The following is a 43,030-nucleotide window of genomic DNA, read 5'->3' on the forward strand; positions in this document are numbered from 1 at the left end:
CGACCACAGATTAATTTTATGACTATATGAAGATATGATGCAACTTTTAGGGGGGAGAATTTTGTGATGAATTTGTTAAAGGGTTTTAAACTATGATATAAAAAATCATTTCTTTTTTAGGCGGGCTGGTACAGGTCGTGTTTCTTGTATGTTGGAAAATGAAAGATGAAGAAAAGAGTAGTAAATGAATGAAATGGAGCGACAGTTCAAAACAAAATACTCCTTTTAATAGGAAGCGAGGTTATATGTTTAATTAATATGATAATAAATTTCCTTTCTTATTATATAAAAGAAATAATTAGTTCTTCATAAAACTAAAAAATACACTATTTTTTCTTGAGATCATAGGAAAGGATGGCGTGTTTTTTCATTATTAAGGGGATTTAGTTTTGCTAGCTTTCCTGAACAACAAACAAAACGCCACCAAAATCATGGTAGCGCCTAGGATAATTACTATTGGTTTAATCATTAATAAGTATATCTGGACCCTTTTTCAACATATACGAGAAACCCGAAATAAATACGATACTAAATATAATAATGGAAGACCACATATTAAAATGAAATTCTTTACCTACAACCAAATAATAGATGTTATGGATCAAGAAATTAGCACCTATGATAATCCCACGATTTTTTTATCAATTTGATTAAACTTTTTTCAAATTGATGGCTTTTCTTTTTTAAGGAATTTACAGTCATAACATCTCAAATTTTGTTTATAATTGTAAATGGTTATTGAAATGTATAAATGTTGTTTCTTTTTTTATAAATATAAAATATAAAAAGGAAAAATAATGCAACTTTTTAACGCGCTTATTCGTGTTATATATGAAAGGAGGAGGGGGGATGGAAATTGAAGAAATATATAAGGTTTATATAAACGATGTGTACCGGTATTTATTTTCCCTTTCTCGTAGTCATCATGTAGCGGAGGACTTGATGCAGGAGACTTTTTATCGGGCGTATCTTTATTTAGAAGACTATGAAAACCAAAAGGTAAAATCATGGCTTTTTAAAGTGGCATACCATACGTTTATTGATTTTGTTAGGAAAGAGAAAAAAGTAACTTTTGTAGGAACGGAGGAATTAGAGACAATACAAGCAGGTGAATCTACAGAAGAGTATGTAGTCGCAAAAAATAGTTATGAAAAGTTAATTCAGATTATTCATACTTTACCAGTGGTAGAGGCACAAGCTATTTTATTATGTGACGTACATCAATTAACATACGAAGAGGGTGCTTCTGTATTAGATTTAAAGTTAAACACGTATAAAAGTCACGTATTTCGTGGGAGAAAGAGATTAAAACAATTGTTAAAGGAGGAAAAGAGTCAAAATGACAAATGATAAACCTCATTCTGAACAAGATGGTTATAAAGAATTGTTGCAAGAAGCTCTTCATCAAAGACCTGCTTCTCTTCCTGATGGAAAACAGGAGCAAGTGTTGAAAATAGGAAAAAAAAGAGCGCGTATTACGAATCTTTTGATTGTATTTACTTTTTTATTACTTATTCAACCTATTTTATATATATCTACACTCGCATACTATATATTTGCACCTACAAACGCAATGGAGATACGGAATGTAGTAAACCAAACGTTAAGTGTAACGGAACCAAATGTATTTATGAAAGAAAGAGACATAGAGCAAACAGTGCTGCCGCTTAGTTTACAATTGCATTTCGATTTGTATAAAAGGGTAGGAAAGAAAGATATTCGAATAGGAGAAGAGAAAACATATTATTTATTAAGTAAAGCAGCGAAAGTAAGCCGTGAATATACAACGGATGAAAAAATTCCAGAAATCCCATATATAGATAATGAGGTATTGTCTCATCCTAATAATTATAATACGTCCTATAATAGTAGCGAAGAAGCACAGGTATTAAAGGGTCTTCCGCAAGAATCTGTTGTAGAAGCATTTGTATCTTTTAGAGAATTATTAAGTGTACAAGAGGTAGAGAACATGTTTCCAACTATTGATATTGTTTGGTATGCCGTGAATACAGGATTAGAGGAGAAGCAAAAGAATGATGAGGGTATGTATGTTGCTCCGATTGGTTTTCCCGCAGATATGATTTCAAGTCTAAGTGGTGCTTTTATAAGTGATTCACCTCATGAGGAACAATTTATTGGTGTGTTAAAGTCATTACAGAAGCATGAAAATTTAGCGGTGAAGCTTTCTAGAGCGAAAACATTAGAGTTGTCAAAGCGTATTTCTTTCCTTGAAAAAAATGGGGTAAAAACATACGGGGCAGTTGTAACTGGGCCTAAAGGTGAAGTTGAAAAATTGATGAGCCATGAAAAGGTTAGAAAATTGAAAGTAGGTGAAGCGAGGTTATGGAATTGGCATTCTTAAAAAAAAGAAAGAGTCATATTTATAAACAGGAATCGTGGATGGGGATTATTTCATTAATTATTGCCTTTCTAGCGTTATTGTATTTGAACATTATATTGCTTATTCCAGAAACATTTATAGGTAAAGGTTTTCTGCAAATAGTTGGTATTGGATTGGTGTGCTCAGTCGTAGGCATGATCACAAAAAGCAAAAGTCGAAAATATGCATGGTGGGCATGTAGTTTATTTGTTTTTATGCTACTGTTTGCTGTATTTGGATTTATGTTAGGTTGGATGATAAGCTTTGCGCCGTAAATATGTGGGAAAGAGCGAATGTATATTCGCTCTTTTTTTATGTATAAAAAGTAAAATAGATAAGAGAAGAACCTATGAAATTTGAAAGGAGAGCACTATGTATCTAGACTGTAGTTTTGTTGATATGTTTTCCGCTCACTTTTATAAAAAATATTTTTTTGACCCCCATAAAATTTTTTATTCCTTCGAATATATATAAGTAGAAGAAAGAAAATGGAAGAAAAAGAAGCAATGAAAGTAAAAGTACACATCGAAAACAACATTGAAGCATTACTAAAATTGCTAGATTAAGTGGGGAATCCGAAAGTAAAAGCTAAAATTACCAAAAATATAGAGAAGAGTTATTCAAAGATTGCGGCTAAAATAGAAAAAGAACAAGAAAAACTAGCGGACGCTATTGCAAAAGAAAACAAGAAAGCAGAACAAAATACAGACTTCACTCTAGCGCAAGTAGAAAAGAATAATCATCTGAAAAATCGGTCGTGAAAAATATGAACAACAGTAAGAAGACAAGCTAAAAGAAAAGTACTAAGAAAATGTGGTTAAATGGTCACTTGTTTAGTGACCATTTTGCTATTTAAAGCAGAAGGAGGGAGAGAGATTACAAGTGTTGAGTTTAGTAATGAAGATCTTAAGAAAACCGAAAATAGAAGATATCGTATTTAACATACAAAACAACGGTGGAGATAAGGACGCTTTTATCGTACAGTATCAGCCGTTTATTAGAAAATCAATCTCGTCTGTCTGCCGCCGATATATTACAGAACAGGATGATGAATATAGTATTGGATTGTTTGCGTTTAACGAGGCAATTGAACAGTATTCATATAAAAAAGGAAAATCTTTTCTAGCGTTTGCTGATCTTCTTATAAAAAGAGATGTAATTGACTATATACGCAAGGAGTCTAAGCATAATCTTGTCTTTTTAAAAGAAGATAAGCAAGAGGAACTATTAGAAATGCAAGTATCGCTTACGGAGTATATGAAAGAGATAGAAAATAGTAACCGTAAGGAGGAAATTCTTCATTTTCAAAGTGTGCTAGCTGAGTTTAAAATCACATTTTCAGAGCTTGCTAAGGAATCTCCTAAGCATCGTGATACGCGTGAGCACTTAATAGAAATTGTAAAGATTATTATAAAAGACGAGAAAATGATGGAAGAGCTGTTCAGAAAGAAAAAGTTACCGCTGAAACATATTGAGCCACGTGTTAGGGTAAGTCGTAAAACGTTGGAGCGACATAGAAAATACATTATCGCAATGTGTATTATCTTTGCAAATAACTATACATATATTCTTGATTATATAAGAGGGGGGAAGCATGATGAATAAAGGAATTGTGATGGATATAAAAAAACATAGCGTAGTTGTTTTAACTCCAAATGGAGAATTTATTTCGTTTAAAAGAAAAGCGCACTCTTACATGATTGGAGAAGAAATCTCGTTTAAAGAACAAGAACAAAGAGCACCGCGTTTTTCAATCCCTTCTTTCTTAAATCCTGCATCATTACTAGTTGCTTGTTTTCTATGTGTGTTGCTGTTTTTCTACAACCAACCGGAAGAAAAAGTATTTGCTTATGTCTCAGTTGATATAAATCCAAGTTTAGAGGTGAGCGTAACAAAGGATCTTCGTGTTATAGATTTGCGAGCTTGTAATGATGATGGAAGGCGTATTTTAAAAGAAATGAAGCGATGGGAAAATAAATACCTGCAAGACGTAATACGTACTATTATAAAGCAGAGTCAAGAGGATAAGTACTTAACGAATGATAAGCAAGTTATGCTAACAGCTGTTACAAAGGACAAGTCGTTAGAACCACAGTTGGAAAAGGCTATGCAAAAATTAAAGAAAGAGTATGAAACAAAACACGTTACAGTCGTATATCAAAGCAGTACGATGCAAATGCGTGAGAATGCCATGAAAGCAGGAGTTGGCACAGGTGTTTATATAAAGCAAGAGAATGAGAAGCAGAAATCGCTTACTCCTCCTGCGCCGCCGTCTAATCAAGAGCAACCAAAGTCATCTCCTGATGTATCATCGGATTCGTCTCCTGCAAAAGAAGAAAGATACGAGAAGCAGGGGCATATAGAACAAAAACAATCCAAGGAACAGCAAATGAAGCAAATAAAAGAAAATAATGGACACCAGCAAGAGAATAACGGTAGAGGATCTCAGCAAGGAAATAATGGACACCAGCAAGAGAATAACGGTAGAGGATCTCAGCAAGGAAATAATGGACACCAGCAAGAGAATAACGGTAGAGGATCTCAGCAAGGAAATAATGGACACCAGCAAGAAAACAACGGTAGAGGACCTCAGCAAGGAAATAATGGACACCAGCAAGAGAATAACGGTAGAGGATCTCAGCAAGGAAATAATGGACACCAGCAAGAGAACAACGGTAGAGGATCTCAGAAAGAAAATAATAGAAATCAGCAAGAGAACAACGGTAGAGGGTCTCAACAAGGAAATAATGAACATCAGCGAGAAAACAACGGTAGAGGATCTCAGAAAGAAAATAATAAAAATCAGCAAGAAAACAACGGTAGAGGGTCTCAACAAGGAAATAATGAACATCAGCGAGAAAACAACGGTAGGGTGTCTCAGTAAGAAAATAACGGGCCTAATAATGAAGGGGAAAACATTCCTGCCACACAGCATCAAGGGGATGGAAAGAAGAATCTATAGAATATGAGAATTCGTTTCATGTTAATTAACCCCTCTAGTTTCAAACTAGAGAAATTTTTATTATTTAAATTTTTTAAATGACGGACACAAAATGGTGTATCCTTTCGAATTATATATATGGATATCATTAATATTTATATAAAAGGGGAGAAAAAATATGAAAAAAACAAAAGAAATGTATGAAGAAATCGCTGAAGTATTAAAGGTATTGGCACATCCTGTCCGTTTATCCTTAGTAAAAATAATGCTTGCAAAAGGCCCTACGAATGTAACAACAATGTATGGAGTTTTACAAATGCCCCAAAGTACAATTAGTCAGCATTTGTCCAAACTAAAAGCCGCTAAAATCGTTACAGGTACTCGGAAAGGATTAGAAATTTATTATGAGGTAACGGACAATCGTACAAAAGCGATATTATCAAGTTTAGTTTAAATGCTGACTTTCTTGAATTTAACAGTAAGATGAGAATAAGAAAGCAATTTTGTTCCCATAATTTTTTAGGATTTTACATAAGAGCTATATTTATAAGAATATGTAATTTTCTTTCACTACAGTTAATTCCTTTGAGAAATAAACTTTTTTTCATTTTAGGGGTATTTTTTGTTAGCTTAATAGTGATGTGACGATACCCCTATTATAAAATTTCAGAAGAATTCTTGAGATAGAAGATGTAACAAAGTAAGTAGAGCTCTTTTACTCATTTAACCTCTTCATCTGATGATCTTTTCCCCATTCAAATAGCTCATCCATAATTTGCATTAAAGATTTACCATGTTCGCTTATTGTGTACTCAACCTTTGGTGGTACTTCTTGATATACAGTACGATGGATAATCCCATCAGCTTCAAGTTGCCGAAGTTGTTGTGTAAGAACTTTTTGCGTAATGTTTGGGATTTCTCGTTTGATTTCATTCGTTCGCATTTTTCCATCCATCAAAACACATAAAATATGGACTTTCCATTTTCCGCCGATCACGTCGAGTGTCGTTGCGATTGGGCAATCATCATTTTGATTCATATAACACCTCCACAGGTACTTTAAGGTTCCTATAGTACCTGAAAGTACGTACTTTTCAAGTATATGTGACTCATTCATACTAATACTAAAGCGTTTGAATTATTTATAAGGGGGAAGAAAATATATGAAAACACTTGTAATTGTAGCACATCCTGATATTGAAAAGTCTCGAATTAATAAAAGATGGGTAGAAGAACTTGAGAAATATTCAGATGAAATTACGGTGCATGAATTATATAAAGCGGCACCAAATTGGGAGTTTAATGTTGAAGAGGAACAAAAGCTGTTAGTAGAGCACGACCGATATATATTTCAATTTCCACTATACTGGTATAGCTCACCACCATTATTAAAAAAATGGTTCGATGATGTATTAACATATGGATTTGCCTACGGATCAAAAGGGGATAAAGTGAAGGGGAAAGAATTTGGTGTAGCTATTTCTATAGGTGGCTTAGAAAAAGACTATAAAAATAGCGGAATTACAATGGATGAATTGAAGAAACCATTTCACGCTACAAGCTTATATACAGGAATGGAATTTATACCTTCATTTTATTTATACGGAGCAGAATATGAAATCAGTGATGAAGAGATTGACATAAGTGCACCAGAGTATGCGCAATATGTTATGAATAAGAAGTATTCTAATATATAAGGAAAAGTGAAATCCAGTTATGTACAAAGCATAACTGGATTTTTGTTTATAAAAAACATAATAATTTACTAGATTTTGTATTTTGTGTAAGATAATAAAGAATATTCAATTAATAATTAAAGGAAGAGATATACATGAAGTTGCCACTATTACAAGTAGAGACAGAGAGATTTATTATCCGTCCATTTCAAAAAGAGGATTATGAAAGTTGGTTAGATGGATTCAATAAGAGGTTACCATCTCAATATAAATACGATGATGGCTATCATGACATGTCGTCTTCAACAAAAGAATGGTTCACGGAATGGATAAGAGGATTTGATGAGGCGGCACGACGGGATGAAATGTACGTTCTAGGTATTTTTCAGAAAGAAGATGGCGCCAATATTGGAAAGCTAGAGCTTATAAAAATTTTACGTATGGACTATCAATGGGCAATGATGGGCTACTCTATTCATAATCAATATTGGAAAAATGGATACGGAGTAGAAAGTGTAATAGCTGCGCTGCCGTTATTTTTTAATGACCTTCATTTTCATAGAATCGAATTACATATACATGTTGATAATGATCCATCCGTTCGTTTGGCAGAAAGAGCTGGTTTTTCATTTGAATGTATGAGAGAGGCGTTTTCTATGGGGAATGGTAAGTGGGCAGATTTTCTTATTTATTATAAAAATAAGGAGACGGATATATGAGGGTACTTATTACAGGTGGAAATCGAGGATTAGGGTTGCAGTTAGTAAAAGTATTTCATGAGAATGGGCATATCGTTTATCCGCTAGTTAGAAGTGTGGAAGCGATAGAACAGTTAAAACAGATGTTTTCTTCTAGATGTTTTCCTATATTAGCAGACTTGTCAGATGATGAGAGTACTGAGTGTATTAAGAAGCAAGTTGAGGAGTATACAGAGTATATTGATTTAGTTATAAATAACGCTGGAATTACTGGAAAGGAAACGGAGGTTTTACGTACCAATTCAGAAGAGTTAACGGACCTATTTAACGTTCATTGTTTAGGTGTTATTCGAGCTATAAAAGGTACATATCCGGCTTTAACTAAGTCGAACCATCCGAGAATTATTAATATATCCTCTCGGTTAGGGTCATTACATAAAATGGCGGCCAAAGAGTTTCCTCAAGGAGAGTTTTCGTATTCATATCGAATTGCGAAAGCAGCACAAAATATGTTAACACTCTGTTTACAGCAAGAGTTTGCGGATAAAGGAATTCGTGTAACCGCCATTCATCCAGGGAAATTAAAGACGGACATTGGTGCTTCTGATGCGAATATGACTCCTGCTGAAGGAGCACAAAATATATATGATTGGATAATGGATTCAAATGAGGATGTTTCGGGTAAGTTTATTGAACCGGGTGTAGGGGAGTTAAAGTGGTAATGTACGATCTTACAATCATTCAAAATATATTTGGGCCTTTAAAAAAGTTTCAAAAGAGGATTAGGGGATATGAGGATGAAAAAAGTAAACGTAGTCCATTACGACGCATTTACGAATAAACCAAATATGGGAAATCCAGCAGGTGTTGTACTAGAGGCGGATGGATTAACGGAAGAGGAAATGCAGCGTATTGCTGAAAAGGTTGGATTTAACGAAACAGCTTTTGTTCTTTCTTCAGAAGTAGCAGATGTAAGAATTCGCTATTTTACGCCTGGTCATGAAAATGATTTATGTGGTCATGCGACAGTAGGGACTATATATGCACTTCATGAAAGAGGATTATTAGAAGGGAAACACAATTTAACAATTGAAACGAAGGTAGGGATTTTGCCGATACATATAGGTGCGAATAAAAGTGGGGAAACTTTTATTAAAATGAGACAAGCAACACCGCGGTTTCAAAATTTTACAGGTTCAAAAGAGGCATTAGCTTACAGTATTGGTCTTGAAGTAAATGATTTAGATGAAAAATTACCAATTGTATATGGAAGTACTGGTATTTGGACTTTAATTGTACCTATTAAAAAACTTGAAGCATGTGAAAGGATGAAACCTAATAATAGTGAATTTCCATCTGTATTAAAAGAAATGCCAAAGGTTGCTATTCATCCACTTTGCTTGGAGACATATGATGCAGAAGCAAGAATGCACGGTCGTCATTTCTCATCACCTTATTCTGGAACAATAGAAGATCCAGTGACAGGAACTGCTTCAGGTGTAATGGGAGCCTATTATGCGACGTATTTGGAGAACAATTTTGATCATGAATTGGAGTCAATCGTTGAGCAAGGACAGGAAATAAATAAAGATGGTCGTGTAACGGTTTATGTAACGAAAGATGTAGAACATGAGAAGTTACAAATAGATATTGCGGGAACAGCCGTATATGTGAAAGAGTTTGAAATTTTAATATAAAAAAATAAAGCCCAGCACATAGCTGGGACTTCTCTTTATCTGTTCAACACTTCAATATACGAAGCATCCCCAGTTGTTCGAATTGTAGAGCGGAAATTGTTGTGTTCTAACGTTTCAGCAACTTGTTTTAATTGCTGTGCATCATCGTGATGAATGAGTAAACTATCTGCACCACTTTCTTCTATATGAATATGCTCAACATTTCCAATCGCTTCATGTATAGCTTTTAAAAATTCAGGTTTCATATTGTCCTCCTATTATGTATGTAACGTCGTTAAATAGTATTTCCTTATTTTTGAAATATAAAAGTAAATGAAAGGAGAAATGAAAATGAATATAACGCAGTTTAAAGAACATATTACATCACTTTTTGAAGAGCATCTTAATAAATACGGTGATGACGAGTATGGTTTCACTCACATTAGTAAAGAGGAATTTCACAAAATAGGTTACACGACAAATTTGACGCTAGAAACAATTGAAGAAGCATATCGAAATGGGGTTGATATGATACTTACACATCATGCACCGTGGAGTTTTTTATTCGGTATGGAAGAGGCTTGTATTGAGAAATTAAAAGAATATGAAATGAACCATTTTTGGATTCATTTGCCGTTAGATTTTGTAAAGTTTGGCACGTGTACGTCGTTATTTAACGAAATTGGGATAGATACAATACTGGAATATTCCACGTATGAGGAAGAAGAGCTACCGGGAATAGGAGAATATAAAGAAGCGATTCCCTTTTCAAACTTAGTTGAAAAACTTGAAGAGAGAATGGAAGAGAAAGTGAAGAGCTGGAAAAATCATGACAGACCAGTGAAACGGATTGCGATTTTAACGGGTGCAGGGAACAATACAAACCTTATTGAGCGTGCACTAGAAAAAGGTTGTGATACGTACATAACGGGAGAAAAAACATTATATACGGTGCAACATGCAAAATTTAAAAGGATAAATTTAATTGTAGGTAGTCACACATTTACAGAAGTGTTTGGTGTAGAAAGTTTGGCTCGTAAGTTAAAAGAAAGAGATAATTCAATAGAAATTACTAGATTAAATGAAGATCATTTGGAGTGAGGGAAATGGTAACTATATACGCAAATTATGGGGAATCAAAAGTGAAGTTAACGTGGAAAAAAGATTGTATATTGCCAGAATACGAAAGAATCACAAGTGTTCACGGTTTTTGTTTTCATAATAATAAGGTTTTACTAATAGACCATGAGAAGCGTGGTTGGGACTTTCCTGGTGGGCATATAGAAGAAGGGGAACTACCAGAAGAATGTTTTAAAAGAGAAGCGTGGGAAGAAGGTTATGTAAAAGGAGAATGTACTTTATTTGGATATATTATCGTTGACCATAGTGATAATCCAAATTGGAATGAACATAGCCCGTATCCAAAAGTAGGGTATCAGCCGTTCTACCGGATGGAGATTAATGAAGTGCATAAGTTTGACGGTGAGTATGAATCCGATAAAAGGATGTTTGTTAGAGTAGAAGAGAGTGCAATGTATCATTATAAATGGAATGAATTATATAATGAAATTTTGAAGGAGGCCGTTTTAATAAAATAAAAATTAATTTCTGTTATATTAAGATATTAAAAGGGCTTTTCATTAATTTGTCAAATAATAGTAAAGTTGTCTTTTGAATTGAAGGAATCTTCAGATGTAAGGGTGAGTGAATGGACATTTCAGTAATCGCTAAACAACTAGTTAATGAGAAGGTTATTTCACATTATCCGAAAAGCATGAAAGTGTTGAGTGGAGGAACGACAAGTACTGTATATTTGTTGGATGGAAAATATGTTATGAAGTCGAATGAATCGGAAGTAATACGTGAAGAAGCGAATTTTCTTTCTTTTTATGAGGGGAATACTTTATTTTCGAAGCTTTTGTATATGGAGCCTTTAAATAGATATATTGTGTATTCTTTCCTTGAAGGGAGTACTTCGTGCGAACATGGATATAAACGGATTACGCTTAGTACACTTGTAAAAGAAGTTATCAATAAGTATGAAATAGTTCCAGAGGCAGATAGCTGGGGATGGAAAGGAAGTCCGGTTCAAACTTGGACTGAATTTTTAATGACAGATGTGATGGAAGCACATGAAAATGTAAGACTGTACATAAGTGATGAAGAGTATAGACTTGTTCTTAAGTTAGTAAGTAGTCCGAATAGGGGGGCTGGAATAGATAAGCCATTTTTATTACATGGTGATTTCGGATTCCATAACTTTATATTTCGAGAAAATAAGTTATATGGCGTGATAGACCCTTTACCAGTGTTAGGGAATCCTCTATATGATTTAATTTACGCGTTCTGTTCAACTCCGGAAGATTTAACAAAAGAAGCAATTTGTTATGCGATGAAACAATGTGTATTTCATAAAAAAGAACGAGATTTATATGAGGAAATAGTCATTGGCTTATATTTGCGTATCGATACGTGTTTAAGACATCACCCGAAAGATTTAGAAGATTACTTAGAAGCTTGGCGTTATTGGATGGGCGAAATTGAGACGACTTTATAGCACAAATATTGGGGGGGAGATAGAGAAATGAACATTTCAGAAGCAAAAAGAGATTTAGCACAAAAAACGAAGAGGGGATTTCCTGTTATAATAGCGGGTCTTTTATTTTGGATTGTAGCGAGCATAACTGGTGTTCTTCTTTCAGAAAAGCAAGTTGTGTGGGTGTATTTAATTGGTATGGGCTGTGTGTTTCCTTTCGGCTTAATGATAGCTGCTATATTAAAAATTGATATGTTTGCGAAAGGAAATCCGCTAGGGACTTTAGCGGGATTAATTGGTGGGATAAATGTATTAAATATTCCGTTTGTATTACTTGCCTATTTTCAATTTCCAGAATGGTTACCTTTTGTAGTAGCGATGTTAATAGGAGTTCATTTTGTACCGTACGTATGGATTTATGAAAGTAAAAGTTATGGATTTTTATCAGTAGGAACTGTATTAGTAACGTCTGTATGTGGGATTCTTTTTGCAGAAAAAGGATTTATCGTAATTCCTATGGCGGTTACAGTTGTTTACTTTATTACTCTTATAAGCTTATCAATTGAAAATAAAAAAGCAGAAAAATATCAACAAATATCAGCTTAATAAAAAATTAAAGGGGTAGGGGAATAACTATGAATAATTTTGTTTGTACAACGTGTGGAGTACAGTATGCAGCGAGTGTGGAAGAACCAGTAAGTTGTGTTATTTGTGATGAGGAGAGACAATATGTTAATCCGAAAGGGCAGTCATGGACAACTTTAGAAAACTTGAGAACGAGTGATACGTATAAAAATGAAATTATAGAAGAAGAAAAAGGACTTTATAGTATTACGACAAAACCAGAATTTGCGATCGGTCAAACGGCATTTGTAGTAAAAACAGAGTCATATCGTTTGCTATGGGATTGTATTACTTATTTAGATGACACGACAATTGAGAAGATAAAAGAGTGGGGCGAATTAGATGCAATCGCACTGTCACATCCACATTATTATTCAACGCAAGTAGAATGGGCGGAAACATTTGATGTACCAATTTATATACACGAAGATGATAAAGAATGGGTGATGCGCCCGAGTAGTCGTATTATTTATTGGACTGGAGAGTCTTTACAATTAGCAGATGGAATTACCATTCATCGTCTCGGAGGACATTTTAGTGGCGGTTCTGTATTACATTGGGAAGAAGGAAATGATGGAAAAGGTATTTTATTAACAGGTGATATTATTCAAGTTGTAGCGGATCAGCAGTGGGTGAGCTTCATGTATAGCTATCCGAACTTAATTCCATTACCCGCGAGAAAGGTTGAGGAAATGGCGAATCGAGTGAAGCTGTTACATTTTAATCGTCTATATAACGCCTTCCACCGAGTAGTAAAAGAAAATGCGAATGAGGCAGTTGAACGTTCTGCGGAAAGATATGTGAAAGCGATAGAAGGAAAGTTGTTTCATACGTAAAAGGAGTGCTAGATTAATGAAAACGTTAGTATGTTTTGGAGATAGTATTACAGCTGATGAAACATTTTTTGGTGGAACGCCAAGGTTAACACCACGTTTGCAAGAGATGTTTCCAAATTGGAAAGTGGTTAATGCAGGTGCCCCGGGTGATAATACGTTCGATGCATTAAATAGGATTGAAGATGATGTATTATCACATAAACCAGACTTTGTAACAGTTTTTCTTGGTACGAATGATTCGGTATTATTTGATCCAGTGCCGTTACAATCTTACAAAGAAAATTTAGAGGGAATTGTAAGTGCGATTTCATCCGAAAAAGTATTATTTATTAGTCCTGCACCAGTTGATGAAGCAAGGCAACATAATAGAGCAAATAAAGTGCTCGGTCAGTATGCAGACGTGGTAGAGGAGGTGGCGAAAGAAACAGGAAGTCATTTTCTAAATTTGTACGCTGAAATGATTCAAGAAAAGGATTATAAGAGATTTGTAGAAGATGAAGAAAAAGATGGATTGCACTTTGGACCAGAAGGCTATGAGTATGTAGCAAAGTTAATTGGTGAAAAGTTAAAAGGGATTTTATAAAAAAGCAAAGCGATATCGCTTTGCTTTTCATTGTTTCTTTTAAATTGGATTAATCTAGAAATGCTTGTTGCAATGCCTTCAGACCATCGCTATAGATACCATGAAACAGATTAATTGCCTCTTCATCACTAACCCCAACAGGAGTGAACGTACCAGACCACTCTACTAACGATGTGTTACTTTCAGTACCTTCTTTAACCTGGATTGTAGATAGATAATTAGTGACTGGGAATGGTGCATTCATAATTGAATACGTGTAGTAGCGCTCCTTATCATTGAATACTTCTAAGCGCTCTATAATCGTAGCACCATCTGGATTAGCTAGATGACGTACACGACCGCCTTCAGTTACTTTGCTGCTAGGTATATAAGGTAACCAGTCTGGAAGGGAGTTAAAACCTCCGATTAATTGCCATACTTGTTCAGGTGAAGCAAAAACTGTCATAGATGTAGTAGTATGTGCCATATTTATTAGACTCCTTTTTATCCCGCTATTTGCAGGGAAATAATCAGTGGGGGATGGCCCACTGATTAAAGTTTCACTTTATTTTACGTTGATTGGTAGTGGTGCATTAGGTGCTACTAGTTTTTGTTCGCGCATTTCTTCCCAGAATGCTGCTGGGATTACTGTGTTCAATGCAGCTTGGTCTTCTACAATGCGTTCAGGTTTACTTGCACCAGGGACAACAGCAGCAACTGCTGGATTAGCTAGTGAAAATTGTAATGCAGCAGCTTTAATACTGATTTCGTGACGATCTGCAAGAGCTTTGATTTTCTCAACCTTTGCGACAATTTCCGGTGACGCTTTTTGATATTCGAAGTGAGCACCTCCAGCAAGAACACCTGAGCTATATGGGCCACCAACAACAATATCCATATTATGCTTTACAGCTGCCGGCATTACTCGTTGCAAGGCACGCTCGTGGTCTAATAGTGAATAACGACCAGCTAACAAGGAGATATTTGGCTTCGCTTCTTCTAAATCTAGCATAAGTTCAATTGATTCTACTTTGTTTACTCCAAGTCCCCAACCTTTAATGACTCCTTCTTCACGTAAACGTGTTAGCGCACGGAATGCTCCTGTTCGAGCCGTTTCAAATTGCGAAATCCACTCATCACCATAAAAGTCTTGTGCTAAATCATGAATGAAAACAAAGTCTAGACGATCTGTTTTTAAACGTTTCAAACTTTGCTCGATAGAACGAAGAGTTGCATCTGCGCTATAATCATTGATCATTTTATTTTTATGACCAAATTCGAAAAGTCCGCCTTTTTCTCCTAAATCACGTGTAGACGGATCTTCCAGTTCATCTGAAATAGTCCGACCTACTTTCGTACTTAAAAAGTAGTCATCACGATTTCTTTTTGACAGTGCTTCACCAAGACGAATCTCCGCTAAGCCAGATCCATAAAGTGGAGCTGTATCAAAGTAACGAACGCCATTCTCCCAAGCAGCATCTACTGTAGCTATTGCTTCTTCTTCTGGGATATTACGGTACATATTACCTAGTGGTGCTGTACCAAAACCGATTTTTTCTTGTAGTAAATTACTCATTAAAGATATCCTCCTAAAATGTATTTGAAAATTAATTAATACTGTATTGCTCACTCAACTCTTACAAATGCTATTATGAAATGTATTTTACATAATGAAAAGTACGTACTTTAAAGTGATATAGATACTAAAAAGTAATACAGGTACTTTTTAGTGTCGTACTACTCATTTACTGTTCACGTATGCTATTATGAAACATGTTTAACACAATAAAAAGTACGTACTTTAAGGTGCTATAGATACTTAAAAGTAATATTTAAAAGTTTTAGCTTAATTGCCTTATAAAATTATCCCGCATTAACGGGCAGTAAAATCCCCACCTCAAAATTCAGTGAAAGCAAAGAAGTTAGGTGGGGATCAACTGCCCGTAAAAGCCCGATTGGTTCAACTAATAATCAGTGGGGGATGAACAAAACCCCCACTGATTAAAGTTTCACTTTATTAAAGGAGATTTTTATATGAAAACATACAATATTCCTGTGGAGGCAACGTTAGAGGTTATCGGTGGGAAGTGGAAAGTAGTAATCCTTTGTCATTTAAAGAAAGACAAAAAGAGAACGTGTGAATTAAAGCAATTAATGTCTGGTATTACACAAAAGATGTTAACACAACAATTACGTGAATTAGAAGAAGATGGTGTAATCGAAAGAAAAGTGTATAACCAAGTGCCGCCAAAAGTAGAGTATTCTTTAACGGATTACGGTCATTCTTTAGATTCTATACTAGATTCTCTTTGTACTTGGGGAGAATTTCATCTTGAAAAGAATGGGAACACGTCCATGCTCATAACAGCAGCCGAATAAACAAGGAAAAAACGAACAGAAATATGTTCGTTTTTTCTTTTTGTTTTGTCATGTATATAGAGGGAGATTTTTTAGCGATATAATTACTTTTTTGTAATATAGGTACTTTTTTGTGCTGTAGGAACTAAAATGTGCCGTATAGAAAATTATGTAATTTTACGCAACAATAAAGAGGGAATTTATAAAAAAGGAGAGGAGAACGCGTGAAACAATATAATATACCTATAGAAGCAACTTTAGAAATTATCGGGGGAAAGTGGAAGGTCGTCATTTTATGCCACTTAACGAAAGGAACGAAGCGAACGAGCGAGTTGCAACGTTTGATTCCAGAAATTTCTGTTAGAATGTTGACGCAGCAACTACGTGAGCTGGAAGAAGACGGTGTAATTACACGTGAAATTTACAAACAAATTCCGCCCCGAGTAGAATACTCCTTAACTGATTATGGGTGGTCTTTGCAAAATGTATTAAATCAATTGACCGTATGGGGAGAACGATGCATAGATAGAAAAAATAGTAAAGTTAAGTGAAATCTCTATATGTAATATTGAAAACACCACCTAATGACGAGGTGGTGTTTTTCAGTATACAACTTTAGAAAGTTACAATGGTGAAAAGTAAGAATCTACACCATATTAATAGCTGTTTTAGCAATGATGAATAATTGATTAAAGTTTTAATAGGTACTTAAAAGTGCCTTCATCACTTTAAAGTACGTACTATGTTTCATAATATAACCGTTTTATAATGACACTCGTAGCAAGAAGTCATAACGGTTTTAAGCTATGTTCAAAAAGACTTATTAACTAGTATAGTTTTTTGTTCAATTTTTTAGTAGGAGATGTCTATATGGTTGAAGAACTTTTTTATAAAAAAATACTCAAAAATCTTTTTTCAGATCCAGTTCAAATTACACTTTGGAATGGAGAAACAATACAATATGGAGAAGGGGAACCTCAATTTCATGTAACCTTCCATAAGCCGCTTTCAAAAAAAGAGATCGCTAGGGATCCTTCTATTGCATTCGGTGAAGCATATATGAATGGGGACCTTGAAATAGAGGGTAATCTTGAAAAAGCAATTCATTCTATTTATAAAAGGCAAGATAGCTTTTTAGGTGATAGTAAATTGCAATATTTCAAAAGTAAATGGAATTTCTCAAAACAAAAAAATAAAGAAGATATAGCTCACCATTATGATATTGGGAACGATTTCTATAAATTATGGCTTGATGAAACAATGACGTATTCTTGTGCATATTTCCAAAATGAGCAGGATTCTTTAACGACAGCTCAACATAATAAAGTGAATCATATTTTGAAAAAGTTGAACCTTCAAAAAGGTGATACGCTATTAGACATTGGTTGCGGGTGGGGTGAGCTCATTACAGCTGCCGCTAAGCAGTACGGTGTGAAAGCGATGGGAGTAACGTTAAGTGAGGAACAATACGCTAAGACTTCCGAGCGAATTAAAAAAGAGGGACTTACAGATTTAGTTGAAGTGTCTTTACTTGATTACCGAGATATTAAGAATCATAAATTTGATAAAATTGTTAGTGTAGGTATGATTGAACATGTAGGAAAAGACAATATTACGCAATACTTTGAGACAGTTAATAAACTACTAAATGATGGTGGGATCTCTCTTCTTCATTGTATTACTTCTCCAGCCAATGGTGGTGCTACGAATGGTTGGATTGAAAAATATATATTCCCTGGCGGATATGTACCTGCTGTTAACGAATTAATCACGAACATGACAAACGAACAATTTTTCATTGTTGATGTGGAAAGCTTACGTAGACATTACGGGAAAACATTGCAACATTGGTCTCAAAATTTTGAAAACGTACTGGAGGAAGTTCGCAAAACGAAAGATGAGCGATTCATTCGTATGTGGCGCTTATATTTAAATGCATGTGCAGCTTCGTTCTTTACAGGTAATATTGATTTACATCAATTTGTATTTACAAAAGGCATTAACGATACAATTCCGATGACACGTTCTTATATGTATGAATAAGAGCATGTAACCAAGTAGCTCTCTACTACTCATCGGGTGTAAATAAAATGATGGTAGGACATAGGTCTATAACTTAACGTCGAGATGGGAATCAGAAAATGATTTCTATCTCGACTTTTTTTAATATATAATTTCAAAACCAAAACTATATACTTTTGATAATAAAAATATATAATAAATATAGAGTCGAAAATATATGAGCAAGGAAGTTGAAGAATATGACATTAACAATGGGCTTTATTGGATTTGGAAAATCAGCTAACCGCTATCATTTACCTTATGTAAATACACGTAAAAATATAAAAGTAAAAACGATTTTTGCTCGCCAAATTAATGAAGAATTAGCGGCTCCATATGAGGAAAAAGGTGTTAGTTTCACTACTGATTTGGATGAATTGTTGAATGATAAAGAAATTCAAGTGGTGACGGTCTGTACGCCAGCACATACGCATTACGAATTAGCGAAAAAAGTTATACTTGCTGGAAAATCAGTTATCGTTGAAAAACCATTTTGCGATACAGTAGAACATGCGAAAGAATTATTAGCTTTAGGACGAGAGAAAGGTGTAGTAATTATGCCTTATCAAAACCGCCGTTTTGATGGTGATTTTTTAGCTGTGAAGCAAGTTGTAGAACAAGGATTCCTTGGTGATATCGTTGAGGTTGAATCACATATTGATTATTTCCGTCCCGGTTTAATCACTCACGAAGGTCCAAAAGAAGAAGGTTCATTTTATAGTTTGGGTATTCATACGATGGACCGTATGATTTCATTATTCGGCCGTCCTGATACGGTGACATACGATATTCGTAATAATGAAGTGGAAGGTGCGGTTGATAACTATTTCGATGTTGGTCTACATTACGGAAATCAGCTGAAAATTAAACTGAAAACGAACCATGTTGTAGCGAAAGATTATCCACGCTTTATCGTTCATGGAACAAATGGATCGTTTATTAAATACGGTGAAGATCAGCAGGAAAATGATCTGAAAGCGGGTATTATGCCTGAAAGTGCAGGATTTGGTGAAGATTCGCCGATGTACTATGGGGTTGCTAAATATCGAAATGCAAACGGTGACTGGATTGAAAAACAAATTAAAACACCGCTTGGTGATTACGGGTGTTTCTATGATGCGGCGTATGAAACAATTGTCAATGGTGCACCAAAACTTGTAAAAGACGAAGAAGCGGTAACAAATATTGAAATCTTGGAAAACGGATTTGCTGCTCCATCACCTTCAGTTTACAAACTTGAGGCTTTAAACTTGAATGAATAGAAGAGGGAATACAGCATAAAGGAGGTATGGAAATGGCAAGCGGATCAACACAAGTAAAATACCTCGGCATTTACCAAAAAATTAAACAGCAAATTTTAGACGGCGAATATAAAATCAACGAAAAAATTCCAAGTAGCCCCGTCCTTGCTGAAGAATTTGGCGTTTCAGTCCTTACCATAAAAAAAGCGCTGGATTTGTTAGTTAGAGACGGCTATATCATCCGCCGGCGCGGAAGTGGAACAGTCGTTCAAGATTGGCGTCAGCAGGAAAAGGCACGAATGATTCAAACTTTAACAGGTACGAAAGCTGTTTACGGCAGTGAGGTAGAAAGTAAAATTATCGAGTTTACGATTGTTGGTGCTGATGAAGTAATTGCTGAGAAATTGGGAGTTTCAATCGGTGATTTCGTCTATAAAATCATCCGCCTTCGCATCATCCACAGCATTCCGACGATTATGGAGCATACATGGATGCCCATTTCGGTCATCCCAGGTGTTGAAGCTTCAGTTTTAGAGGAGTCGATATACTCGCACATTCAAAATAAACTAGGTCTTGAAGTAGGGACATCCGTTGTCAGGGTCAAAGGAATTCGCCCAGATGATAAAGAAAAACAATTTATGAACTTAACAAATCAAGATTTTCTAATGAGAGTTGAACAAGTGGCCTACTTAACGGATGGACGCACTTTTGAGTACTCTTACGCCGATCATTTGCCGGAAACCTTTGAATTCGAAACAGTCATTACCGCAAAAAGTTATAAAGAGGCATAAAAAATAGGTTGGGGCAAGTATTGCCTCAACCTATTTTTATATCTTCAATATAGTAGGAACGATTATTATTCATCAGCTGTAATAAGCATGGACGTGTTCCCGTTTTTTTCAAGGTGAACCTCTCCCCAACTGCAGAGGGAATCGAGTATCGCTCCTAAAGACGAACCGTAATCGGTTAAAGAATACTCTACTTTCGGTGGCACTTGGTCATATACTTTTCTTTGGATTACATCGTCTTCTTCCAGTTCCCGTAATTGTTGCGTTAACATTTTTTGAGTAATACCAGGCATTAAACGTTTTAATTCGCTCGTTCTTTTTGTTCCTTTCTTTAAATGGCAAAGGATAACGACTTTCCACTTTCCACCAATAACTTCTAAAGTTGCTTCGACAGGAATATTATATGTCTTCATAAAAAACTCCTTTGATAAATTTAGATTACAGTTTTGGATTCACATACGTTGTAATACTAAAATTATTTCTTTTTAGTGCTTATAATACTTTAAAGTGCGTACTATTTATTGTGCTAAATATCGTTCATAATAACCGATGTAAGAGAGAAATAAGCAGAACGGCACTTGAAAATGCATACGTTACTTTTTAGTACCTATAATACTTTAAAGTGTGTACTATTTATTGTGCTAAATATATTTCATAATAGCACATGTAAGTAAGAAATGAATAAAATGTATTTTGAAGTGCATTGGAAATTGGTTCGCCATAACGCTATGGGGAAATTCACACAAAAAATGATTAATTACTCCAAGACTTAACAGTTGATTAATCTTACTGTAATGTATAAAATTACAGTAAGATTTTTAAAAGTGAGTGGTTATCGTCTGTAAAATGTAGTTTCAATAATTTTATAAAAGAAGCATGAAAAGAAACATGAAAAGAAACGAATAGTAGAAATAAACGAAACATTGCCGAATAAATAATATTACGTGTATTTGTTTCTGAACTGTAATCTTTTTTAATACATTTCAATAACCGATATTTAAAATGTACGTTTCATAAAGAAAATTAAAGGAGTGAGTGAAATATGGTGGTTTTATATACAACAACAAGCTGTGGTTCATGTCGAAAAGCGAAAGCATGGCTTGAAGAGAATCAAATTGATTATACTGAAAAAAATATCGTATCCAATTCTCTTACAGTCGATGAACTTAAATCCATTCTTCGTTTAACTGAAGATGGTGCTACTGAAATTATTTCAACTAGATCTAAAACTTTTCAAGACTTAAATATAAATATAGATGAACTTTCGCTGAATGAATTTTATAAATTAATAATTGAGCATCCGCTAATGTTACGTCGCCCAATTATGCTGGACGAGAAAAGATTACAGATTGGTTTTAATGACGAAGAAATTCGTAAATTTTTACCACGTAGCGTTCGAACATTCTTAAATATTGAACTGCAAAAGTTGGCTAATTAATAAGTAATAGTATGAAAGAGAAATTTTTTGAAAGGAGGAAACAGAAGGTGATAGAAGTATGCGTTACAGTTAATTATAAAGATAGAAACTATCAAACAAATGTTATTGTAAGCAAAGATACGGTGTGGACAAAAATTAAACAATTGGCAGAAGAACAAGTCAAAAAACAGTGGGATTTTTAAATTTGATTATTTAAAAAATGAAGTTGTAGGTTAGAGATTATAACTAAATCCAAGACTTTTCAGCAATTAAATATAAAAAAAATTTGAAAGGAGGAAACAGAAAATGATAGAAGTATGCGTAACAGTTAATTATAACGATAGAAATTATCAAACAAATGTTATTGTAAGCAAAAATACGATATGGACAAAAATTAAACAGTTGGCAGAAGAACAAGTGAAGAAACAATGGAGTCTTTAAATGTATTTTTAACTTAAAAAGCTAAATGAAGTTATGGAATATAGGCGAGTTCGGATAGAATATAAAGGAATTTATTTTTTATGGTAAGAATTATTTATATATATTTTAACATTCGACCAGCCTATCTGTAATATTTATGGCTACAGTATGTTAATATACGAGAAACAACATTTTTGATCATAGGAGGAAAACAATGAACAGCGACTTTACCTTGGCCATTCACAGTTTAACTTATTTAGCTTTACAGCCAGACCGGATGTCAACAAGTAGTGCTATTTCAGAAAGTGCAGGTGTTCATCCAGTACGCATTCGCAAAGTGCTAAGTTTGTTAAAAAAACATAAGTTCATACAATCAAAAGAGGGAACTGGTGGAGGTTTTATTTTCGCTCGTGATTTAAGTGAAGTTAATCTCTGGCATATTTATCAAATAACCTCTGAAGGTGCATTGCAGCCGAAGTGTCCGGAATCGAATGATCAGTGTGTTGTAGGATCGAACATGCGAAAAGTTCTTTTTGCCATTTTCTTAGGCGCGGAAGAGCATCTAGGTGAATACTTAAAGAATTATACAATGAAAGAAGTTGTTGATCTTATTAATCAAGAACGTTAAGCGGCTTAAAGATTATATAGCCGTGAGTTCTTAACACTTAAATGTAATGAAAAATATTACAGTTCAATTTCGTTTTTATATCTTTTATATCGTCACAAAAAATATTTATAAGAAGGTGAAAAATTATGATGTCAAATAATAATCAAGTTTTAAAAGTAGGAGATTGGGTTCGTGGAATATCAAATGAGGGTGAATTCATAGTTGGTTACATTGTATCCCTTGATAAAGTGGAAGATGTAGTTACAGTTAGCATTGTGAAACGTGACGACAAGTACACAATAAACGAAGCGATTTTACTCTTTAGTAAACACGTTAACAAACTCCCTGAATCAAAGGTAATCAATAAGGAGCAAATTCTTTATCTTATAGATTTAGCATTATTAACAGGGGATGAAGAATGGTTTATTGAGCTTTCTTCAAAATTAAACTCGATAAAAGAGCTAGTTAATGGGGGAGTTTAAAAATTATAATAAATATAATATCTATTTGTATTTTTAAGTTTCTGTAAAATCAATCCTTTGGTTTTAAATAATTCCATTCATCAAATATTATCTATCATCAATAGCTTAGATGTGTAAAGTCATTTCACTGCCAATAACGATAATTATGTAAATAAGCTGTCCAAATGGGCAGCTTATTGCAATTAGTCACGTCTAAATGGACCTTTTGGAGCAATTAGCTCTAAATTAGTACCATCTGGATCACGGAAGTAGGCAACACCTGTACCAAATCCAGATTTCAAGCCATCATCTTCTTGGAAGACAATAGGTTCTCCATCTGGTTCTATTCCAATTGCTTTTAGACGTTCTACAGCGGCATCGATATCTTCTACTTCAAAACAAAGGTGCATCGCACTAATTTGATCATTTGAGTAAGAGGCTTTATCTGATTTAGGGACAACGTATTCTAGAATGTCGATATTCAAATTGTCTAAGTGTAGGTTGGCATATTTAATACGAGTATCTTCAAGTCCTTGGGTTTGCGCCATTCTCTTTCCGCCAATTTCATCGATGTTTGATATTTTCTTACCTGTTAATGCTTCATAAAAAACGATAGATTTTTCTAAATTACTTACTGTAATTCCGACGTGATTTACTTGTGAGAATCCTGCTGTTTTTTCACTCATTTTTGTTGCCTCCTATTTTTAGGTGGTGTAGTGTATTTGTTTCACCAATCTTTTACTGTAATTAAAATGAGCCTTTAGTAGGAGTTCTATTCTAAGTCGTTTGTAACAACACACGAGAAATATAAGAGTGTTTTTTGATCGGAAAAGAATCTAGTATCGGCTAGGTTCTTTTTATTTTTCATTTGTCTTGATACAAAAATTTGATGAATTTGAATTACAGCCATTAAGCAAAAAAGTTTGATATGAAAAATATTATTCTTTAGTACATACATTTTTAAGATGTTAAATATATTTCATAATAGTCTCTGTAAGATAGGGATAAGTAGAATAGTACTTTAAAGTACCTATAGCACTTTAAAGTGCGTACTTTTTATAACTTTGAATATCATTCATAATAGCACCAGTAAGAAGAAAACAAGCTTTACGGTACTAGTTACCAACGATGTTACAGCAGTTTATTTAGAAGCAGATTGATTGAAAGGTTGTACTATATGGCCTAATAATTTCAAAAAATGCCGCAGTGGCATAAAACAATTATGGAGGTTAAAGATATGAGTACTTCAAATTTGAATGAAATAAGTAAACAAATTTTAAAAGAGGAGGAAACACTTCAATTTTCCTCTTTTACAAATGAAGATGCCTTGCAACTAGGTTTATTTATCGTTGAAACAGCAAAGCGAGAGGGGAAATTGATTGCTGTTGATATAACGAAAAATGGTGTGCAATTATTTCATTTCAAGATGACAGGGACAAATGAGGAAAATACGAAATGGATTGAGCGTAAAAAACGAGTCGTTTCCCTGCATGATCGTAGCTCGTATTATATGCAGATACAAAGTGAAATAACTGGAATTTCATATAATGAAAAATATCTTTTAGATACTTCGGAATATGCTGCGTTTGGTGGATGCTTTCCTATCAGAATAAAAAACGTAGGGGTTATTGGAATGATAACAGTTTCAGGATTACCGCCAGAAGTAGATCACGAATTGGTAGTAAGAGCAGTTAAAAATCATTTGAACCAATAGTTGTAGTGAATAAATAATTAACTTTAGGGGGCAATACTATGCCATTAATTGAACTAAATACTTGGCCAACCATGTCAACAGAAGAAAAGCAGGAATTCATTTATAATGTAACGGAACTTACAATAAACCTATTAAAAATTGTCCCTGACAAAATTCAAGTGTTGATAACGGAACTTGAGAAAGAAAATTGGGGGAAAGCTGGGGCTGTAGCAAGTGATGCTACCTTTGCCGAGAAAAGTAGGGTGTCCAATTGGGAGACAAAAGAGTCTTACGATACACCGGGTCGTAACGTTGATGGGATGGCTATTATTAAGATTGATATATGGAATACATTTGATCAAGATACAAAGGATAAGTGGGTAAACGAACTTACACAATTAACATCTAAATATACTCATGCACCTTTGGATAAAGTCCTTATTCTTATCCGTGAAATGATTCCAGGAAACTGGGGGCAAAGTGGTGTAACGGGAGCCAATGAAGATTTTCTTTCCAAAAGTCGTACATTTTAATGATTAAATAAAAAGGAAAAAATGAACATATTTCTGTTCGTTTTTGCCTTTTTTATTATTTGTCTGCGGTAATGAGCATGAGTGTATTCTCACCCTTTTCTAGATGAAAAGGATAAGAGAATCTAGTATAGAATCTAAAGATTGATTGTAATCAGTTAAAGAATATTCTATGTCCGGTTGTACGCTATTCTTCGGATAGCACTGTTTTTCCATTTTTAATCGATATCCTCTAAAGTTGCCTCTACAGGAAGAGTGTATTTCTCCATATGAAACTCTTCATTGTTGAATGTAGATTTCAATTTTGAGCAAAATAAGCTAGGTTATGTAAATGTTACTTTTTAGTACCTACAGCACTTTAAAGTACGTACTATTCATTATGTTAAATGTATTTCATAATAGTACATGCAAGAGAAAAGCGAGAAGTACGATACTAAAAAGTGCCTATAGTACTTTAAAGTGCGTTCTTTAAAAAGAGAATGAAACCATTCATAATAGCGTTTGTAGAGATTAAATATATTTTTTAGAAGATAAAAGGGCCTTTTTATCGCACTATTATGATGGGAATTATAGGGAAGAGGGGAAACTCAATTGAATTCATATACAGCAACGTATTCAGAAGTTCAGACGAATCGAAGAAGTATATTAGCGCTATTAGCGCTAGCAATTAGTGCGTTCGGGATTGGGACAACTGAATTTGTTAGTGTCGGTTTATTACCATCTATTTCGGAAGATTTACATGTTTCGGTTACAACAGCTGGTTTAACAGTTTCTTTATATGCGTTAGGCGTAGCGTTTGGTGCTCCGGTATTAACGTCATTAACAGCTAATATGTCACGAAAAACGTTATTAATGTGGATTATGATTATTTTCATTATTGGTAACGGAATAGCAGCTGTAGCAACAAGCTTCACTGTATTACTTATTGCGCGAATCGTTTCTGCACTTTCGCATGGTGTGTTTATGTCAATTGGTTCAACGATTGCTGCGGCACTTGTACCAGAAAATAAACGTGCTAGCGCGATTGCAATTATGTTTACGGGCGTAACGGTTGCGACTATTACAGGGGCACCAATTGGAACATTTATTGGTCAACAATTTGGCTGGAGAACATCATTTTTAGCAATTGTAGTAATTGGAATTATTGCCTTAATCGCAAATAGTATTCTCATTCCATCGAATATGAAAAAAGGTACGTCTGTATCATTCCGCGATCAATTTAAATTGATTACGAATGGAAGACTGTTACTAGTTTTCATCATTACTGCATTAGGATATGGGGGGACATTCGTAACATTTACGTATTTATCTCCGTTGTTACAAGAGGTAACAGGATTTAAAGCAAATACGGTTACTATCATTTTATTAGTGTATGGAATCGCCATTGCGATAGGGAATGTGATTGGCGGGAAATTATCGAATCATAATCCAATTCGAGCGCTATTTTACATGTTCTTTATTCAAGCGATTATATTATTTGTTTTAACATTTACAGCGCCATTTAAAGTAGCTGGGTTAATTACAATTATTTTCATGGGACTATTCGCATTTATGAATGTTCCAGGGTTACAAGTATATGTCGTAATGTTAGCTGAACGATTTGTACCGAGTGCTGTCGATGTTGCATCGGCAATTAATATTGCGGCGTTTAATGCTGGGATTGCTCTTGGTGCTTACTTAGGCGGTATTGTAACGAACTCGTTAGGGTTAATTCATACGGCTTGGGTAGGCGGCATTATGGTAGTAGGTGCTGTTATTTTAACAGCATGGAGTATGACATTAGAAAAAAGAGATCAAGTAAAATAAAGTGAAACTTTAATCAGTGGGAGTGTTCTTCTACCAATGATTATTAGCCCTCACCAATTGGACGTTTACGGGCAGTTTATTTCCCACTTAACGTCTTTGCTTCAGCCGAATTTTGAAGTGTGAATTTTACTGCCCAGCAAATAGCGGGATAAAAGGAGAGAAAATAAAATGAAAAACTTACAAAGTAAAACAGTATTAAATAATGGTGTAGAAATGCCTTGGTTCGGTTTAGGTGTATTTAAAGTAGAAGAAGGACCAGAACTTGTAGAAGCAATTAAATCAGCGATTAAAGCAGGATACCGCAGCATCGATACAGCGGCGATTTACGGAAATGAAACAGCTGTAGGTGAAGGAATCCGTGCTGGTATTGAAGTGACTGGAATTTCAAGAGAAGAATTATTTATCACTTCAAAAGTATGGAACGCAGATCAAGGATATGAAGAAACAATTGCTGCATATGAAGAGAGCTTAAAAAAATTAAAACTAGATTATTTAGATTTATATCTTGTTCACTGGCCTGTAGAAGGAAAATATAAAGATACGTGGAGAGCGTTAGAAACACTTTATAAAGAAAAGCGCGTACGTGCAATTGGTGTAAGTAACTTCCAAATCCATCACTTGCAAGATGTAATAAAAGATGCTGAAATTAAGCCAATGATTAACCAAGTGGAATACCATCCACGTTTAACGCAAAAAGAATTACAAGCTTTCTGTAAAGAACAAGGTATTCAAATGGAAGCATGGTCACCGCTAATGCAAGGTCAATTATTAGATAATGAAACATTACAAGCAATTGCTGATAAACACGGTAAAACAACAGCGCAAGTTATCCTACGTTGGGACTTACAAAATGGAGTTATTACAATTCCAAAATCAACGAAAGAACACCGTATTATTGCAAACGCTGATGTATTTAACTTTGAATTAACGAAAGAAGATATGGAAAAAATCGATGCGTTAAATCAAAATCACCGCGTTGGTCCAGATCCTGATAACTTTGATTTCTAATAGAAATGAGTAAAAGAGTGCAAAAAATTGCGCTCTTTTTTTATAGTTTCTATTCAATAAAGTGTTTCTGTTTATGACTTTTGAATTGTTTTAGGTTATGTGGAAAACTGATTTTAAAATAGTATAAAGTTTGACATAAAATAATGCATTCTATAAAATGTATGCTATAGCATGTATATTATAAGTTGTTTGGAGGTGGCATATGGGCTTATATGATTTAACAGGATATCTTGTTCATCGTACTGATGTGAAGTTAACAAATTATATAAGGTAAGTTATTATCACATATTCCTTATATAATTTATCATTTATATGCTATAGCATATAAATATCATTTCTTAACTTGTAATGTTCAAAATTTAAATAATATAGTAAAAAATTTATGAAACGAGGAGATTTTAGTTATGGAAAAATTCATATTAGCGTTTGATAGAGAACTTGTAATTGCAGAAAAAACAGATTCATCATGGAGCGTCCACTCGCAGTTTGTAGGTGCTAATCCGGTTGCTTTAGCTTTAGATCCATACGACCCAGAAAGAATGTATTGTGGTACTTTTGATAGGGGATTATGGAGAAGCAAAGATGGAGGAAGTTCATGGGAAGCGATTGGTACGTTACCTTCATTTGGTGAAGTTTTCCCAGCTAATGCTATTCATATGAGAGCTATTACAGCGGTTTCTGTATCTCCAGCGAAGGGTGATGACCGTAACGGGATCGTATATGTAGGAACTGAACCGAGCGCAATGTTTGTATCCAAAAATGGAGGAGACAGTTTTGAATTGCTAACGGATTATCGACAAATGCCATCGTATTCATCATGGTTCTTTCCTCAAAGAACATATACGCACCACGTAAAACATATTGAAATTGATGCTAATAATCCAGAAACTATTTATACAACGATTGAGGTTGGGGGATTAATTAAAAGTGTAGATGGCGGTATGACGTGGACTGAGGAAAAAGAGGGGAACTATCCTCAAGATATTCACATTCTTAAATCGCATCGCAATGCTCCAAATCGTTTATACGGGGTGTTAGGTGATTCATTCTTGAAAGAACCAGGTCAAGAATATGCGGAGAGTAATGATGGAGGTAAGACTTGGAACTATATGTGTAGTGGGCTAAAGCATCATTACGCATATCAAATGGCAGTTAACCCAAATGATCAAGAAAATATTATTATCGCAACATCTTCAAATCCACACGTAGCGCATGATTACAATAATGGAAATTGTGAATCATTTATTTATAAGAAAGAAAAAGATCAACCTTGGGCAGAAATGAATGCAGGTTTACCAACTCCTAAAGGCACAATCATACCAGTATTAAAGGGAACAAGTGATGGAACGTTTTATCTGTTTAGCAATAAAGGAGTGTATCAGTCAGTAGACGGTGGTTCAAATTGGACATCATTAGAGATTCCTTGGGAGAATAGATTTATGGAACAACATCCTTATGAGATGTTAATTATTAAATAAGCAATGAGTATAGTTTTTACTACTATTCATTAAGAATGGTTAGTTGAATTTAAATTGAAAATGTAAAAAGCCAGGTAATGCGTTATTCATGCCACCTGGCTTTTTTGCTGGTTAAAGTTATATTTGTGTAAATATGAAACACGCAGGATATATTAATAGAGAATGGATAAAATAGTATCGAATGATCACTAGATTGTATCAATGATGTTATAAGACGTTTTTTAGGTGAACTGAAGTGGTTTAAATGAAGCAGTTTAGTTAGATTCAGTATGAATGGCAAATTGGTGTTATGGAGTTCAATGATTCAAAAATGAACGAATTTAAACGCATATTATCTTCACGATGGATCATTTTGAAGAATATTAAAACTCAGGAGGAAATGAATTATGACAAAAGATTTCTACACTGCACTGAAAGAAAGACGTACTTACTATGGGATTAATAAAGAGGTACAAGTATCGGATGAAAAAATTAAAGAAATCGTGGAGTTTGCTGTGAAGCATACTCCATCAGCTTTCAATTCTCAAACTGCGCGATTAGTTGTATTATTTGGTGAAGCTCATGATAAATTATGGGATATTACAACTGAAACTTTAAGAAAAGTAGTTGGAGATGGAGATTTTTCAGGAACGCAACAAAAAATGGATTCCTTTAAAGCAGGTTATGGAACAGTACTATTCTTTGAAGATGAGGCTATCGTTAAATCGCTTCAAGAAAAATTTGCTGCATATGCTGAAAACTTCCCAATTTGGTCACACCAAGCATCAGGTATGCATCAATTAGTCGTGTGGACAGGATTAGAAGCAGAGGGATTAGGGGCATCTTTACAACATTATAATCCATTAATTGATGATGAAGTGAAAACAGAATGGAATGTTCCTGCTAATTGGAAACTAATTGCACAAATGCCATTTGGTAATCCAACAGCTGCACCAGGAGAAAAAGAATTCCAACCGCTTGAAGAGCGTGTGAAATTTCATAAGTAATATTCAAATGTAATAATGTGGTCTAGTTATAGCAGAGTTATTCGCTCTTTTGAGGGATAGGGATATGCTATTGATGAAATCCGAAAAACACTATTATATTTTTAAAAAGAACAAGGCGATCATTTTTGATCGCCTTGTTTAACATTTGTACAATTAATCTATGCATTAAGCTTAATAAGCTAAACCGCATGAATGAATCGTTATTTTTATTATCGAGTTATAGTTACCAAACGTTTTTCAATACTATTTTACCTATTGCTTTATTCGACTCCAAATGTTCATGTGCTTGTTCGACTTCATCAAACGTAAACGTTTTAGAATCTAGCAATGGACGAAGTTTTCCTTCTTCTACTATTTGAGTTAGTTTAGTTAAAATTTCCCCGCAAGCGTCACGTTTATCTGTATGTAATATTTTTAATGCCATAAAAGTAACGTGCAGAGTAAGTCCTTTTGCGTGTAAAGAAGAGAGGTCATGGGTTGAACGAGCTGCAATTGTTACGACAGTTCCATTGACTGCAGCAGCTTCAAAAGAATGATCGAGATTTTTGCCACCTACCGTATCAAATATAACTTCAAATCCGTTGCCATTCGTATGTTTTTGCACATATTCTTGAACAGATTCTTCTTTATAATTAATAGCTATGTTGGCTCCTAGACGATGAGCTATTTTCATTTTATTTTGCTGAGAAGCTGTTGTGAAAACTTCAGCACCTGCCCATTTAGCTAATTGGATGGCTACGTGTCCTACGCCACCAGTAGCTCCATGAATGAGAACATTTTGACCAGGTTTAATATTTGCACGATCAAATAAAGATTCCCAAGCTGTAATTGCAACTAATGGTAGAGCAGCTGCTTCTTCCATTGTTAAATTGTTAGGTTTGTGAGCAATCAGTCGTGCATCAGCAAGCATAAATTCTGCAAGTGCACCTCCAGTTTCTTTAAAACCTCCGGCACATCCGTATACTTCATCCCCAGATTTGAATTTCGAAACACCTTCTCCTACTTCAATGACAATACCAGCTACATCTCCGTGTAATATAGCTGGAAACTCAGGAGCGACTGCTGAAACGGCACCACTACGCATTTTTGTATCGATTGGATTTACACTAGTTGCTTTTACATGAATGAGAACATGACCTGGTAAAGTTTTCGGTTTTGAAACTTCTTCTAATTGAAATACAGATGAATCCCCAAAAGAATGGATAATTTGTGCTTTCATTGTTTATTACCTCCTGTTCGTGGTTATAGCATAGCAAAGCACAAAAAATAAGTATAATATTTTGAATTTGGCTAGTGAGAATCTTATATAAAGAAGAGTAAAGTGTGTGAAATGATGTAACGCACTTGCAAAAGCAACTGTAAAGCTTTTTGAAGAAAGGATAGATGTTATTTTTGCAGCATGATTTAGTAATTACGTTTATCCCGCTATTTGCCGGGCAGTAAGACCCCCACCTCAAAGTTCAGCGGAAGCAAAGAAGTTATGTGGGGGTCGGGCTGCCCGTAAAAGCCCGATTGGTGAGGGCTAATAATCAGTGTGGGGGATGAACAAAACCCCCACTGATTAAAGTTTCACTTTATTATTACTCACTTAGTATAGGTACTTAAAAGTGCCTACATCACTTTAAAGTACGTACTGTTATTCATGTTATGACCGATTTATAATAACACTCGTAGCATAAAGAAAGTTATAACGATTACAATCGGCAACAATGTGGTGTTACAGCATTGTCTATGAGTTTTGAGAAGAAATATGAAAAGTAAAGAAAACTATAGATTTATATGAATGAAGGAGAGTGAGTGAAACACATGGAAAAGTTTGCGAATCATTTTGGATATAATCGTATGTTTGCGAAAGATCAACTTACGTTAGGAGTTCACATTCCGATTGAAAATTATCAGTTTCATGCTCCAACGATGGAAAAACAAGTAGAGTTAGTACAAAAAGCAGAACAATACGGTTTTACAGGCGTATGGCTTCGAGATGTTTTGCTACAAGATCCTGACTTTGGCGATCCTGCAACAGGTCAAATTTACGATATGATGATTTATTTGACGTATTTAGCAAGCAAAACAGAGAAAATCGCATTTGGAACGTCGGCAACTGTATTGTCACTTCGTCATCCATTGCGTGTGGCGAAAGAAGTTGCGACATTGGATCAACTATTTCCAGAAAGAATTATGCTTGGCGTTTCATCCGGTGACAGACGTGCTGATTTTAAAGCGTTAGGTGTTAGTCATGAAACAAGAGGTGAAAAGTTTAGAGAAGCGTTTGCTTACTTGGAAGAGATTTTGTATAAAAACTTCCCATCTATCCAGTCGACGCTAGGAGAAGTGCATGGAGCGAATTTAGTTCCAAAACCGTCTAAGCACGTTCCAACCTTTATCACAGGTTTTAGTCAGCAAAATATGGAATGGTTCGCTGAACATGGCGATGGATGGATGTATTACCCACGTAGTCCGGTACATCAGGCAGCAGCAATTGGACAATGGCGAGAACTAGTAGAGGATTATCATCAAGATGTATTCAAACCATTTATACAACCGATGCATTTAGACTTATCCGAAGATCCAAATGAACGACCTACACCAATACGTTTAGGTTACCGTACAGGGCGTAAGGCACTAATTGAATTACTTGATATATACCGAAGTATTGGTGTGAATCACTTATTCCTTGCTCTATTTGATGGTCAACGCCCGGCTGACGAAGTATTGGATGAGCTAGGAGAAGAAGTACTACCTCATTTCCCTGCGTTGTAAAGGAGTATAAAGAATGAAGGTGATAGGACTTATGCAATATGGAGATAAAAATGTATTACAAGAGATGGAAATGAACAAGTAATGGATTCAATGACATTTCTTTTATTCGGAGCGACAGGGGATTTAGCGACACGCAAAATGTATCCGGCTTTATACAAACTATTTAGTAATCAAAATATACCGCAATCTATTTCGATTATCGGTATTGGCAGAAGGTTAATGTCAGATGTGGAATTTCAAACAAAGGTAGAACAATCCCTTGCTACATTTTCTAGAATATCTACTGATGACGAATCAGGAGTAGAAGAATTTATTAGCACATTTCGTTATTGTCAATTAGATACAGCGAATATAGAGGACTATCAAGATTTGTTGAGTCTTGTAAAGAGGCGTGAAACAGAATTAAACATTCCTAAAAATCGCATGTTTTACCTATCTGTTATACCAGAAGTATTTGATGTAATTGCTTTAAATATTAAGGAAAGTGGATTGTGGGCTACAAAAGGATTGAACCGTCTCATTATAGAAAAGCCTTTTGGTCATAATGTAAAATCTGCTCGTGAGCTAAATACGAAGGTAATTAAAAGTTTTGATAAAGCTGATATTTATTGTATTGATCATTATCTTTGAAAATGGATGGTAACTAGGAATACACAAAAAAACTATTGCGAAATAAAGAATCTTTATTTCGAGACATTTTTATTGACGATAGTAATTTATATAGTTAATATACTAGACGTAAGGTTATTTAATTACTAAAAGTAATTGAATATACATTAGTTTGTTAAGTTCGATAAATAAGTAAGTTGTGGTAGAAATGCTTTGAATTGGCACTATTAATATTGGGGACAATTAGAAAGCGAAAGGTATAAAAAAGAATTGGAATTTGATAACTCTTTGTTTTTTATAAAACATGGGCTTCTGTACAATTCATTTCTAATATATTGACCAGGATTATACAACAAGAGGGGGACTGAAATTGGAATCAATGACCTTTGTTTTATTTGGAGCGACAGGGGACTTAGCGAAACGTAAAATTTACCCCGCACTATATAACTTATATAGAGATCAAAAGCTTCCAAAGCAAATATCCGTTATTGGGCTTGGAAGACGTGAAGTATCTCATATAGATTTTCAAAAAAGAATAAAAGAATCAATAGAGACGTTTTCCCGTCATAGAGAAGCAGGTACTCCAGAACTCGAAGGTTTTTTAGATAATTTTCGTTATTGTCCATTAGATGTGAGTAAGCCGGAAGACTATGAGAGATTATTACAAGTCGTTCGTGAAAGGGAAGAAGAACTAAACATAAAAGGTAATAGAATGTTCTACCTTTCAGTTGCACCTGAATTTTTCGAGACAATTGCTTTAAATATTAAGGAAAGCGGACTCGATAAAACGGATGGATGGAAACGTTTGATGATTGAGAAACCGTTCGGGCACGATCTTAAATCTGCTCGTGAGCTTAATGATAAGCTTAGTCGAACGTTTGAAGAAGATGAGATATACCGTATTGATCATTATTTAGGTAAGCCGATGATTCAAAACCTTGAAGCATTAGAATTTGCAAATCCTGTTCTCCAATCGATTTGGAATAAAGAACATATAGCGAATGTACAAATCACAGCGAGTGAAACAGTTGGGGTTGAAGAAAGAGCAGGATATTATGATCATGCAGGAGCAATTCGTGATATGGTTCAAAATCATATGTTACAAATATTAATGATGACTGCTATGAATCTGCCGGAAAAGATTAACGCATGTGAAATTCGAGAGGAAAAACGAAAGGTAATGGAGACGCTTCGTAAAGTGAAAAAAGAAGATGTTCAGAACCATATCGTTCGCGGCCAATACTCTGCAGGAGAGATAAAAGGCGGGCAAGTTGTAGCATATAAAAAGGAGCCAGGAGTAAATCCTTCTTCTAACATAGACACATTTGTTGCTGCTCGCTTGTGGATCGATAATCCATTTTGGACAGGCGTTCCATTTTATATACGAACAGGCAAAAGAATGAAAGAAAAGTCTACTCGTATTGTAATCGAATTTAAAAATACGTTAAAACAGCAGTATCAAGATAATAATCCAAATGCAGAACCTAACTTATTAATAATTGAAATTAGCCCAGGTGAGAACGTTTCATTACAGTTAAATAGTAAAAATCCATTGAAAAATGGAGAGATTGAACCAATCCGTATTAACTTTACTTGCGAGCAAGCGGATGTGGGAGTACCTGAAGCATATGAAAGACTTATCCATGATGCTGTGAGTGGAGACGCTACATTCTTTGCACACTGGAGAGAAGTTGAATTGTCATGGGAATGGGTACAACCAATTCTTGAAGCATTCGAGGAAAACGTATTACCACTTCATGAATATGAGTCTGGTTCATATGGTCCAGATGCGTCTAATGAATTATTGCAAGAAAGTGGATTTAAATGGTGGTTAGATCAAGAAACGGAAAAATAAGTACTTTCTTTGATGAAAGTATTTAGGGGGACGATTACTATGACACAAAACATAAATCAATTAGCAGTGAATACACTTCGTACGTTATCAATTGATGCTATTAATGCGGCAAATTCAGGTCATCCAGGTCTTCCGATGGGAGCAGCACCGATGGCTTATGCATTATGGGCAAATCATTTAAATCACAATCCTAAAAACTCAGAATGGTTTAACCGTGATCGTTTCGTATTATCGGCGGGACATGGATCTAGTCTATTATATAGCCTACTCCATTTAGCCGGGTATGATGTTTCAATTGATGACTTGAAAAAATTCAGAAAGTTAAATAGTAAAACACCAGGACATCCTGAGTTTGGTCATACTCCTGGAGTTGAAGCGACTACAGGCCCGTTAGGACAAGGGATTGCCAATGCTGTAGGAATGGCAATGGCAGAAGCTCATTTAGCAGCGAAGTTTAATAAGGATGGTCACTCTATTATAGATCACAATACGTACGCTTTAGTTGGAGATGGTGACTTAATGGAGGGTGTCTCTTATGAAGCGATGTCAATGGCAGGACATATGAAACTTGGTAAGTTAATTGTATTGTATGATTCAAATGAAATTTCACTTGATGGTGAATTAAACATTGCTTTCTCTGAAGATATTCAGAAACGGGTAGAATCTGCACAATGGCAATATGTAAGAGTTGAAGATGGAAACGATGTTGATGCTATCACAAGAGCCATTCAATTAGGAAAAGAAAATATGGACCAACCTACTCTTATAGAAGTCAGAACAATTATAGGTTATGGAAGTCCAAAAGTTGCTGGAACAAACAAAGCACATGGTAATCCGCTTGGAGTAGAAGAGGCGACAGCGACAAAACAAGTGTATGGTTGGCATTATGAGGAAGACTTCTTTGTGCCTGAAGAAGTAACAGCTCATTTTAATGATTTGAAACAAAAAGGTATTGAAAAAGAGAACGAATGGAATGAGCAGTTCAACGTATACAGAGAATCGAACCCTGCACTAGCAGATGAATTAGAAAAAGCGATTACAGGTGAGGTTTTAATCGAAGCGAAAGACATTCTATCCTTTGATACTGAAAAAACGATTTCCACTCGTGTTGCAAGTGGGGAAGCTATTAATCATTATGTGAAATCGATTCCTTCTATTTTCGGTGGAAGTGCGGATCTTTCTCATTCTACGATGACAGATATAAAAGGTGAAGCAGTGTATGCAGTAGAATCGTATGCTGGTCGAAATATATACTTCGGTGTACGTGAACATGCAATGGGAGCGGCCGCGAATGGACTGGCTCTTCATGGAGGAGTAAAACCGTTCGTAAGTACATTCTTTGTATTTAACGATTATCTTCGTCCATCTATTCGACTTGCTGCATTGCAAAAGTTACCTGTTACGTACGTATTTACACATGATTCGATTGCTGTAGGAGAAGATGGTCCAACGCATGAACCAATTGAACAATTAGCAGCTCTTCGGGCAATTCCTGGTTTAACAGTTATCCGCCCGTCAGATGCAAATGAAACAGCGAGTGCGTGGGCGTATGCATTACAGCAAACGGATGGTCCAGTCGTTTTAGTACTTAGCCGTCAAAATTTACCGGTATTTAATGAAACGAAAGCGAACATAGAGAATCTTTCTAAAGGAGCTTACGTATTAACGCAAACAAATGAAAATCCGGATGTGATTTTCATTGCGACAGGTTCTGAAGTTTCTTTAGCTGCTAGTGCGAAAGCAAAATTAGAAGAAGATCATGTTTCAGTTCGCATCGTTGCAATGCCGAGCTGGGAGTTATTCGATCGCCAATCGAAAGAATATAAAGAATCCGTTCTTCCGTCTTCTGTAACGAAACGAGTATCTCTTGAGATGGGTGTATCTCTTGGATGGGAGCGTTATGTAGGACAAGAAGGAAAAGTACTATCAATTGAAACATTTGGAGCTTCAGGAACTGGAGCTGAAGTCATGAATCTATTTGGATTTACGACAGAAAATGTTGTTCAAATTACAAAAAATGTATTGAATTCTTAAGCTATGACTGTGAATACCTTTCCGGACAGATCAACTTATCAGTGCTGAAAGGTATTCAAAATCGTAGTGTATTGAATTTTTAATAAAAGATGATTTGAGGAGGAATTATATTATGCAAGTAGGATTAATTGGTTTAGGTAAAATGGGATTAAATTTAGGGAAAAATTTAATGGATCATAAACATGAAGTAGCAGCATTTGATTTAAATACGAGTGCAGTGGAAGAAATGAAAGAGTATGGGGCTACAGGTGTATCTAGTTTAAATGAACTTGTTCAGTCATTAGAATCACCAAGAATTCTTTGGGTTATGGTTCCGCACGCTGTTGTTGATTCTGTTATTGATGAGGTTACACCATTGCTTTCAAAAGGAGATATTTTAATTGAAGCGGGTAATTCACATTATAAAGAGTCTATTCGCCGATATGAACAACTAAAGAAAGATGGCATTCACTTTATGGATGCAGGAACTTCTGGCGGAATGGAAGGCGCTCGTAATGGTGCTTGTTACATGATCGGAGGAGATCAAGAAGCTTGGGATATCGTTGAACCTATCTTCCGTGATACAGCTGTAGAAAATGGATACTTATACGCTGGAAAAGCTGGTAGTGGGCACTTTTTAAAAATGGTTCACAACGGAATTGAATACGGTATGATGGCTGCTATTGGTGAAGGATTTGAGATCCTAGAGAAAAGTGAATTTGACTACGATTATGAAAAAGTATCAAGAGTATGGAATAACGGTTCAGTAATCCGCTCATGGTTAATGGAATTAACTGAAAATGCATTTTCTAAAGATGCAAAACTGGATGAAATTAAGGGCGTTATGCATTCTTCTGGTGAAGGAAAATGGACAGTAGAAACAGCATTAGACCTTCAAACAGCAACTCCTGTTATCGCAATGTCTCTATTAATGCGCTACCGCTCATTAGACAATGATACGTTTACAGGAAAAGTTGTAGCAGCTCTGCGCAATGAATTTGGCGGACATGCAGTAGAAAAGAAATAAACATCTTAAAAAATTAACTCATTGACGTTTAAAAAATGGAGGGAATAGATCATGAAGTTTTTTATTGATACTGCAAATCTTGAGGACATAAAAAAAGCATATAAACTTGGAGTTTTAGCTGGTGTTACAACGAACCCGTCTTTAGTAGCAAAAGAGGGCATTAAGTTTGAAGACCGTATTGCAGAAATTTGTCAGGCAGTGCCGAAAGTTGAATCTGTTTCGGCAGAAGTAACGCCAGATGCTGTTACAGCTGAAGAGATGATTGCCCAAGCGGAAGAACTGATTAAAATTAACGGTGGCGATGAAAAAGTTACAATAAAACTTCCGATGACGCTAGCAGGATTAGAAGCTTGTCGCTACCTTACTGAAAAAGGTGTTAAAACGAATGTTACACTTATTTTCACGGTGAACCAAGCTCTTTTAGCTGCTCGAGCAGGTGCAACATACGTTTCTCCATTTCTAGGACGCTTAGATGATATTTCTGAAGATGGCGTATTATTAGTTGCTAAAATTGCTGAACTATTCGATGTTCACCAATTAGATACACAAATTATTGCGGCTTCTGTCAGACATCCAGATCACGTAACTCGTGTAGCAATGGCAGGTGCTCACATTGCAACAATTCCTTATAAAGTAATTGAACAACTTGCTATGCATCCATTAACAGACCAAGGTATTGAAAAGTTTGCTGCGGATTGGGCGAAAGCACCTAAATTATAATGAAGTGAAGTTTTCGCTAGTTGCTTTTTCAAGAGAGGGCCACGCTCTATGTAACTTCATCCTGTAAACTTAATCTGGAGTTTGGCATCTTATTACGTGAAAACGGCAATATAATAAAGAAACGATTCATTTTCAAAATAGCACAATAGATATGAAAAGGACCCCCTTATGAGAGTAAAGTTAGTTAGCACGTAATTTTCATAAGGGAGAGTCTTTTTTCTTATAAAACATGGTGTTCTCAAGTATATATTTAATCGAGAAAGATTTTGCAGAGTGTTCTTTTGTTATAGGAATATTTTGAAAGGGGTTACATATTGAACTCAAAATATATGATTGGTGTAGATATTGGAACAACTAGTACAAAATCAGTTTTGTTTTCGATTGATGGGTCTGTTATTGCAAGTCACGGAATTGAATATCCTTTACATTCTCCCACGCCAGAAACAGCAGAACAAGATCCGGAAGAGATTTTTCAAGCAGTGATACATACGATTAAAGAAACTGTACAATCAAGTAATATACAGCCGAATGATATTCTTTGTGTCTCTTTTAGTTCGGCAATGCATAGCGTCATCGCTGTAGATGAAGAGGGGAACCCGTTAACGAGATGTATCACTTGGGCAGATAATAGAAGCGCAAGTTGGGCAGAGAAAATAAAAAATGATATGAATGGTCATGAAATTTACCTTCGTACTGGAACGCCAATTCATCCTATGTCACCACTTTCGAAATTAGTTTGGCTACAGAATGAGCAGGCAGAATTGTTTGCAAAAAGCTATAAATTCATTTCTATTAAAGAGTATGTTTTTTATAAGTTATATAAGGAATATGTAATTGATTATTCTATAGCATCAGCAACAGGAATGTTCAATTTAAAATCTTTAAAATGGGATGAGGAAGCCCTTCGTGTTGCAGGAGTTACAGATGAAAAGCTTTCAAAACTTGTTCCAACGACACATAGCTTAATAGGATTAGATGAAGAACTTGCAAAAGAGATGAAGCTACTTGTTTCTACGCCCTTTGTAGTAGGAGCGAGTGATGGAGTACTATCAAATTTAGGTGTAAATGCGATAGATCCTGGGGTTGTGGCGGTGACAATTGGTACAAGTGGTGCGATACGTGCTGTAACAAATCGTCCTGTAACAGATCCTAAGGGGCGAATTTTTTGTTATGTCTTAACTGAAGACCATTGGGTAATCGGTGGACCAGTTAATAACGGTGGTATGATTTTCAGGTGGGCCCGAGACCAATTAGGCACTTCAGAGATTGAGCTTGCGAAGCGCTTAGGAAAAGATCCGTATGAAGTACTTACTGAAATAGCAGCAAAAGTAAATCCTGGATCTGACGGTTTATTATTTCATCCATATTTAGCAGGAGAAAGAGCACCTTTATGGAATGCTAATGCGCGGGGATCTTTCTTTGGACTTGGATTGCATCATAAGAAAGAACATCTTATTCGTGCTGTTTTAGAAGGGGTAATTTATAACTTGTATACAGTTCTTCTTGCTTTAAAAGAGCTCATTGGCGAACCGAAAAAAATTCAAGCGACAGGCGGTTTTGCAAGATCGGAACTTTGGAGACAGATGATGGCGGATATATTTCATCAAGATGTATATGTTCCGGAAAGTTTCGAAAGCTCTTGCCTAGGAGCTGCGATCCTTGGTTTATATAGTCTAGGTGAAATAGATACATTACATGTAGTTTCTGAAATGGTGGGTGCAAATTTTTATCATGAGCCAAACATGGAAAGTGTGGAAAAATATAAAGATTTAACACCGATTTATATTCGTCTGTCCCGTCATTTAGAGGAAGAATATGAAAGTATAGCAGCTTTTCAGAAAAAATGGGTTTAGAGGCTATTTTGCAGAAAAATATGGTAACGTATAAAGAGGTACTCCGATTTTTTAGGATATTCTTTCAATAAAAAATAGTTTTAGGCTGCTTAGTAAGAAGTATGATGAATAAAAACTATAGGGAGAGGGTTATGAAAATGACGGATAACAAAGAATTTATTGGATATGTTGGAACTTACACGAAAGAAAATAGCGAAGGAATATATACGTTTACTTTAAATACGGAAGCAAAGAAAATTAGTAATGTAACACTTGCGGCCAAGCTAGATAACCCTACATATGTAACGATTAATAGAAATAATCAATATCTCTATTCTGTTGTTAAGGAAGGCGAAAATGGCGGGATAGCTGCTTATTCGATTGATAGTCATACTGGAGAGCTGAAGGAGAAAAACAGACAAGTAGTAGAAGGTGCATCTCCTTGTCATATTAGTGTTGATAGTGGAAATCACACGGTAGTTACAGCAAATTATCATAAAGGAACGATTGAGTCTTTTGTAGTAAATGAAGAAAATGGAACTGTAAGTCCTGCTGTTTCTATTATTACACATAAAGGTTCAGGTCTGAATAAAGAAAGACAAGAAAAACCACATGCACATTACGCGGGATATACTCCTGATGAAAAATATGTAGTAGGTGTTGATTTAGGAATTGATAAATTAATTACGTATGAAATAAAAGATAGTACATTAATAGAAGTGAATAGCTTGTCTGTAAATCCCGGAAGTGGCCCAAGACATATTACTTTTCACCCGAATGGAGAGTACGCTTATGTGATGACTGAGCTTAGTTCAGAGGTTATTGCGTTAACATATAATCCGGAAGAAGGATCCTTTACAGAATTACAGTATATTTCTACCGTTCCCGAAGAATTTGATGAAAACACGCAAGGGAGCGCTATTCATACTTCTTCTGATGGCCACTTTTTGTATGCAGCCAATCGCGGTCATAATAGTATCGCTATTTTCAGTGTGGATCAAAATTCAGGTCAGCTTACATTTGTTGAACATACATCTACAGAAGGAAATTGGCCGAGGGACTTTGTATTAGATCCTACTGAAAAGTTCCTTGTTGTGACAAATGAAAAATCACATAATCTTGTACTATTTTCAAGAAATGAATCTACAGGAAAGTTAACACTTTTACAACCTGATGTTGTTGTGCCAGAGCCTGTTTGTGTTAAATTTTTAAATGTGTAACTTATGAGAGGGATTGAAACTCAATTCATGTAGAAATCTCGTTGTTTACCAGTAAGTCGATATATTAAAAAATCGTTGATATAATTTCAGATACCCAGAAAATAATAAAAAGNANACGAGATACGTCTTGTCTTTATTTATTTACTTTTACGTTTCGTTACGTTACGTTAACTTACGTCCGTCCGACCAACTACGTACGAACGTTACGTAC

Annotated in this window: 48 protein-coding genes; 41 read left to right on the forward strand and 7 right to left on the reverse strand. The window is 35.2% G+C overall.

The genetic code is table 11. From position 1 onward, the window contains the following. Positions 1-849: 849 nt before the first annotated feature. The 7 genes from CDB3_RS07600 to CDB3_RS07635 all read left to right on the forward strand — a co-directional run bounded on the left by CDB3_RS07600 (position 850) and on the right by CDB3_RS07635 (position 5,775). Complete coding sequence (locus CDB3_RS07600; RefSeq protein ID WP_128853977.1) at positions 850-1,350, forward strand: sigma-70 family RNA polymerase sigma factor; 501 nt, start codon at positions 850-852, stop codon at positions 1,348-1,350. Further along, positions 1,340-2,362, forward strand: a complete 1,023-nt coding sequence (locus CDB3_RS07605; protein WP_128853978.1) for an anti-sigma factor — start codon at positions 1,340-1,342, stop codon at positions 2,360-2,362. Before CDB3_RS07600 ends, CDB3_RS07605 begins: the two co-directional genes overlap by 11 nt. Next, positions 2,344-2,655 (forward strand): hypothetical protein, encoded by a 312-nt coding sequence (locus tag CDB3_RS07610; protein WP_128853979.1) that lies wholly within the window; start codon positions 2,344-2,346, stop codon positions 2,653-2,655. The genes CDB3_RS07605 and CDB3_RS07610 overlap by 19 nt, the downstream gene beginning before the upstream one ends. 291 nt (positions 2,656-2,946) lie before the next feature. Further along, positions 2,947-3,141 carry a hypothetical protein gene (locus CDB3_RS07615; RefSeq protein WP_256869676.1) on the forward strand — a complete coding sequence of 65 codons (195 nt, stop codon included), beginning with the start codon at positions 2,947-2,949 and terminating at the stop codon, positions 3,139-3,141. Between the two features lie 121 nt (positions 3,142-3,262). Continuing rightward, entirely contained in the window at positions 3,263-3,985 is a 723-nt protein-coding gene (sigI, locus tag CDB3_RS07625; RefSeq protein ID WP_128853980.1) for an RNA polymerase sigma factor SigI, read from the forward strand. Then, entirely contained in the window at positions 3,978-5,264 is a 1,287-nt protein-coding gene (locus tag CDB3_RS07630; RefSeq protein WP_306295550.1) for an anti-sigma-I factor RsgI family protein, read from the forward strand. The genes sigI and CDB3_RS07630 overlap by 8 nt, the downstream gene beginning before the upstream one ends. Positions 5,265-5,499: 235 nt before the next feature. Next, a complete protein-coding gene (locus CDB3_RS07635) occupies positions 5,500-5,775 on the forward strand; it encodes an ArsR/SmtB family transcription factor (protein WP_097832621.1) in 276 nt (91 codons plus the stop codon). A 261-nt stretch (positions 5,776-6,036) separates the two neighbouring features. Here the strand turns inward: CDB3_RS07635 and CDB3_RS07640 are convergent, their stop codons facing one another. Then, positions 6,037-6,360, reverse strand: coding sequence for a winged helix-turn-helix transcriptional regulator (locus CDB3_RS07640; RefSeq protein WP_097832622.1), 324 nt, complete (start codon positions 6,358-6,360; stop codon positions 6,037-6,039). A gap of 124 nt (positions 6,361-6,484) precedes the next feature. Here CDB3_RS07640 and CDB3_RS07645 point away from each other — a divergent pair, with 124 nt between their 5' ends. The 4 genes from CDB3_RS07645 to CDB3_RS07660 all read left to right on the forward strand — a co-directional run bounded on the left by CDB3_RS07645 (position 6,485) and on the right by CDB3_RS07660 (position 9,392). Next, entirely contained in the window at positions 6,485-7,018 is a 534-nt protein-coding gene (locus tag CDB3_RS07645) for an NAD(P)H-dependent oxidoreductase (RefSeq protein WP_128853982.1), read from the forward strand. A 134-nt stretch (positions 7,019-7,152) separates the two neighbouring features. Further along, on the forward strand, positions 7,153-7,716 hold the full coding sequence (locus tag CDB3_RS07650; RefSeq protein ID WP_128853983.1) for a GNAT family N-acetyltransferase: 564 nt from the start codon (positions 7,153-7,155) through the stop codon (positions 7,714-7,716). Next, positions 7,713-8,417: an SDR family NAD(P)-dependent oxidoreductase gene (locus tag CDB3_RS07655; protein ID WP_128853984.1), complete on the forward strand. Its 705-nt coding sequence runs from the start codon at positions 7,713-7,715 to the stop codon at positions 8,415-8,417. The genes CDB3_RS07650 and CDB3_RS07655 overlap by 4 nt, the downstream gene beginning before the upstream one ends. 75 nt (positions 8,418-8,492) lie before the next feature. Next, positions 8,493-9,392, forward strand: a complete 900-nt coding sequence (locus tag CDB3_RS07660; RefSeq protein ID WP_128853985.1) for a PhzF family phenazine biosynthesis isomerase — start codon at positions 8,493-8,495, stop codon at positions 9,390-9,392. A 35-nt stretch (positions 9,393-9,427) separates the two neighbouring features. Here CDB3_RS07660 and CDB3_RS07665 read toward each other — a convergent pair whose 3' ends face one another. After that, on the reverse strand, positions 9,428-9,637 hold the full coding sequence (locus CDB3_RS07665) for a hypothetical protein (protein WP_000801638.1): 210 nt from the start codon (positions 9,635-9,637) through the stop codon (positions 9,428-9,430). Between the two features lie 85 nt (positions 9,638-9,722). Between CDB3_RS07665 and CDB3_RS07670 the strand changes: the two genes are divergently transcribed. From CDB3_RS07670 to CDB3_RS07695, 6 genes are all read left to right on the forward strand, one after another. Continuing rightward, positions 9,723-10,472: a Nif3-like dinuclear metal center hexameric protein gene (locus tag CDB3_RS07670; RefSeq protein ID WP_128853986.1), complete on the forward strand. Its 750-nt coding sequence runs from the start codon at positions 9,723-9,725 to the stop codon at positions 10,470-10,472. A 5-nt stretch (positions 10,473-10,477) separates the two neighbouring features. Next, positions 10,478-10,969: an NUDIX hydrolase gene (locus CDB3_RS07675; RefSeq protein ID WP_128853987.1), complete on the forward strand. Its 492-nt coding sequence runs from the start codon at positions 10,478-10,480 to the stop codon at positions 10,967-10,969. Between the two features lie 110 nt (positions 10,970-11,079). After that, positions 11,080-11,928, forward strand: coding sequence for an aminoglycoside phosphotransferase family protein (locus CDB3_RS07680; RefSeq protein WP_128853988.1), 849 nt, complete (start codon positions 11,080-11,082; stop codon positions 11,926-11,928). A 27-nt stretch (positions 11,929-11,955) separates the two neighbouring features. Continuing rightward, positions 11,956-12,513, forward strand: coding sequence for a DUF7010 family protein (locus CDB3_RS07685; protein WP_128853989.1), 558 nt, complete (start codon positions 11,956-11,958; stop codon positions 12,511-12,513). A gap of 29 nt (positions 12,514-12,542) precedes the next feature. Continuing rightward, positions 12,543-13,367, forward strand: coding sequence for an MBL fold metallo-hydrolase (locus CDB3_RS07690; RefSeq protein ID WP_128853990.1), 825 nt, complete (start codon positions 12,543-12,545; stop codon positions 13,365-13,367). Positions 13,368-13,383: 16 nt separating this feature from the next. After that, the gene (locus CDB3_RS07695; RefSeq protein WP_128853991.1) at positions 13,384-13,950 is read left to right on the forward strand and encodes an SGNH/GDSL hydrolase family protein; all 567 of its coding nucleotides are present in this window, start codon (positions 13,384-13,386) and stop codon (positions 13,948-13,950) included. Positions 13,951-13,999: 49 nt separating this feature from the next. On the opposite strand, the gene CDB3_RS07700 is transcribed toward CDB3_RS07695, so the two are convergent. Further along, a complete protein-coding gene (locus tag CDB3_RS07700) occupies positions 14,000-14,416 on the reverse strand; it encodes an SRPBCC family protein (protein ID WP_128853992.1) in 417 nt (138 codons plus the stop codon). 78 nt (positions 14,417-14,494) lie between these two features. Next, a complete protein-coding gene (locus tag CDB3_RS07705) occupies positions 14,495-15,505 on the reverse strand; it encodes an aldo/keto reductase (protein ID WP_128853993.1) in 1,011 nt (336 codons plus the stop codon). A 458-nt stretch (positions 15,506-15,963) separates the two neighbouring features. On the opposite strand from CDB3_RS07705, the gene CDB3_RS07710 reads away from it, so the two are divergent. The 5 genes from CDB3_RS07710 (at position 15,964) to CDB3_RS07730 (ending at position 20,380) form a co-directional block, all read left to right on the forward strand. Beyond that, positions 15,964-16,308 carry a winged helix-turn-helix transcriptional regulator gene (locus tag CDB3_RS07710; RefSeq protein ID WP_128853994.1) on the forward strand — a complete coding sequence of 115 codons (345 nt, stop codon included), beginning with the start codon at positions 15,964-15,966 and terminating at the stop codon, positions 16,306-16,308. 203 nt (positions 16,309-16,511) lie between these two features. After that, positions 16,512-16,838, forward strand: coding sequence for a winged helix-turn-helix transcriptional regulator (locus tag CDB3_RS07715; RefSeq protein ID WP_128853995.1), 327 nt, complete (start codon positions 16,512-16,514; stop codon positions 16,836-16,838). Between the two features lie 319 nt (positions 16,839-17,157). Next, positions 17,158-18,330, forward strand: coding sequence for a cyclopropane-fatty-acyl-phospholipid synthase (locus CDB3_RS07720; protein WP_128853996.1), 1,173 nt, complete (start codon positions 17,158-17,160; stop codon positions 18,328-18,330). 218 nt (positions 18,331-18,548) lie between these two features. Further along, on the forward strand, positions 18,549-19,610 hold the full coding sequence (locus CDB3_RS07725; RefSeq protein ID WP_128853997.1) for an oxidoreductase: 1,062 nt from the start codon (positions 18,549-18,551) through the stop codon (positions 19,608-19,610). A gap of 32 nt (positions 19,611-19,642) precedes the next feature. Next, on the forward strand, positions 19,643-20,380 hold the full coding sequence (locus CDB3_RS07730; RefSeq protein ID WP_128853998.1) for a GntR family transcriptional regulator: 738 nt from the start codon (positions 19,643-19,645) through the stop codon (positions 20,378-20,380). Between the two features lie 65 nt (positions 20,381-20,445). Here the strand turns inward: CDB3_RS07730 and CDB3_RS07735 are convergent, their stop codons facing one another. Continuing rightward, complete coding sequence (locus tag CDB3_RS07735; protein WP_061131035.1) at positions 20,446-20,790, reverse strand: winged helix-turn-helix transcriptional regulator; 345 nt, start codon at positions 20,788-20,790, stop codon at positions 20,446-20,448. Positions 20,791-21,419: 629 nt separating this feature from the next. Between CDB3_RS07735 and spxA the strand changes: the two genes are divergently transcribed. The 5 genes from spxA (at position 21,420) to CDB3_RS07760 (ending at position 23,303) form a co-directional block, all read left to right on the forward strand. Continuing rightward, positions 21,420-21,815: a transcriptional regulator SpxA gene (gene spxA / locus CDB3_RS07740; protein WP_128853999.1), complete on the forward strand. Its 396-nt coding sequence runs from the start codon at positions 21,420-21,422 to the stop codon at positions 21,813-21,815. Between the two features lie 47 nt (positions 21,816-21,862). Then, positions 21,863-21,997 (forward strand): BA3454 family stress response protein, encoded by a 135-nt coding sequence (locus CDB3_RS07745; RefSeq protein ID WP_000573519.1) that lies wholly within the window; start codon positions 21,863-21,865, stop codon positions 21,995-21,997. A gap of 103 nt (positions 21,998-22,100) precedes the next feature. Further along, positions 22,101-22,235: a BA3454 family stress response protein gene (locus CDB3_RS07750; RefSeq protein WP_071747492.1), complete on the forward strand. Its 135-nt coding sequence runs from the start codon at positions 22,101-22,103 to the stop codon at positions 22,233-22,235. A gap of 193 nt (positions 22,236-22,428) precedes the next feature. Then, positions 22,429-22,842: an Rrf2-family transcriptional regulator SaiR gene (saiR, locus tag CDB3_RS07755; RefSeq protein WP_071747491.1), complete on the forward strand. Its 414-nt coding sequence runs from the start codon at positions 22,429-22,431 to the stop codon at positions 22,840-22,842. A 125-nt stretch (positions 22,843-22,967) separates the two neighbouring features. Next, a complete protein-coding gene (locus CDB3_RS07760; RefSeq protein WP_071747490.1) occupies positions 22,968-23,303 on the forward strand; it encodes an IDEAL domain-containing protein in 336 nt (111 codons plus the stop codon). Between the two features lie 182 nt (positions 23,304-23,485). On the opposite strand, the gene CDB3_RS07765 is transcribed toward CDB3_RS07760, so the two are convergent. Continuing rightward, positions 23,486-23,968, reverse strand: coding sequence for a VOC family protein (locus CDB3_RS07765; protein ID WP_071747489.1), 483 nt, complete (start codon positions 23,966-23,968; stop codon positions 23,486-23,488). A 512-nt stretch (positions 23,969-24,480) separates the two neighbouring features. Between CDB3_RS07765 and CDB3_RS07770 the strand changes: the two genes are divergently transcribed. The 6 genes from CDB3_RS07770 (at position 24,481) to CDB3_RS07800 (ending at position 30,783) form a co-directional block, all read left to right on the forward strand. After that, positions 24,481-24,996 carry a heme-degrading domain-containing protein gene (locus CDB3_RS07770; protein WP_128854000.1) on the forward strand — a complete coding sequence of 172 codons (516 nt, stop codon included), beginning with the start codon at positions 24,481-24,483 and terminating at the stop codon, positions 24,994-24,996. A gap of 38 nt (positions 24,997-25,034) precedes the next feature. Continuing rightward, a complete protein-coding gene (locus tag CDB3_RS07775) occupies positions 25,035-25,508 on the forward strand; it encodes a tautomerase family protein (protein WP_071771902.1) in 474 nt (157 codons plus the stop codon). Between the two features lie 588 nt (positions 25,509-26,096). Beyond that, positions 26,097-27,311, forward strand: coding sequence for an MFS transporter (locus CDB3_RS07785; RefSeq protein ID WP_128854001.1), 1,215 nt, complete (start codon positions 26,097-26,099; stop codon positions 27,309-27,311). A 168-nt stretch (positions 27,312-27,479) separates the two neighbouring features. Beyond that, on the forward strand, positions 27,480-28,319 hold the full coding sequence (locus CDB3_RS07790; RefSeq protein WP_128854002.1) for an aldo/keto reductase: 840 nt from the start codon (positions 27,480-27,482) through the stop codon (positions 28,317-28,319). A gap of 404 nt (positions 28,320-28,723) precedes the next feature. Beyond that, positions 28,724-29,797 carry a WD40/YVTN/BNR-like repeat-containing protein gene (locus tag CDB3_RS07795; protein WP_128854003.1) on the forward strand — a complete coding sequence of 358 codons (1,074 nt, stop codon included), beginning with the start codon at positions 28,724-28,726 and terminating at the stop codon, positions 29,795-29,797. Positions 29,798-30,183: 386 nt separating this feature from the next. Further along, positions 30,184-30,783 (forward strand): nitroreductase family protein, encoded by a 600-nt coding sequence (locus CDB3_RS07800; protein ID WP_128854004.1) that lies wholly within the window; start codon positions 30,184-30,186, stop codon positions 30,781-30,783. A 223-nt stretch (positions 30,784-31,006) separates the two neighbouring features. Here the strand turns inward: CDB3_RS07800 and CDB3_RS07805 are convergent, their stop codons facing one another. Then, entirely contained in the window at positions 31,007-32,002 is a 996-nt protein-coding gene (locus CDB3_RS07805) for a zinc-dependent alcohol dehydrogenase family protein (protein WP_128854005.1), read from the reverse strand. A gap of 587 nt (positions 32,003-32,589) precedes the next feature. Here CDB3_RS07805 and CDB3_RS07810 point away from each other — a divergent pair. The 8 genes from CDB3_RS07810 (at position 32,590) to CDB3_RS07845 (ending at position 42,819) form a co-directional block, all read left to right on the forward strand. Then, positions 32,590-33,543 (forward strand): LLM class oxidoreductase, encoded by a 954-nt coding sequence (locus tag CDB3_RS07810; RefSeq protein ID WP_128854013.1) that lies wholly within the window; start codon positions 32,590-32,592, stop codon positions 33,541-33,543. Positions 33,544-33,624: 81 nt separating this feature from the next. Then, complete coding sequence (locus tag CDB3_RS07815) at positions 33,625-34,173, forward strand: glucose-6-phosphate dehydrogenase (protein WP_128854006.1); 549 nt, start codon at positions 33,625-33,627, stop codon at positions 34,171-34,173. A 349-nt stretch (positions 34,174-34,522) separates the two neighbouring features. Next, positions 34,523-36,007, forward strand: a complete 1,485-nt coding sequence (gene zwf, locus CDB3_RS07820; RefSeq protein WP_128854007.1) for a glucose-6-phosphate dehydrogenase — start codon at positions 34,523-34,525, stop codon at positions 36,005-36,007. A gap of 39 nt (positions 36,008-36,046) precedes the next feature. Then, positions 36,047-38,041, forward strand: coding sequence for a transketolase (tkt, locus tag CDB3_RS07825; protein WP_128854008.1), 1,995 nt, complete (start codon positions 36,047-36,049; stop codon positions 38,039-38,041). Between the two features lie 112 nt (positions 38,042-38,153). Continuing rightward, positions 38,154-39,047 (forward strand): phosphogluconate dehydrogenase (NAD(+)-dependent, decarboxylating), encoded by an 894-nt coding sequence (gene gnd / locus CDB3_RS07830; RefSeq protein ID WP_128854009.1) that lies wholly within the window; start codon positions 38,154-38,156, stop codon positions 39,045-39,047. A gap of 51 nt (positions 39,048-39,098) precedes the next feature. Next, entirely contained in the window at positions 39,099-39,767 is a 669-nt protein-coding gene (fsa, locus tag CDB3_RS07835) for a fructose-6-phosphate aldolase (protein ID WP_000667676.1), read from the forward strand. Positions 39,768-40,096: 329 nt separating this feature from the next. Further along, positions 40,097-41,620, forward strand: coding sequence for a gluconokinase (gene gntK / locus CDB3_RS07840; RefSeq protein ID WP_128854014.1), 1,524 nt, complete (start codon positions 40,097-40,099; stop codon positions 41,618-41,620). 131 nt (positions 41,621-41,751) lie between these two features. After that, complete coding sequence (locus CDB3_RS07845; RefSeq protein WP_483861145.1) at positions 41,752-42,819, forward strand: lactonase family protein; 1,068 nt, start codon at positions 41,752-41,754, stop codon at positions 42,817-42,819. The last annotated feature ends 211 nt before the right edge of the window (positions 42,820-43,030 follow it).

The sequence above is a fragment of the Bacillus sp. CDB3 genome (assembly GCF_002081505.1).
In the GTDB taxonomy this organism is placed as follows: Bacteria; Bacillota; Bacilli; order Bacillales; family Bacillaceae_G; genus Bacillus_A; species Bacillus_A cereus_AT.

Bases quoted from the DNA above. Each gene is read 5' to 3' on its own strand.
- CDB3_RS07735 (WP_061131035.1), bottom strand. From the start codon at position 20,790: ATGAAGACATATAATATTCCTGTCGAAGCAACTTTAGAAGTTATTGGT.
- CDB3_RS07685 (WP_128853989.1), top strand. From the start codon at position 11,956: ATGAACATTTCAGAAGCAAAAAGAGATTTAGCACAAAAAACGAAGAGG.
- CDB3_RS07660 (WP_128853985.1), top strand. From the start codon at position 8,493: ATGAAAAAAGTAAACGTAGTCCATTACGACGCATTTACGAATAAACCA.
- saiR (WP_071747491.1), top strand. From the start codon at position 22,429: ATGAACAGCGACTTTACCTTGGCCATTCACAGTTTAACTTATTTAGCT.
- CDB3_RS07690 (WP_128853990.1), top strand. From the start codon at position 12,543: ATGAATAATTTTGTTTGTACAACGTGTGGAGTACAGTATGCAGCGAGT.
- CDB3_RS07600 (WP_128853977.1), top strand. From the start codon at position 850: ATGGAAATTGAAGAAATATATAAGGTTTATATAAACGATGTGTACCGG.
- CDB3_RS07720 (WP_128853996.1), top strand. From the start codon at position 17,158: ATGGTTGAAGAACTTTTTTATAAAAAAATACTCAAAAATCTTTTTTCA.
- CDB3_RS07695 (WP_128853991.1), top strand. From the start codon at position 13,384: ATGAAAACGTTAGTATGTTTTGGAGATAGTATTACAGCTGATGAAACA.
- gnd (WP_128854009.1), top strand. From the start codon at position 38,154: ATGCAAGTAGGATTAATTGGTTTAGGTAAAATGGGATTAAATTTAGGG.
- CDB3_RS07655 (WP_128853984.1), top strand. From the start codon at position 7,713: ATGAGGGTACTTATTACAGGTGGAAATCGAGGATTAGGGTTGCAGTTA.
- CDB3_RS07675 (WP_128853987.1), top strand. From the start codon at position 10,478: ATGGTAACTATATACGCAAATTATGGGGAATCAAAAGTGAAGTTAACG.
- CDB3_RS07750 (WP_071747492.1), top strand. From the start codon at position 22,101: ATGATAGAAGTATGCGTAACAGTTAATTATAACGATAGAAATTATCAA.
- tkt (WP_128854008.1), top strand. From the start codon at position 36,047: ATGACACAAAACATAAATCAATTAGCAGTGAATACACTTCGTACGTTA.
- CDB3_RS07795 (WP_128854003.1), top strand. From the start codon at position 28,724: ATGGAAAAATTCATATTAGCGTTTGATAGAGAACTTGTAATTGCAGAA.
- CDB3_RS07760 (WP_071747490.1), top strand. From the start codon at position 22,968: ATGATGTCAAATAATAATCAAGTTTTAAAAGTAGGAGATTGGGTTCGT.
- CDB3_RS07680 (WP_128853988.1), top strand. From the start codon at position 11,080: ATGGACATTTCAGTAATCGCTAAACAACTAGTTAATGAGAAGGTTATT.
- CDB3_RS07645 (WP_128853982.1), top strand. From the start codon at position 6,485: ATGAAAACACTTGTAATTGTAGCACATCCTGATATTGAAAAGTCTCGA.
- CDB3_RS07810 (WP_128854013.1), top strand. From the start codon at position 32,590: ATGGAAAAGTTTGCGAATCATTTTGGATATAATCGTATGTTTGCGAAA.
- CDB3_RS07665 (WP_000801638.1), bottom strand. From the start codon at position 9,637: ATGAAACCTGAATTTTTAAAAGCTATACATGAAGCGATTGGAAATGTT.
- CDB3_RS07800 (WP_128854004.1), top strand. From the start codon at position 30,184: ATGACAAAAGATTTCTACACTGCACTGAAAGAAAGACGTACTTACTAT.
- CDB3_RS07725 (WP_128853997.1), top strand. From the start codon at position 18,549: ATGACATTAACAATGGGCTTTATTGGATTTGGAAAATCAGCTAACCGC.
- fsa (WP_000667676.1), top strand. From the start codon at position 39,099: ATGAAGTTTTTTATTGATACTGCAAATCTTGAGGACATAAAAAAAGCA.
- CDB3_RS07605 (WP_128853978.1), top strand. From the start codon at position 1,340: ATGACAAATGATAAACCTCATTCTGAACAAGATGGTTATAAAGAATTG.
- CDB3_RS07775 (WP_071771902.1), top strand. From the start codon at position 25,035: ATGCCATTAATTGAACTAAATACTTGGCCAACCATGTCAACAGAAGAA.
- CDB3_RS07650 (WP_128853983.1), top strand. From the start codon at position 7,153: ATGAAGTTGCCACTATTACAAGTAGAGACAGAGAGATTTATTATCCGT.
- CDB3_RS07635 (WP_097832621.1), top strand. From the start codon at position 5,500: ATGAAAAAAACAAAAGAAATGTATGAAGAAATCGCTGAAGTATTAAAG.
- CDB3_RS07765 (WP_071747489.1), bottom strand. From the start codon at position 23,968: ATGAGTGAAAAAACAGCAGGATTCTCACAAGTAAATCACGTCGGAATT.
- spxA (WP_128853999.1), top strand. From the start codon at position 21,420: ATGGTGGTTTTATATACAACAACAAGCTGTGGTTCATGTCGAAAAGCG.
- CDB3_RS07730 (WP_128853998.1), top strand. From the start codon at position 19,643: ATGGCAAGCGGATCAACACAAGTAAAATACCTCGGCATTTACCAAAAA.
- gntK (WP_128854014.1), top strand. From the start codon at position 40,097: ATGATTGGTGTAGATATTGGAACAACTAGTACAAAATCAGTTTTGTTT.
- CDB3_RS07845 (WP_483861145.1), top strand. From the start codon at position 41,752: ATGAAAATGACGGATAACAAAGAATTTATTGGATATGTTGGAACTTAC.
- CDB3_RS07630 (WP_306295550.1), top strand. From the start codon at position 3,978: ATGAATAAAGGAATTGTGATGGATATAAAAAAACATAGCGTAGTTGTT.
- CDB3_RS07710 (WP_128853994.1), top strand. From the start codon at position 15,964: ATGAAAACATACAATATTCCTGTGGAGGCAACGTTAGAGGTTATCGGT.
- CDB3_RS07805 (WP_128854005.1), bottom strand. From the start codon at position 32,002: ATGAAAGCACAAATTATCCATTCTTTTGGGGATTCATCTGTATTTCAA.
- CDB3_RS07790 (WP_128854002.1), top strand. From the start codon at position 27,480: ATGAAAAACTTACAAAGTAAAACAGTATTAAATAATGGTGTAGAAATG.
- CDB3_RS07705 (WP_128853993.1), bottom strand. From the start codon at position 15,505: ATGAGTAATTTACTACAAGAAAAAATCGGTTTTGGTACAGCACCACTA.
- CDB3_RS07700 (WP_128853992.1), bottom strand. From the start codon at position 14,416: ATGGCACATACTACTACATCTATGACAGTTTTTGCTTCACCTGAACAA.
- CDB3_RS07640 (WP_097832622.1), bottom strand. From the start codon at position 6,360: ATGAATCAAAATGATGATTGCCCAATCGCAACGACACTCGACGTGATC.
- CDB3_RS07670 (WP_128853986.1), top strand. From the start codon at position 9,723: ATGAATATAACGCAGTTTAAAGAACATATTACATCACTTTTTGAAGAG.
- CDB3_RS07770 (WP_128854000.1), top strand. From the start codon at position 24,481: ATGCCGCAGTGGCATAAAACAATTATGGAGGTTAAAGATATGAGTACT.
- CDB3_RS07815 (WP_128854006.1), top strand. From the start codon at position 33,625: ATGGATTCAATGACATTTCTTTTATTCGGAGCGACAGGGGATTTAGCG.
- CDB3_RS07610 (WP_128853979.1), top strand. From the start codon at position 2,344: ATGGAATTGGCATTCTTAAAAAAAAGAAAGAGTCATATTTATAAACAG.